This is a genomic window from Ralstonia pickettii, from assembly GCF_000607165.1.
GTDB classification, from domain to species: domain Bacteria; phylum Pseudomonadota; class Gammaproteobacteria; order Burkholderiales; family Burkholderiaceae; genus Ralstonia; species Ralstonia holmesii.
This window is the reverse complement of sequence record NZ_JFZG01000024.1, coordinates 917,293-974,030: the sequence shown is the minus strand read 5'-3', so window position 1 is coordinate 974,030 and position 56,738 is coordinate 917,293. Positions and strand designations below refer to the sequence as shown.

Sequence of the window (56,738 nt, the reverse complement as noted above, 5' to 3'; positions counted from 1 at the left end):
GCCCAGGTAGCCGTTGCGCTGGACAAGCTCGAAGAAGAAGCGCTCGCGAAAGGGCTCGGTGTAGGCGTGCAGAAAATCGCCGTGCGGGTCGCGGTCGTAGAGAAGACCATCGTCATGCAGGCGGTTTAGCAGCGCTTCATCCAGACCAAGCCGGGCGGCAACGTCGTCGTAATAGTTCTCGGGAACGTGCTGCAGGCGGGCCGCGCCACGGTCGATGGCCTCAATGGTCTCGAACAGCCGCTCAGTGCGGAATGCAATGTGATGCACCCCCGAGCCCGCGTAGGCGGTGATGAACCTGCCCGTGGCCGTGCGCCCGCTTTCCGATACGTTGAGTGGAATCCGCACGTTGCGGTCCGGACTCACCATCGCCCGGCTTTTCACGAGGCCGTACGGGTCGGCAATCTCCTGTACAGCTTCGGCGTGCATGCCAAAGATGGCCCGGTAGAACAGCACGAAGCTGTCGAGCCGGTGCGCCGGCAGCGCCTGCGCAACGTGGTCAATCGATGCCCAACCTGCTGCACCGTCTTGCATGCCAGGATGCAAGACAAAATCGCTCTCGTAGATGCTGCGATCGGCATGGCGATCGTCGATCAGATAGAGCAGCGTGCCATCGGGTGCGCGCAGCGCGGGAATGCTGCGCTCAGTCGGCCCCACGGGCCCGCGCCACTCCTGGGCACACAGCTCACGTGCGCGTGCCATGGCGCGCTCGGCATCGTCCACCTTCAGGCCGATCGCACAGACAGACGGCCCATGCAGCTGAAAGTGTTCCGACGCCGCGCTGTCCTGCTCCATGTTCAGGATCACGTTGACGCCACCTTGCCGATACAGGTCAACCGCCTTGGAGCGATGGTGCCCCGCAAGGATAAAACCCAGCGCACGCAGGCGCGTTTCAAGTTCCCGTCCTGCCGCTGCATCCACGGCAAACTCCAGGAAATCCACGCCTTCAAATTGAGCTGCCGCGGGCAGTTCCGCACCACCAGCTTCGGACTCCAGCCAGCGCAGCGAACGCATGCCGTCCAGTGCCGTGAGCCGCGCCGGTGCAGAGCGGAATTCGTCGTTGAAGACTTCGAGCGACAAGGGCCCGGTATAGCCCGCAGCAAGCAAGTCGCGCGCAAAGTCCGTCACCGGAAGGTCACCCTGCCCCGGGAAGTTACGGTGATGCCGGCTCCAGGACAGTACGTCCATCGACAACTTTGGGGCATCTGCAAATTGCACGAAGAAGAGCTTGTCTGCCGGCACGTCGTGAATGCCATCCAGCGTGTCGCCCAGCGACAGCGTATGGAAGCTGTCGAGAATCAGCCCGAGCGCCGGGTGGTCAGCCTGCCGCACGATCTGCCACGCCTGGCGCCAGGTCCGCGTGTGCCGCCCCCAGGCCAGTGCCTCATAGCCCACGCGCAGCCCGCGCCGTGCCGCTGCTTCCGCCATCTGGCGCAGATCGTCTGCCGCGCGCGCCGGGTCGTCGATGGCGATGTCCTGCACGTTGCTGCAGACCAGTACCGTGTCGACGCCCAATTCGGCCATCACGTCGAACTTGCGCTCGGCGCGCGCCAGATTGCGTGCGAGCAGTTCGCCGGGCATTGCCTCGAAATCGCGGAAGGGCTGGTACAGCATGATCGCCAGCCCAAGGTCCGCCGCCATTTGCCGCACGCGCGCCGGCGATCCGTCGAAATTCAACAGGTCGTTTTCGAAGATCTCGACACCGTCAAAGCCCGCGGCGGCCGCGGCTTCCAGCTTTTCAGGCAGCGTGCCGGACAGGCACACGGTGGCGATGCATTTGGGATGGCGCGCTGCGCGGGGCGAATTCATGGCAATGCGTTGGTCTGACGATGCCCGCAGCGTAGGTGGGCGCACCATGCATTCACAAGCGGCATTCGCGCAACAACGTGCGATGATCGTACAATCGTGCGCACATATCGCTCGTTTTTAGGGTTATCGCCATGACGAAGGAACCGCTGAACCGGCGCGACTGGATCGCTGGGCTGGAAAAAGGGCTCGCCATCCTGGAGGCGTTCGACCACGAGCACCCGCGCCTGACGCCCACCCAGGCTGCCGAGTTGACCGGCCTCACCCGCACGGCCGCGCGCCGCTACCTGCTGACGCTCGAACACCTCGGCTACCTCACCAGCGAAGGCACGCTGTTCAGCCTGACGCCGCGCGTGCTGAAGGTGGGCTGGTCGTACTTCGATTCGGCGCGCCTGCCGCGCACGGTGCAGCCCTTCCTGCAGCAGGTGACCGCCGCCGTGGGCGAGGTGGCGTACCTCAGCGTGCTGGATGATTGGGAGCTCGTCTTCATTTCGCGCACCAGCACCAGCCGAGTCATGAGCACGGGCTTCGTACTGGGTGCGCGCGTGCCGGCGCCGCTCGCATCAGCCGGCGTGATGATGCTGGCCGCGCAACCCGAGCAGAAGGTCAAGGCATGGCTGGAGACCTGCGTGCTGACACCCTACACGCCGTACACCATCCTGCAGCGGGACCGCCTGTTCGATGAAATCCGCAAGGCGGGCCGGCAGGATTACGCCGTGGTCGAACAGCAATTGCAGATTGGCGTGCGCGGCGTGGCGGTACCGCTGCGGGATCGGCACGGCAACGTGATCGCCGCGTTGAGCGTGAACATGCAAGTCGGTGAAGAAACAACGGAGCACGCCTTGCAGCGCGTGCTGCAGGTGCTGCAGGACACAGCGCTTTCGATCATGCGTGTGCTGTAGCGCGCCGCGCACGACCGTTGCACCAAGACCTCACGCTTTGACAGACCGATGAACTCGGAGAAACCCTTGAGTCGTACGTTATTCGCACCACGTTGTGCGATTATCGAACGAATTCAATCGGCAGTCGCTTGTGCCCTGCCCGGGCGGCGGACTACGCTGCGTTGCGTGTACAGACGGCCCTTCATCGAACGAATCGCACGAGTTGCACGATAGGCCGCACAGATAAAACCGGAGACAACCATGACCGCAGCCCCTGCCCACGAGCCCCTGGGCAAGCACCAGTCGAAGAAAGCCGCCGCCAGCGGCTGGATCGGCTCGGCGCTCGAGTACTACGACTTCTTCATCTACGCCACCGCAGCGGCGCTGATCTTTCCGCAGATCTTCTTCCCCAAAGGCGACCCGAAGACGGCCATCATCGCCTCGCTGGCGACGTACGGCGTCGGTTATATCGCGCGGCCAATCGGCGCGTTCGTGCTGGGCCATCTGGGCGACACGCATGGGCGCAAGAACGTGCTGCTCTGGTGCATGTTCCTGATGGGTTTTTCGACCATTGCCGTGGGCCTGCTGCCCACGTATGACCAAGTCGGCCTGTGGGCGCCGACACTGCTGGTCATCATGCGCCTGATCCAAGGCTTTGCCGTGGCCGGTGAAATCTCTGGCGCCAGCTCGATGATCCTGGAGCACGCACCGTTTGGCCGGCGCGGGTTCTTTGCAAGTTTCACGCTGCAAGGCGTGCAGGCCGGGCAGATCCTGGCGGCGGCCGTGTTCCTACCGCTGGCGCACTACATGCCCGCCGACCAGTTCAACGCCTGGGGCTGGCGCATTCCGTTCGTGTTGAGCTTCGTCGTCATCATCGCCGGCTACGTCATCCGCCGCGAAGTGCACGAAACCCCCGCATTTACCGCTGAGCAACAGCAACAAGGCCGCCCACGCTCGCCCGTGATCGACGCCTTCAAATACAGCACACCCGACATGCTGCGCGTGGTATGCATGGCGCTGATGAACGTGATTCCGGTGGTGGCGACCATCTTTGGCGCGGCCTATGCGGTGCAGCCGGCTTACGGCATCGGCTTTGCCCAAGACATCTACCTGTGGATTCCGGTGGTGGGCAACATCGTTGCGGTGCTCGTCATTCCGTATGTTGGCGACCTGTCCGACCGCATCGGCCGCAAGCCGCCGATCGTGATCGGTTCGCTGCTCGCTGGCCTGCTCGCGTTTGCCTACCTGTACGCCATCAGCATCAAGAACGTGCCGCTCGCCTTCGTCATCTCGATTCTGATGTGGGGCGTGGTCTACCAAGGCTACAACGCGGTGTTCCCGAGCTTCTATCCGGAGTTGTTCCCGACGCGTACTCGTGTGTCGGCCATGGCGATTTCGCAGAACGTCGGCACGGCTATCACTGCCATGCTGCCGGCCCTCTTCACCGCCGTGGCTCCGCCGGGCGCCACCAACATCTGGCTGACCGTGGGCGCCATTGCCTTTGGCGTAACGGTGATTGCCGCCGTGGCCGCCATGACCGCACGCGAGACCTACCGCATCCATATGGACGACCTGGGCCAGCCAGCCGCCCAACCCGTCGACAAGGCCGAATATGCCCGCCAGCGGGCCGGAGCCTTGGCCGCCTGAAACACGCACGCCTGAACCATGATTTCTGGAAAAACCACCCTCATCGCCCACATCGGCTACCCGACCGAGACGTTCAAGTCGCCGATGATCTACAACCCCTGGTTCGAGCAAAAAGGCATCGACGCCGTTGTGGTGCCCATGGGGGTCAAGGCAGAGGATTACGCGCAGAGCTTCGAATCGATCTGCCGCTTTACCAACCTGCGTGGCGCGCTGATCACCATGCCGCACAAGGTCACCACGGTGGATCTGGTCGACGAAGTCACGCCCGCCGTGCGCATCGCGGGCGCCTGCAATGCGGTGCTCAAGCGCGATGACGGCACGTTGCTGGGCGACCAGTTCGACGGTGCCGGCTTCGTGCGCGGCGTGCTGCGCAAGGGGCGCAAACTGGAAGGGGCGCGTGTGCTGCTCTCGGGGGCCGGCGGTGTCGGCTCGGCGATTGCCGCGTCGCTGGCGGCTGCGGGTGTCGGCGAGTTGGCTCTGTATGACACGCGCGCAGAATCCGCTGAATCGTTGGGACGGCGTCTGCGCGAGCACTATCCCGCGCTGGTGGTGCGCACCGGGTCGAATGATCCGGACGGCTTCGATGTGGTCGTCAACGCCACGCCGGTCGGCATGAAGGAAGACGATCCGCTGCCCTTCGACGTGGCACGCATCGCGCCGAGCTGCTTTGTCGGCGAGGTGGTCATGAAATCCGAGTACACGCCGCTGTTGCGCGCGGCGCTCGACAAGGGCTGCGATGTCCAGGTCGGCACCGACATGCTGTTCGAGATGATTCCCGCGTATCTGGAGTTCTTCGGCTTCGGCACCGCCACCGCAGATGAGCTGCGGCGCAGCGCGGCCATTGCATACTGAGCCGATGACGCGTCGCCCCCTGAGCTTTGCCCTGCTGCTGCCGTTGCTGCTATCGGCGCAACCGGTTGCGACCGACAGTTATCTTCCCGCCCTGCCCGCCATTGCCCAGACGCTGGGATCGGCCAGCGCGAGCCTCACGGTCTTCGCGCTGGCCTTTGGCATTGGGCAACTGCCGATGGGCAGCCTTGCCGATCGTTTTGGCCGCCGCCAGGTGCTGTTGCTCGGGCTCGCGTGCTATGCCATGGCTGCACTGGCCGGCGCGCTGGCGATAACCGCTTCCATGTTGACCGCCGCACGCGCCCTGCAGGGTTTCTCGATGGCCGCCATCCTGGTGTGCGCACGCGCCGCCGTGCGCGATCTGCACCCGGCGCGCGATGGTCCGCACGTCATGGCACGCGGCCTCACGGGCCTGGGTTTCGTGGCGTTGATGGCACCGATTCTCGGTGCCTTTGTCGCGCAACACGCAGGCTGGCGGTGGGTGCTGGCGGGCATGAGCTTCTATGCAATCGTGCTGTGGGCGATGTGCTGGTACGGCTTTGCCGAAACCCGGCAAGAGACACACGCCCAGGCGGGCAGCATGCGCGAGATCTTCGCCAGCGCGGACTTTCGCGTCTGGGGCCTGCTGGCGGCCACGACCTACGCCGGCATCTTCTGCTTTCTGCTGCTTTCGCCGATGGTCTATATCGCATACCTCGGCCTGTCACCCGAGCTTTATGGCTGGATACCGGCCGGCGGCTCGCTCGTCTATATCGTGAGTACGACCGGTTGCCGGCGCCTGCTGCGCCGCCAGAGCCTCGTGCGGACTGTGCAGCAAGGCGCAATGCTCAGCCTGTTGGGCGCCTGCATTCAGGGATTGGGCTGCTGGCTGCTTCCCGGGCAGGCGTGGCCACTGCTGCTCGGGCATGGCGTCTATTGCATGGGCCACGGCATCCACCAGCCTTGCGGCCAGGCAGGCGCGGTGGGCGAGTTGCCGCATCTTGCAGGGCGGGCGGTGTCATGGTCAGGCTTCATCATGATGCTGGCAGCCTTCTGCCTCGGGCAGACCGCGGCAGCGTTTGACGACACATCGCACAGCCTCGGTGCCTGGCCCATGGTGGCGCCGATGATGCTTGCCGGCGCCGTGCTGGCGTCCATCGCCTTCCTTTGGCTACCGAAGCTGCAGAGCCAGCCGGATCCACAAAGAGCTGCCGCATAGCGACTGCGGGATGCGCATTGCCACCCGCGTGGTACACAATGCGGTGTCCGCATTCTTTGCTTCAGCCACAGGAGTTTGACCATGAGCCGCAACGCCGACCTGCCATTCAAGACCGCCGGCTTGGAGTTCATCGAGTTCGCCACGCAAGCGCCGGCTGCGCTCGGCCAGGTGTTCGCATCGCTCGGCTTCAAGGCCATCGCGCGGCACGTAAGCAAGGACGTCACGCTGTACCGGCAAGGCGACATGAACTTCCTCGTCAACGCCGAAGCCGATTCCTTCGCGCACCGCTGGGCTGAGGAATATGGCGTGGGTATCTGCGCCATCGGCATCCGCGTTGACGATGCGCATCACGCCTACGACCGCGCCGTCGAACTGGGTGCATGGCCGGCCGAAGCCGAGCCGATCGGCCCGAGCGAACTGGTGATCCCGGCCATCCAAGGCGTAGGCGACACGCATCTGTATTTTGTCGACCGCTGGCGCGGCAAGCACGGCGCCAAGGGCGGCCTGGGTGACATCTCCATCTACGACATCGACTTCCGGCCGCTGGATGCAGCAACCGCGCTTGAGGACTGGCACCACGCCGGCGTTGGGCTGGCGCGGGTCGACCACCTGACGCAAACCGTCGGCGCTGGCCGTCTGCAGGATTGGATCGACTTCTACCGCAACCAGCTCGGCTTCAGCGAAATCCACGAGCTGCATGCCAACTGGCACGTCGCGGCGGATTCCCGCGTGATGGTGTCGTCGTGCGGCATGATCCGAATTCCGCTCTATGAAGAAGGCACGCACCGCGCGCACCTCATGCACGCCTACCTGCCCGACCACCCCGGCGAAGGCGTGCAGCACATTGCGCTGGCCACCGACGACATCCTGCGCACAGCCGCCGCGCTGGCCGCCAACGGCCTCACCTTCGTCGAGCCCCCGGCACACTACTACGACACCGTCGACGCGCGCCTGCCCCGTCACGGATTGGACCTGGAAGCCTTGCGCCGATACGGCATCCTGGTCGACGGCGAGATCGTCGACGGCGTGCCCAAACTGTTCCTGCAAACCTTCGTCAAGCGCCATCCAGGCGAGATCTTTTTCGAGATCGTGCAGCGGCGCGGGCACCACGGCTTTGGCGAGGGCAATCTGCCGGTGTTGACTGCGGCGGCCTGACCCGGAAAACGTCGCCAAGAAAAAAGCCCGCCAAGTTTCGGCGGGCTTTTTTTCGTGCTGCGGGTGCTGCAATGCCGATCAATAACCGGCTGCCAGCCCAGTGTTGCGACGCGGATCATTCGCGCCATAGAAGCGGTTGTTGCCGACCGGCTTGCCGCCCAGCGACGGCGCCCCGACGATGATCGCCGCCAGGTGGTTGGCCGGCTGCGGCGCCCCCAGGTTGTGGCCCATCGACGTCAGGATCTTGCGCGTATCTTCCGACAGCGCGTACGGCTCGACGTTGGTCACGTCCGGCAGCCATTGCTGGTGGAAGCGCGGCATGTCGACGGCTTCCTGCACGTTCATGCCGTAGTCGATCGCGTTGATCATGGTCAGCATGACGGCTGTGATGATGCGGCTGCCGCCCGGCGTGCCCACCACCATGACGGGCTTGCCGTCCTTGGTGACGATGGTCGGGCTCATCGACGACAGCGGACGCTTGCCCGGGGCAATCGAGTTGGCCTCGCCCTGCACCAGGCCGTACAGGTTAGGCACGCCGACCTTGGCGGTGAAGTCGTCCATTTCATCGTTCAGGACCACGCCCGTCTTGGCGGCCGTCACCTTCGCACCAAACCAGTCGTTGAGCGTGTACGTGACCGACACGGCGTTGCCGTACTTGTCGGCAATCGAGTAGTGCGTGGTATTGCTGCCCTCATGCGGCTCGACGCCCGGCTTGATGTCCTTCGACACACCCGCCTTCTTCGGGTCGATCACAGCGCGAATCTTGGCCGCATAGTCCTTGCTCAGCAGGCGGTCCAGCGGGTTCTTCACGAAGTCCGGGTCGCCCAGGTAGCTGTTGCGGTCCACATAGGCGTGGCGCATGGCTTCGATCTGGTAATGCGTGGCCTGCGCGGAATGCCAGCCCAGGTCCTTGAGCGGATAGCCTTCCAGGATGTTCAGCATTTCGCAGATGACCACGCCGCCTGAACTCGGAGGAGGTGCCGACACCACGTGATAGCCACGGTAGTCGCACTCGACCGGCGCCAGTTCGCGCGTTTTGTAGCTGACCAGATCTTCTTGCGTGATCAGGCCACCACCGGCCTTGCTCGATGCAGCAATGGCCTGCCCGACCCAGCCCTTGTAGAAGCCGTCGGTGCCCTTGTTGCTGATCTCGCGCAGCGTCTTGGCCAAGTCATGCTGGACGAGCTTCTCGCCCACCTGGAACGGCTGCCCCTTGTTCAGGAAGATCGCGCCCGATGCGGCGTCTTCCTGGAAGTCCTTGGTGGAGGTGTGCAGCATGTCGACATCGCCCTGATCGAGGACGAAGCCCTTGTCGGCCAGCGTGATGGCCGGCGCGATCAGTGCAGCGCGTTGCATGGTGCCGTACTTCTGGCGCGCATACTCCATGCCGGACACGGTGCCCGGCACACCCACGGCCAAGTGGCCCTTGGTGGACGCACCCTTGATGACGTTGCCGTCCTTGTCGAGGTACATGTTGGCGGTGGCACCCTTCGGCGCGACTTCACGGAAGTCGAGGAAGGTCTTGCGGCCATCGGCCAGTTGGATCGTCATGAAACCACCGCCGCCCAGGTTGCCGGCTGCCGGATAGACCACGGCCAGCGCGTAACCCACGGCCACTGCGGCATCCACCGCATTGCCGCCGCGCTTGAGCACTTCCACACCGACCTTGCTGGCCAGATGCTGTGCCGCAACGACCATGCCGTTTTCTGCGGCCACGGGTGCGACGGATGCCGCGTGTGCGACGGTCGTGATGCTGATCGATGCGATTGCAGCGGCGATCCACCGCATGCCTGTTCTTGGATTCTGCATAGGAGCTCCTTTGGTACCTTCAAGGACGCCGGTCGTGCCAGCGTACGTGTTATGGCGCGCGAACCTTATCAGGCGGTGCGCCGGGGCACTATAGCCTCATCCCCGTATTGACGCATTGTGCAGGCGGTGGAACGGCACGCATCGCTAGCCCAGCGGCACCTCGAGCCCGACCTTCACGCGGTTGAGCACCACCGCCGTGCGGTACCACCGGATGTTGTCGTTGTCGTCGAACAGGCGTCGCGCCAGAGCTTCGTACTCCGTCATCGTGGCCACGTTCAGGATGAGGACGAAATCGGCCTCGCCCGTCACGTAGTAGCACTGCTGCACCTCGGGGCCGGAGAGCGCCTTCTTGAGCGCAGCCATTGCAGCGGTATTGGTGCGCTCGGCATGCACCTCAACGATCACGGTGATGGGTTTGGCCACCCGCTCGGGGTCGACTACCGCCACGTTGCCGACGATGACGCCCGCTTCCTCCATTCGCTTGATGCGCCGCTGCACGGCGGCGGTCGATAGATTGACCTGCTCCCCAATCACGCGCAGCGGCGTGGTGTAGCACCGCTGAACAGCGTTGAGGATGGCAATGTCGAATGCGTCGAGTTCGAGCGATTTCTGTGCGGCCATAACGGGCATGGAGCGAGAAATTTTTGCGTCTGGCTGGTCAGAATAGCTGAAATTACTCTGCTGACGTGACATAGGATTTCGTGGTCCACGCGTTCGCAGAGGTCCATCCCATGCATTGGCAATCCCAGCTCGTCAGCCCCGAAACGCTTGCCCCTGGCGGCTTTCGGTCATTGGTGACCCCGGTCTACCGTGGTTCAACCGTGTTGTTCGACAACGCAGCGCAGGTCGTGGACGACTGGCGCCATGCGCAGCACGGCTACACCTACGGCCTCTACGGCACACCGACCGCCATTGAACTCGGCGTGCGGATTGCGCAACTGGAACGCGCCCGCCACAGCTTTATCGTCCCCGGCGGGCAGGCGGCCATCGCGCTCGTCTACCTGGCCTGCTGCGGCGCGGGCAGCCATGCGCTGGTGCCGTTCAGTGCGTACGGGCCCAACCGCAGCATGGCTGACGGCCTGCTCAAACGCATGGGCATCGAAGTCGAAATCTATGACCCGCTCATCGGCGCAGGCATCGGCGGACTCATCCGGCCGAACACCATGCTTGTTTGGACCGAAAGCCCCGGCTCGGTCACGATGGAAGTGCAGGACGTGCCGGCAATCGTGGCTGAGGCGCACGCGCGCGGCGTGCCGGTGGCGCTCGACAACACGTACACGGCCGGCGTGTATTTCGATGCCTTCGCGCACGGCGTGGACATCAGCATGCAGGCCCTGACCAAGTACGTGGGCGGCCACAGCGACCTGTTGCTCGGGTCGGTCTCGGTCAACTCGGAGGCGATGTTCGAGCGTGTGGGCAGCGCGTTTGCCGATCTGGGCATGGGCGCATCGCCCGACGATTGCAGCCTGGCGCTGCGTGGCCTGCAAACGCTGGGGCTGCGGCTTGAGCGCCTGCAAACGTCCACCCTGGCGGTGGCGCACTGGCTGCATCTGCAGGACTGCATTGCGACCGTGCTGCATCCGGCGCTGCCGTCATGCCCCGGCCATGAGCTCTGGAAGCGCGACTTTACCGGCGCAACCAGCGTGTTTTCGGTGGTGTTCCAAGAAGGCGTCTCGGCCGAACAAGTCAACGCATTCATTGATGCGCTGCGCATGTTCTGGATCGGCATGAGTTGGGGCGGCACGAGCAGCCTGGTGATGCCATATCCCGATCTGGCGCGACCGAACCGCCACTATCGCGGCCGCCTGGTGCGGCTCAATGTCGGGCTGGAAGCGCCGGAAGATCTGATTGCCGATCTGCGGCAAGCCATGGCTCGCGCAGCCATCCAGGAGCCCGCTGTTGCCGCATAACCGACGGCACGTCAGTCAGCCAGTGCAAACGGCGGCGCACGCCGCTTTACCGGCTGCGTCTTGACGATGGCGGTGTTGGTCTCAGCGTGATACGCCACGCGATCGAGAATCTGGTCGAGCTGGTCGATCGAGCGCACATACAGCCGGGCGATGAAGCAGTCCTCGCCCGTGACCTTGTCGCATTCGCCGATCTCGGGAATCTCTTCGATCAGCTTCTGCACGATATGCAGCTTGCCCGGCATGGGCCGCACGCGCACGATGGCCTGCAGCGTGTAGCCCAGCGCCGCGGGGTCAATGTCGACGGTGTAATGCCGGATCACGCCGCGCTCTTCCAGCCGCCGCAGGCGCTCCGACACGCTGGGGGATGACAACCCCACCTGCTCGGCGAGTTGCTTGAGCGAGATGCGGGAATCGGTCAGCAGGACGTCGAGAATGCGTTGATCCAGCGCGTCAATCGTGTTCATTGCGTTCCGCCTCCAATTCGGGCACTTCGCCTTACTTCATTAGAAAGAACGCCAATTTTGCCTTAGAAAAGCAATGGAAGTGAGCCCATCCGCATGCGATCCTGATTGCATCCAACGCTCAAGGTGGTTCGCATGAACGATAAGACACGCGGCACGGTCGAGATGACCACCGCCATGGTCATCTCCGGGACGATCGGCTGGTTCGTTGTCCGCTCAGGCCAGCCGGTGGCCGACGTTGTGTTCTGGCGCTGCGTATTCGGCGCGCTGACGCTGCTGGGTGTGTGTGCCGGCCTGGGGCTGCTGCGCGGCGCCATCACGTGGCGGCGTGCGGGCATTGCCGCGTTGGGCGGCGTGGCAATCGTCATCAATTGGCTGCTGCTGTTCGCGGCGTATCCGCGCGCATCTATCTCGATTGCGACGGCGGTCTACAACACGCAACCGTTCATGCTGGTCGGGCTGGGCGCGCTGTTTCTGTCAGAAAAGCTGACGGCGGCCAAAGTCACGTGGCTGGCCATCGCCTTTATCGGCGTCGTACTGATCGTGCAGGTGGGGCCTGCAGCCAGCATGGGGACCGATTACCTGTCTGGCATTGCGATGGCGCTGGGCGCGGCGTTTGCCTATGCGGTGGCCGCGCTCCTGATCAAGAAGCTGGCCGGTACGCCGCCGCATCTGATTGCGCTCATCCAGGTGTGTGTGGGCGTGCTGATGCTGGCGCCGTTGGCCAACCTGTCGCATCCGCCGGCCGATGCGCATACGTGGGTGATCCTTGTCACGGTGGGCGTGGTGCATACAGGGTTGATGTACATCCTGCTCTATGGCGCCATCCAGAGGCTGCCGACGCATCTGACGGGATCGTTGTCGTTCATCTATCCCATTGTCGCCATCGTGGTGGACATCGTTGCGTTCGGGCATCGGCTGCAACTGGCGCAGTTTTTGGGTGCGGGGGCGATCCTGCTGGCGGCTGCGGGCATGAACCTGGGGTGGTCGCCGTATCGCTGGTTGCGGGCACGGGGCGAATCCCCCGTTACCAAATAACGCAATACGCGCAATAGTCCCCCACATTCGCAACACGAATCGGCAGTCCAACTGCTGTTATTCTTGTGCGTTTTCCGCTGGCGCCCGGCGCGCCCTGCGCCTGCCTCTCTCTCCCTTTGGCAGCCAGCGGACAGAAACCCCAAACATACGTACAAGATGAAGGAAGGTCACCCGCCGGAGCCGGGTCGCGAAACCGCGATCGCCTGGATCCTGGAACAAATGCAAACCTATGACCTGTCTGTCGAAGATTTGCAGGCGCATGGCTGCTTTGACGCGCCACCGCCGCCGCCCGCGCCATCCGCACCCATCGGCCCGGTCTACATGAGCGCCGACGGCCAGCACTGGGACGGCTCGGGCGACATGCCCGACTGGCTGCGGCGCGCCGTCAACGCAGGGCAGAGCATCGAGCATTTCCGCGTGGGCTGAACGCAGGCGATGCAGGTATGCCGGTTGCGTGGTTGTTTGCAAGCGCCGCCGGTTTGTCGATCTGTGGGCTGATGCCCAGCATGACCGGCCGGCGCCCCAACCCAACGGAGGACGTCATCATGCCGGAACGCAAAACCGTAGAACGTGCGCGCGCCGACAAGCGCCACGGCAAAGCCGCCTCGACCCAGGCGGGCAACTTCGTGAAGGAAGAGATGGATCACATCCGCGAAGGCAAGCACGGTGCGAAAAACACCAAGCAGGCCATTGCGATTGGTCTATCGAAGGCACGCCGCGCGGGCGTTGCCGTCAAGCCGCCGGGGGAAGGCAAGGCATCGGCCGCCACGCGCAAGAAGGCGGAACATGACGTCAAGGCCGGCAGCAAGGCAGGCAACAACACCGGCAGCCACGCCAGTGCGAGCAAGGAATCCACGGCCAAGCGCAGCAAAACCACAACACGCACGCTGAAGAAGGAAGGTCATTCGGCGGCTTCCAAGTCGTCGCTGTCCAAGCAGGCGCATAGCGCGGCCTCCAAGCGTTCGAGCAGCGAGCGCTCGGCGGCGGCCAAGAAGGGCGCTGCTACCAAGGGCGCAGCCGGCCGATCCGCCGCCGCCAAGAAGGCGGCGCGCACGCGCGCGGCGCACGCCAGGTAAATCTTTCCTGTTCAGCCTGAAGGCGGCCCATTGGGGTCGCCTTTTTTATTGGCGGTTTGCCTCACAAAAAAAATCAAAAAAATTTCTGTTCTCCGTGTCAGGAACGCCCACGTGCGCCGACGAAGGTGCACGGAACACATCTGCGCGATGCCGCAGTGCACCGTACGGCGAGGGATTTGGCCCTGTCCGCCGTTCAACGACACCTGCCACTCAAGGAGAACACAAATGAAACAACACGCCATGATCGCCGCCGCTCTGGGTAGCCTACTCGCGCTGGGCGCACTGTCGACGCCGGTGCAGGCCGCTGATGCCGCCGGCAAGGAAAAGTGCTACGGCGTCGCCAAGGCCGGCCAGAACGATTGCGCCAGCCCGGGCAGCGCCCACGCCTGCGCCGGCCAATCGAAGATGGACAAGGACCCAATGTCGTGGAAATACGTGCCCGCCGGCACCTGCGCGCAGATGGGCGGCACGATGCAGGCTCCGTCCAAGTAACGCGCGACGCCGGGTGACCACCATGCAGACCGCTCTGCCAACCTGCGCCGGCGCAGGCCTGCGCGCACCGCACTTTCCTGCCCTGCTGCACGGGGAAGCCCGCTTCCCCTGGGTGGAGGTGCACAGCGAGAACTATCTGTATGGCGGCCCCGCCCGCGCAGCGCTGCACGCCGCGCGGGCGCACCAGCCTGTGAGCCTGCACGGCGTGGGCATGGGGCTGGGCAATGCGGATGGACTGGACGTCGAGCACGTACGCGCCATCGCTACGCTGGCCGATGCGGTAGCGCCCGCCGCCATTTCCGAGCACCTGTGCTTCAACCGCAGCGGTGCGCAGGTCGTCAACGATCTGCTGCCGCTGCCTTATTCCCGCGAATCGCTGGATGTCGTCTGCGCCAACGTCATGCGTGCACAGGACATCCTCAAGCGACCGCTGCTGATCGAGAACATCGCCGCGTACATCGACTGCCGCGCACTGGTCGATGCCGACGAGGCCCTCTTCGAAGGCGCATTCCTGACCGCCCTCGCCCGGCGCACGGGCTGCGGCATCTTGCTGGACCTGAACAATCTGTACGTGAACAGCGTCAACCATGGCGTGACCGTCGAATCGGTACTGGTCGATATCGACCCTGCACTGGTCGGCGAGATTCACTTGGCAGGCTTCAGTGTGGAAGACGGCATGCTGATCGACACGCACAGTGCGCCGGTCCATGCACCCGTCTGGGCGCTGTACGACGCGTGGATTGCCAAACACGGCGCACGCCCGACACTGATCGAATGGGATGCCGAGCTGCCGCCCGTGCAGGTGTTGCTGAACGAAGCGGCACGCGCGCAAGCAACGCTCGATCGCCATGCCCGTGCCCCCATGCAGGAGTCCCACCATGCGACTACCTGACTGGGAAGCGCACCTTATCGGCGCACTGACCAACCCTGCAAGCCACGAAGAGGCGCGTGGTATTGCCATCTACCGCAATGCGCGTCTGGCAATTCTGCGCAATGCGCTGACGGGGGCGTATCCCGTCTGCCGAGCGCTCGTCGGTGACGACTGCTTTGATGCGCTGGTGCGCGACACGCTGGCCATGCAGGCGTCTACATCCCCGAACCTGCATCGCTATGGAAATGCGCTGCCGGATGTCATTGCGCAATCCCCGTTGGCGCACAGCGTGCCGTATCTAGCTGACGTGGCGCGTCTGGAATGGTGCGTGCACTGGGCGCACTACGCGCCGGATGCACACGTGGAAGCGGCGAACGCCACCCTGTTCGCACAACCCGCAGACACGCTTCGCGCCGGGCTGGTCGAAGGTGCGCAGTGGGTGGCTTCTCCATGGCCCGTGGTTTCGATCTGGCGCGCACATCAGCCCGACGCGACGATCGCGCTCAACGAAATCGACCTGAGTGTGGGCGAAGCCGCTGTGATTGCCGTGCACGGGCATCGCGTTGCTGTGCTCCATCTCGATGCCCCGACGGCCACGTTCCTCGCAGCTTGCGACGCGACGCCGTCGCTTCAGGCCGCGCTCGAAACCACGCTGGCTGAGCGGCCAGATTTTGATTTGACCGCATGCCTGTCAGCCCTCTATCGCTCGGGGCTGCTCGCGCTGAGCGCATGCCCAACAACACCGCCTACTGGAGACACGCCATGAACACCCTCGCCACGACCTTTGCCCCGCTCACGCGCATCCGCGCTTCGCTTGACCGACTCGCCGGGCCGCAAAGCGCGCTCTGCTCGCTCATCTTGTTGATCGCACGGGCGTATCTTTTCTACGTGTTCTTCCGCTCGGGCCTGACCAAGCTGCACGACTGGGACACGACCGTGCTGCTGTTCACGGAGGAATACAAGGTGCCGCTATTGCACCCGGCCCTGGCAGCGGCGCTTGGCACATTTGGCGAACTGGTCTTCCCGTCTCTCATGCTGGTCGGCATCGTGCCGCGGTTGGCGGCGGCGGGGCTGTTCTTCGTCAACGTGGTAGCAGCGGTGTCGTACTGGGCCAATCTGTCGGCGTCGGCCATCGAATTTCATTTTGTGTGGGGCGTTCTGATTGCGCTCGTGGCGACGGTGGGACCGGGTTGGCTGGCGGTGCAGACCCTTTGGGAGCGCCGCACGCATTAAGCAGATTGGGTGGGCAGCAGGCTTATGATGTGGTTCTGTCGCCCTCTCTTCAGGAGCATCGATGCGCTTCCGTCAGTTGTCCTTCGCTGCCTCAACCGGTGTGTTGGCTGCAATCGCCGCCGCAACTGTTCTCACTGCCTGCGCGTGGGGCGATAGCCCGAACACCACCGGCGCGCGCATGCTCGACGATTCGCTGCTGTCGTACCAGGTCAAGGCGGCGCTGGATCAGGACACAGCGCTCAGCACGCGCCAGATCCGCATCCGCTCTACCCCAGACGGCAAGGTCACGCTGACGGGCTGGGTCGATACCCCCGAAATGGCCCGACGGGCTGGTGACGACGTCAAACGCTTTGTTGACTCGGCCAAGCTCGACAACCAGTTGCGCGTGCTGTCGCGCATGCAGGTGCTGGGCGGCGGCCCGTACATCCCGGCCGGCTTGCCGCCGGCGGCACCGGCCAGCGCCCCGGCCGCGCGCTAACGCGTTCAAGCACTTAAGCTGCCTGTGTGCCCGTCCGCCCTGGCAAGCGGCCCACGGGCACCGATTGCAGCAGGCCGAAGCCGATCTCCGCAATCAGGAACGGCAACACCAGCAGCGAGGCGCCGGATGCCAGCGCATAGGCCTGCCACGCTGCAAAGAGGCCGCGTGCCGCGGCGTCGTACCGGCCCAGCGCCACACTCGGCTGTCGGATGCGCAGCACCGACCACACGCACACCACCGACCCCATCAGATTGGCCATCAGCAGGTGCTCTGGCTCAAATGCCGGCAAGCGGCCGATGCCCAGCGCGTGCGCCAATGCAGTGAGCGCTTGATGCAACAGGGCAAACGTCCACGGCGTGGCAAACGGTGCAGTCACGATCAGGTCATACCAGCCGCTGGCGCGCACCACACGCAGGAAGGTCGATTCAGAAACCATGGTGAAACTCCAGGAATGAAGTGAAGGAGTCGCCACGGTAAAGCTTGGTGTACGCTCCAAGGTCAAGCGCTCGGCCGCCCCACTCTTCCAAGCCACCATGCCTGCTGCACTTCCCGCTTCCGCTTCCAACGCGCGTACCGGCGACCTTTCCATCGGCGACCTGGCCGCCGCCACCGGCGTCTCGCGGGATGGCCTGCGCTTTTACGAGGTACGCGGCCTGATCCGGGCGCGACGCCGCAGTAACGGCTACCGCGCTTACCCGCCCGAAACCGTGGAACTCGTGAACTACGTGCGCACGGCTCAGCAACTGGGCTTCACGCTGGCAGAAATTGGCGAAGGGATGTCGCAGGTGTGGCAGCAACCCGACACCGATGCCGCCGTTACGGCGCTACTGCGGGAGAAACTTGCCGCCATCGATGTCCGCATCGCCAGCTTGCAGGCCACGCGTGATGCACTCGCTGCCCGCGTCGGGATGCCATGCCCGCTTGCACCGACCTGAGACTCCGACACGTCTTGTCATATGACTGTCGCAGACTCCCGCCACAGGGCGGGTTTGGCGCGTTTTCTCCACGCCCTGACGGCTTGCTGAGTCGTGAAAGGCGCTTGAAAGTTCGCGTCGGTAAAAACGCTCCCGTCTCAAAGGGAGTCTGCTGCAGTGAAACATCGGGGTGCGTTCCATCCACGGGCGAGGGCCGTGCTGTGCGCGGTGGCCTGCCTGCCATTTGCCGCTGCCTGGGCAGCCACGCCTGCGCCGGCACCGGCTGCGGCCAGCATGCCGGTGGCGACCATGCCGTCGATCAAGCCTTCCGTTCCGGGCGTGACGGGCGCGGGCTTCAACCTCGTCGAACTGCTGCAGGAGCTGAAAGGCAACAACCCGCAGTTGATCCAGGCGCGCCATAACTACCTGTCGGCCAAATCGATCCCCCCGCAACTTGCCGCGCCCAACAACCCGCAGCTCGGCTACATCTGGAACAGCATCCCGAAGGGTTTTCCGCTGGCGGTCAACCGCGCGGGCGGCAGCCAGTACAACCTGACGCAGCAGATCCCGTTTCCGGGCAAGAAAGCGCTGGCCGCTGAGATTGCCGATCGCCAGGCGGAATCGCTGAACGCGCAAAACGACGCGCTGTACCTGCAGCTCTACGCGCAGCTTTCCACTACGTACTACCAGGCGATCGCGCTGCAGAAGCAGATCGATGTACAGAAGCTGACCATCACGCGCCTGGAGCAGGTCAAGCAGATCACGCGCGTGCGCTACGCCAACAATGCCGCTGCCTACGCCGACTTCCTCAACGCGCAGGTCATGCAGAGCAGCGCGCAGAACGACCTGTTTGCCGCGCAGCGTCAGTACGACAGCACGCTGCAGACCCTCAACACGCTCATCGGCAAGGAGCCGAGCTTCCCGCTCGTGCTGCGGGCCGATGACGAGTCCGTACACCTGCCGGAAGAGCCGCTGCCCGAGCTGGAAAACCAGGCACTGCGCGAGCACCCGTCGATCAAGGCGTCGGCAGACCTGATGGACGCCGCCCGCAAGAGCGTGACGCTGGCGCGCAAGGCCTACCTGCCCGACTTCCAGGTCATCGCCACCGTCACCACGGACAACCCGCCGTATGGCGTGCGCCCGAACAGCTACCAGATCGAGCTGGACGTGATCATTCCGTTCTGGTTCCTGACCAAAGAGAAGTACGGCGTGAATCAGGCGGTGGAAAGCCAGATCGCCACCGAGGCGAATGACGTGTCGGTGCGCCAGCAGACGCTATTGGCCGTCGATACCGCCTATAACACGCTGCGCCAGACGCTTGCCCAACTCGACTTCAACAAGCAGCGGCAACTGCCGCAAGCGCTGGCGGCCTATCGCGTGACGATGACCAACTACGCCAGCAACAACGCTGATTTCAACGACCTGCTCACCGCCCAGGGCGCGCTCAGGAACGCAGAACTGTCGGTCGCCCAGGCTCAGGCCACGGCCTTGCAGGCCTATCACGCGCTGCTCGCGGCCACCGGTCGCTCGCCGGTTCAAGCTCAATAACATCATGAAGAAGTTCTCTCCCGTTGTTGCAGTCATCGCCTTGGCCGCAGCCCTTGCTGTTGGTGTGGTGGTCGGACGCAAATGGCCCGCCGCTGCGCCCGCCGAGACCGCTAAACCCGTTACCACCGCGGCATCCACTCCGGCAGCCACGGCGCGCGCGAAACCGGATTCGGTTGAAATTCCGGCCGGCGGCTTCGACCCGCAGCAGGTGAAGGTTGCACAGGTCAGTCAGCTTTCGGTGCCAGTGGAGCTGTCCACGCCCGGCAAGCTCGCCTACAACGCCGAGCGCACCAAGTTGGCATCGGCGCGCGTGGCTGGGCGGCTGGACCAGATTCTCCTGTTCGAAGGTGCGCTGGTGCGCGAGGGGCAGCCGATTGCGCAGCTCTACTCGCCAGACTTCATCTCCGCGCAGAAGGAATATCTGCTGGCGCTGAATACCGCCCGCCAGCTCAAGGGTTCCAACATGAAGGATCTGCAGGACGATGCAGACGCCACCGTACAGTCCGCGGCTGGCCGCCTGCATGTGCTGGGCATGTCCGATGCCGATGTCGCGCAGATCGCCAAGCGCGGCACGCCGGCTGAACACCTGACGCTGCGCGCGCCCATCTCGGGCACGATCGTCAAGCGCAACATGGACCCGGGCGCCTTCCTGAACGTGGGTGACTCGTTCATGAGCATCGTCGATACGCGTGTGCTGTGGTTCACGGGCAATGTCTATGAGAACGACATTGCCAGCGTGCGTATCGGTCAGCCGATCTCGCTGCATACGTCGGCGTATCCGGACCGCGAGTTCACCGGCCGCGTGAGCTTTATCGCCCCGAACATCGACCCGGCAACGCACACCCTGACGGTACGCTGCGACGTGCCCAACACCGACGGCCTGCTGCGCCCCGAGATGTACGCCACGGCGCGCATCCAGACCGGCAGCGGCCAGGCCACGGTGGTGCCGAAGGCCGCCTTGGTGAAAGACCACGGCAGCTACTACGTGATCGTGCAGAGCGATGCCACGCATTTCAAGCGCGTGGAAGTGCACGGCAAGGACACCGGCACCGACGGCAACTTTGCCGTGACGGCCGGACTTGAGGCTTCGTCGCAGGTAGTGGTGCGCGGCGCCGCGCTGCTCAACGAGATGATCGTCAAGGCGGGGGCGTAGGCATGGGCTTCAACCCCATCGCGGGCATTCTCAAGCGGCGGCTGCTGATTGTCTTCCTGGCGATCGCGCTGCTGGTGGCGGGCGTGCTGGCGTTCCGCGAGCTGCCGCTGCAGGCGTATCCGGGCGTGGCGCCGTTGTCGGTGCAGGCCATCACGCAATGGCCGGGCCGCAGCACGACCGAAGTCGAACAGCAGATCACCATCCCGATCGAGAATGCGTTGGCTGGCGTGCCGGATGTGCAGTCGTTCCGCTCGGTATCGCTGTTCGGGCTGTCGGTGGTGACGCTCAAGTTCAAGGAAGGCACCGACAGCTTCAAGGCGCGGCAGAACTTCTCGCAATACGTGGCGGCAGCCAATCTGCCGACCGGTGTGCAGCCGTCGCTGAGCCCCGACTCCGACGCCACGGGCGAGATCATGCGCTTTCGCCTCGTGGGCAACGGCGTAGACCTGACCACGCTCAAGAGCTATCAGGACTACGACATCACCAAAGAGCTGAAGCATGTGCAGGGGGTGGCGGATGTCAGCTCCTTCGGCGGCAAGGTGAAGGAGTATCACATCGTGCCGTCGCCGGCGAAGCTGCAGTCGTACGGCATCACGCTGTCGCAGCTCATCACGGCCATCGGCAACGCCAACAACAACACTGGCGGCAACCTGCTGCGAGACGGCGAGCAGCAGTTCGTCGTGCGCGGCGTGGGCCTGCTGCAGACGGTTGACGATATCCGCAACGTGGTGGTGGCCGCCAACAACGGCGTGCCGGTGCGCGTGCGCGATATTGCCGAGGTTGAAGTCGGCAACGTGCAGCGTCTGGGCCAGGTGCAATACAACGACCAGCCCGACGTGGTGGAAGGCATCGTGCTGCTCAAGCGCGACGCCAACGCCAGCGAGGTGCTGGCCAAGGTGCGCGAAAAGGTAACGGAACTGAACAACGGCATCCTGCCCAAGAGCGTTCAGATCAAGCCGTTCTACGACCGCCAGGTGCTGCTCGACATCACCATGGGCACAGTTGAACACACGCTGGTGGTGGGCATCTCGCTGGTGCTGGCGGTGTTGTTCGTCTTCCTGGGCAATTTCCGTGCGGCGGCTGTGGTGGCGGCGGTGATTCCGCTGGCGCTGTGCGTGTCGTTCATCAGCATGGAACACTTCCATGTGCCGGCCAATTTGATCTCGCTCGGGGCGATCGACTTTGGGGTGATTGTCGACGCAGCCGTGATCGTGATGGAAAACATCATGCGGCATCTGGAAGAAGGCGCCGAGAAACTCGACGATGCCATCATCAAGGCCACCAGCGAAGTGCAGCGCGCGATGATCTTCTCTACGGGCATCATCATCGTGGCGTATTCGCCGCTGTTCTTCATCGGCGGCGTGGAAGGCATCATCTTCAAGCCGATGGCGTTCACGATGGGCTTTGCCTTGATGGCGTCGATCGTGCTGAGCCTGACCTTCGTGCCGGCCACCACGTCGTTCGTCTTCGGCAAGACGCTGCATCCGCATTCGCCGGCGTTTATTACGGCGATTCTGCGCTGGTACAAGCCGTTGCTGCGCAAGCTCATTGCACGCCCGATGGCCGTCTTTGCCACGGCCATCACGGCGCTCGTTCTGACGCTGTATAGCGCCACGTTCCTCGGTACCGAGTTCCTCCCGACGCTGGAAGAAAACAACCTGTGGCTACGCATTACGTTGCCCAACACGGTCGACCTGGACTACTCGTCGTCAGTGGCCAACGACCTGCGCGCGTACTTCGTCAAGCAGCCGGAAATCAATCAGGTTTCGGTGCAGATCGGCCGCCCCGATGACGGCACCGATTCCACCGGCGTGTTCAACCAGGAATACGGCCTGTACTTCGCGCCGCCTGACCAATGGCCCGCCGGCATGACGAAGGGGAAGCTGGTCGAGCGCCTGTCCAAGCGTCTGGAGAAGATTCCGGGCATCGAATACAACTTCTCGCAGTACATCCAGGACAACGTGGATGAAGCGCTCTCGGGCGTGAAGGGCGAGAACTCGGTCAAACTGTTCGGCAATGACCTGAATGTGCTCGAAGCCAAAGCCAACGAAATCCAGGCGCAGCTCAAGAAGGTGCACGGACTGGTGGACGTGGGCATCTTCCGCGAGTTGGGCCAGCCGACGCTGAACGTTTCCATCGACCGCCAGGCCGCTGCGCGCTTCAACATCAACGTGAGCGATGTGCAGAACCTCGTGCAATACGCCATTGGCGGAGCGCCGGTCACGCAAATCCTGGAGGGCGAGAAATCGTTCGGCCTGGCGGTGCGGCTGAACCAGCAGGCACGCGCGTCGTACGACGCCATCCGCGAACTGCTGATCGATACGCCCGACGGCCAGCACATCCCGCTGTCGATGATCGCCAAGGTGGAAATGACCGACGGCCCGTTCTTCATCTACCGCGAACTCGGCAAGCGCTACATCGCCATCAAGTTCGGCGTGCGCGGGCGCGATTTGGGCAGCGCGGTGGACGAGGCGCAGCACGTGGTGGGCAACGGCGTGCAGTTACCCGAGGGCTACACCGTCAAGTGGGACGGCCAGTTCAACGAGATGAAGGTCGCCCAGAGCAAGCTGATGGTGATCGTGCCGTTGACGATTCTCGTGATCTTCCTGCTGCTGTACAGCACGTTCGGCAACTTCAAGGATGCGCTGATGGTGGTGCTGAATGTGCCGTTTGCCGCCATCGGCGGGCTGCTGGCGCTGCATATCGCGCATGAGACGCTGTCGATTTCGGCGGGGATTGGCTTTCTGTCGTTGTTCGGCATCGCCATCCAGGACGGGGTGATCCTGATCTCGTACGTCAATCGGCTGGCGCAATCCGAAAACGTGCGTGAAGCCACCGTCGACGGGGCCGCACTGCGCTTGCGCCCGGTGATCATGACAGCCATGCTGGCGGGCCTGGGCCTGTTGCCGGCGGCGCTGTCGCACAGCATCGGCTCGGAGGCACAGCGACCGCTGGCGCTGGTGATCGTCGGCGGCATGGTCACCACGACGATTCTCACGCTGCTGGTGCTGCCGGTGGTCTTCACGTGGGCGCACCGTCATCGCCGGCCGCCCTCGCGCGATGCGGACGTCAATCCCACAGCGGCCATGCTGCCTTAAGCCGCATGTGCTGAAAGCGCAACGGGCGCATCGCTTTGCCAGCGATGCGCCCGTTTTCATTTGGGCTCACACCAGAATCGGACCAATCTCATGGTGACGCGTAGCCGAGGCGAGCAGAGTGCGCCTCTGGTTCTATCGCACGCATCGCCACCATGCTCCCCACGCCCAACGTATCCCCCAGCGTCGCCGCCAAGTTCCCTCCGCAGGTCGTCGACACGCTCATCGAGCTGTTTGGCAATGATCTGCACCAATGGCGTTTTATCGTCGATCTATTTTGCGAGACGGCAGAACAGGATCTCGCCAACCTGGAGAACGCCATCCGCGGCGGCGAGGACGCACAGATCGTTGAAGCGGCGCACCGCATCGTCGGTTCCGCACGCATGCTGGGGCATCAACCGATTGGCGATGCTGCCCGCCGCATCGAGCGCGCTGCGCAAAGCATCGGGCCCTATCAGCAGCGTGCGCAAGAAATGGAATCTGCCCTCGCCTGCCTGCGCGCCTTGGCCGATGAATTCCGCCAGCAGGCCAACGCCTGCCCCTGGCCAGACGCGCCGGTGGTGGGCTAACGGCGCGCCACGCTCCGCAAGCCATCGGTTGCGGAGCAGCGTCACCCTTGGTCTAGTTAAGTTATGTTTTATTAAACATAACTTAATTGATTAGGCTGTAAATTGCGTGATTCGTAATACAACGGGTGATTACAACTATTGATCTAGGACACGCTGCCCCACTATCTTTCGCGGGCAACGTCGGCGCACTCCAACTGCCGCCGCCTGACACGCACCGGCCATGACCGGCGCGGCCGCACCGTTTCACTACGTACGTCACAACACGGGCTCAACTTATCCGGGGGGATTCGATGTCCGAAGCAGTCCTGCATCCATTTTTTTCGCGCGAGCGCACCGTCGCCGCGGTTGGTTTCAACCGCTGGCTGGTTCCGCCTGCCGCACTGGCCATCCATCTGTGCATTGGCATGGCCTACGGTTTCTCAGTCTTCTGGCTGCCGCTTGGCCGCGCGCTTGGCATCACCAAGCCGCTCACCTGCGGCGCCGATGTCTCGCTGATCGCCGAGCTGTTCACCACCACCTGTGACTGGCGCGTGTCCAGCCTGGGCTGGATGTTCACGCTGTTCTTCGTTTTCCTGGGCGCATCCGCAGCCATGTGGGGCGGCTGGCTCGAGCGCGTCGGCCCGCGCAAGGCTGGCGTCGTGTCAGCCGTGTGCTGGTGCGGCGGCTTGCTGATTTCCGCGCTCGGCATCCAGATGCACCAACTGTGGCTGCTGTGGGTGGGCTCGGGCGTGATCGGCGGCATCGGCCTGGGGTTGGGCTACATCTCCCCCGTGTCGACGCTGATCAAGTGGTTTCCGGACAAGCGCGGCATGGCCACCGGCATGGCCATTATGGGCTTTGGCGGCGGCGCGATGATCGGCGCCCCGCTGGCTGACCGCCTGATGAAGGTGTTTGCCACGCCCGAATCGGTCGGCGTGTCGCAAACGTTTATTGTGCTGGCTGGCATCTACTTCGTGTTCATGATGGCGGGGGCGCTGGGTTACCGCGTGCCGCCCACGGGCTGGAAACCGGCCGGCTGGACACCCTCGCCCACCAAGGCGAAGGACACGATGGTCACGCAACGCCACGTGCACGCAAACGAAGCGCTGAAGACGCCGCAGTTCTGGCTGATCTGGGCGGTGCTGTGCCTGAACGTCTCGGCCGGTATTGGCGTGCTCGGCATGGCCTCGCCGCTGCTGCAGGAAGTGTTTGGCGGCAAGCTGCTTGGCGTGACGACTTCGTTCATGGACCTGACCGCCGCTCAGAAGGGCCAGATCGCGGCCATCGCTGCGGGCTTCACGGGTCTGCTGAGCCTGTTCAACATCGGCGGCCGTTTCTTCTGGGCATCGCTGTCGGACCGCCTGGGCCGCAAGATGACGTACGCGGTCTTCTTCGTGCTCGGCTTCGTGCTGTACGCATCGATTCCGTGGACTTCGCACACAGGCAATATCGCGCTGTTTGCACTGGCCTTCTGCGTGATCCTGTCGATGTACGGCGGCGGTTTTGCTACCGTGCCGGCGTACCTGGCTGACATGTTCGGCACGCAAATGGTGGGCGCCATCCACGGCCGCCTGCTGACGGCGTGGTCGACGGCCGGCATTCTGGGCCCGGTGCTGGTGAACTACCTGCGCGAATACCAGATCGCCCATGGCGTGGAACGCGCAGCCGTGTACGACATCACGATGATGATCCTGGCCGGCCTGCTGATTCTCGGCTTCATCTGCAACCTGCTGGTGCGCCCGGTCAACGCGAAGCACTTCATGACCGAAGCGCAACTCGACGAGCAACGTCACGCTGCGGCAACCAAGAGCCCGACGCCGTCGGTGATCGCACCGGAAACGTCGCTGGAATGGAAGGCGCATCCTGGCTCGGCCGTGGCCGTGGTGCTGGCTTGGGCCGCCGTGGGCCTGCCGTTGGGCTGGGGGGTTTGGATTACACTCCAAAAAGCTGCCGTTCTGTTCTCCTGACACGTGATTTAAAGCCGCCCCGCCACCCATGAAGCACCAGAAGATCGAGTTCTACCGTCATCCGGCCGGTGGCTGGGGCGCGCTCAAAAGCGTTGCGCATCAATTGCTCTCGCAGGGCATCGCGGCCAAGGGTGCCAAGACGATGCTGTCGGCCAACCAGCCCGACGGCTTCGACTGCCCCGGCTGCGCCTGGCCCGACCGCGACCATGCCTCCACGTTTGAATTTTGCGAGAACGGCGTCAAAGCCGTGGCGGCCGAAGCCACCTCCCGCCGCACCACGCCGGAGTTCTTCGCACAGCACACCGTGCGGGAGTTGGCCGACTGGTCCGACTACGCACTCGAAGACCAAGGGCGTCTGACGCACCCGATGGTCTACGACGCGGCCAGCGACAAGTACTTCCCGATCGAATGGGACGCCGCCTTCGCGCTGATCGCGCAGCACCTGCGCGCGCTGCCTGATCCGAACCAGGCGATCTTCTACACCTCGGGCCGCACCAGCAATGAGGCGGCCTTCCTCTACCAGTTGTTCGTGCGCGCCTACGGCACGAACAATTTCCCCGACTGCTCCAACATGTGCCACGAGCCCTCCGGCACGGGCATGCGGGGCAGCATCGGCGTTGGCAAGGGCACCGTCACGCTCGACGATTTCACCAAGGCTGACGCCATCTTCATCTTCGGCCAGAACCCGGGGACGAACCACCCGCGCATGCTCGGTGAGCTGCGCGAAGCGTCCAAGCGCGGTGCCAAGATTGTTTCGTTCAACCCGCTTCGCGAGCGCGGGCTGGAGCGCTTTGCCGATCCGCAAAGCAAGATCGAGATGCTGACGCTGGGCTCCACGCGCATCAGCACGGAGTACCACCAAGTGCGCATCGGCGGCGACCTGGCCACCGTCAAAGGCATCATCAAACACGTGATCGAGCGTGACGACGTGGCACGCAGCCGCGGAGAGCCCGCCATCATCGACCACGCCTTCATCGCGCAACACACCGGCGGCTACGACGCCTTTGCCGCCGACGTGCGCGCAGAATCGTGGGCGACCATCGAAGCCGAATCGGGCCTGCCGGAAAACGAAATCCGCCAGGCCGGCGATACCTACATCAAGGCCGGCAGCGTCATCGCCTGCTGGGGCATGGGCATCACGCAACACAAGCATTCGGTCGCGACGATCCAGATGATCGTCAACCTGTTGCTCCTGCGGGGCAACATCGGCCGCCCGGGCGCCGGCGCGTGCCCGGTGCGCGGCCACAGCAACGTGCAGGGCGACCGGACGATGGGCATTTACGAGAAGCCCGCCCCTGCGTTCCTGGATCGGCTGGAAAAGGTCTTCGGCATCCAGGTGCCGCGCGAACATGGCTACGACACCGTCGGCGCCATCGAAGCGATGCAGCAAGGCGCCGCGCGCGTGTTCTTCGCCATGGGCGGCAACTTTGCGGCGGCCACGCCGGACACCGCTGCCACGTGGGCTGGCCTGCGCCAGTGCGACCTGACCGTGCACGTGACCACCAAGCTCAACCGCAGCCACATCGTGCATGGCAAGGCAGCGCTGATCCTGCCGTGCCTGGGCCGCACCGAAGTCGACCAACAGGCCGGCGGCACGCAAGGCGTGACCGTGGAAGACTCGATGAGCATGGTGCACATGTCGGCGGGCATCAATCCGCCGGCCTCGCCGCATCTGCTGTCGGAACCGGCCATCGTGGCGCGGCTGGCGGAAGCGGCGCTGCCCGAGAGCACCATCCCGTGGCGCTGGCTGGTGGAAGACTACGACCGCATCCGCGAGCGCATCGAGGCCGTGTTCGACGACTTTGCCGGCTTCAACGAGAAGATTCGCGTGCCGGGCGGCTTCCGTCTGCGCAACACTGCATCCGAACGTGTGTGGAGCACGCCGTCGGGCAAGGCGGAATTCCACACGCACGCCGTGCCGACCGACACGCCGGTCCACCGCGCCCGCGAGCGCCATGCAGATACGACGGTCTTTACGCTGGCCACGGTGCGTTCGCACGATCAGTACAACACCACCATCTATGGCATGGACGACCGCTACCGCGGCGTGTTCGGCCAGCGCCGCGTGGTCTTCATCAACAAGGAAGACCTGCACACGATCCGCATGAAGGACGGCGAGTGGGTCGACATGGTGACGCTCTCCGAAGACGGCACCACGCGCCGCGCCGATGGCTTCCGACTGGTGGCGTACGACATTCCGCGCGGGTGTCTGGCGGCGTATTACCCCGAGACGAATCCGCTGGTGCCGCTGTCTTCCGTGGCTGACCAGGCCCGCACGCCGACATCAAAGTCGATTCCGGTGATGCTCGTGCCGAGCCAGGTCGAGCGCACCGCTGAGTCCCAAGCGGCCAACACGGCAGAAGCCTGATGCCAACCGAGCCGGCGTGGTCTGCGCTGCAACTGGCGCTGCTGGCCGCATTGCGCGAGACCGACGCCGCCAAGCCGGTCTCGCTACCCTGGCTGACCAAGCGCGTGGGCGAGCGCGCCAGCACAGTGCTGCGCGCGCTGCATCCGTTGGCTGACGCCGGCCTGCTGCGCGTCGCCATGGACGACACACGCTGGCTCATCGTGCTGCTCGATGCCGGCCGCGCTTTGCCCCATTTCACTGCATGACTTTTCTGCCCCGCCACCCCGCCGGAATGCCCGTCGTTTCCACAACCGCGACGAAACGCACGCGCTCTGGCACGCAAGAAGACGCGTCCACCGCCGTCGCAGATGAAGCACCGGTCGCGCTTGTCTTCAACGGCATCACGCATGCGGTGATGATGGCCTCGCCAGCCGACCTGGAAGACTTTGCACTGGGCTTCGCGCTGTCCGAAGGCATCATCGACAGTCGCGCCGATTGGCGTGGCGCAGATGTTCAAACGCATCCGCATGGGCTTGAGGTGCATGCGGAAATCGCTTCGCATTGCTTCGTGCGGCTGAAGGAACGCCGCCGCGCGCTGGCCGGCCCGACCGGCTGCGGCCTGTGTGGCATTGAAAGCCTGCAGACCTTTGAAGACGCACCGACACCGCTTGTGCCGGCTGCATGGATGGCGTCATTGACCGACGCACAAGTGCTGGACGCCATGCACGCGATGACGGCGCATCAGCCGGCCAACGCGCTCACCGGCGGTTTGCATGCCGCGGGCTGGGTACCTGCGGACGGCAACGCGCCGCTGCATGTGCTGGAAGACGTGGGCCGTCACAACGCGCTGGACAAGCTGATCGGCCGGCTCGCCCGGCTCGGCATCCGCCCCGCAGACGGGTTCATCGTCATGACAAGCCGCGCAAGCTTCGAACTGGCGCGCAAGTGCGTACAAGTGCAGGTGCCGCTACTGGCAACAATCTCCGCGCCGTCCTCGCTGGCGATCCGCCACGCCAAGGCCGGACAGCTGACGCTGCTGGCGTTCTGCCGGGGCGATAGCGTGACGCGGTTTGCGTAGCGCACAGCACGCGCAGGGCTAAATCTCCACCTTGCTCCCCAGCTCAACCAGTCGGTTGGCGGGTATCCGGAAAAAGTCCGACGGCTTGGCGCTGTTGTGCTGCATCCAGGCAAACAGCGATTCGCGCCACATCGCCATGCCAGGCAGCGGCGACGGCACCACCGTGGCACGCGTAATGAAGAACGAGGTTTCCATATCTTCAAAAACGATGCCAAGCCGCTCACCCACGTTGCGGACGATCTCGTCCACGGCCGGTGTTTCCTTGAAGCCGAAATCGACCACGGCCGTGTGGATGTCGTCGCCAATGGTTTTGATAACCAGGCGCTTGGCGGGGTCCACATACGGCACGGCCAGCGTGCGGAAGTGGATGAACAGCACGCGCTTGTGCAGCACGTGGTTGTGCTTGAGGTTGTGCAGCAACGCCAAGGGCACGAAATCCATGCTCGGGGTGAGATACACGGCCGTGCCGTCCACACGATACGGCGGATGGCGCAGCAGCCCCTCCATGAACGGCTCGAGCGGGATGCCACCTTCCACATTGCGCGCCTTCAACAGCTGCGTGCCCGAGTGCCACGTCACCATCAGGAAGAAGATCAAGCCACCCAGCAGCAACGGGAACCAGCCACCCGCGGCAATCTTGAGCAGGTTGGCTGAGAAGAACGATAGATCCACCGCCAGGAAAACCGCGCCGAGGGGGGCCACCAGCGACAGGCGCCACTTCCAGGCGTTGCGCATGACCACCGTAACCAGACCCGTCGTCAGCACCATGGTGGTCGTTACCGCAATACCGTAGGCCGCGGCCAGGTTGTCGGACTTGCCGAAAGCCAGCACCACCGCCACCACCAGCACCAAAAGCATGTAGTTGACCATCGGCACGTAGATCTGGCCGATCTCCACATCCGACGTGTAAAGAATCTTCATGCGCGGCGCATAGCCCAGATGCACGGCCTGCGCCGTCATCGAAAACGCTCCGGAGATGACAGCCTGCGACGCAATGACGGTGGCCGCCGTGGCCAGTACCACCATCGGGCCCACGGCCCAGTTCGGCATCAGCAGAAAGAACGGGTTCTGCACCGCGCTCGGCTCGCGCAGCAGCAAAGCGCCCTGGCCAAAGTAGTTCAGCAGCAGGCACGGCATGGCAATGTAGAACCACGCGTAGCGGATCGGGCGCGCGCCAAAGTGGCCCATGTCGGCATACAGCGCCTCAGCGCCGGTCAGCGCCAGAAACACCGAGCCGAACACGATGAACGCCAGCACCGTATGCCGGAATCCGAACTCGATGGCGTACACAGGGCTCAACGCCACCAATATCTGCGGCGACTTCACCACCGAAGCCAACCCCATCAGCCCCAGCAGCACGAACCAGATCACCATGATTGGCCCGAACAGGCGCCCGACCACGTGCGTGCCCTGCTTTTGAATCAAGAACAGGGCAATCAGCACGATCAGCGCCAGGGGCAACACCCACTTCTGTAGCGCGGGGGCCATGATCTCCATGCCTTCAATGGCGGAGAGCACTGAAATGGCAGGTGTGATGACGGCATCGCCATAGAACATGGCGGCGCCGAGCAGGCCGAGCAGCATCAATGTGCGTGTGAACCGGGCGCCTCCCCTGCTTGCGCGCATGGCCAGCGCCGTCAGGGCGAGGATGCCGCCTTCGCCGTTGTTGTCGGCGCGCATGACGAACAACACGTATTTGACGGACACCACCAGCGTCATCGCCCAGAACAGCATCGATAGGATGCCGAAGACGGTCTGATCGGAAAACGGGACCCCATGCTCGGGGTTGAAGCATTCCTTCAGTGCATACAGGGGGCTGGTACCGATGTCCCCGAAGACCACGCCGATTGCGCCCACCATGGTGGCCATCAACGCGGGATTTTTCTTGGTTTTACTGGCTGCGGCGGTCGTCATGGGTAGGCTGCGACTGGAACGACGGGGGCGCACGCAATTTTCGTGCGCCGTCTGCGGCACCGATTCTACGGGGCGAGCCGAGTGCGGCAGAAGCCACTAAAGCTTAGGTGAAAACGCCAGGTTTTGCGCCGGTGTTTGCACCGATGGCAAGCCTGCGCCAACCCTGCTGAGCGCCAGAAAACGACGGGCCCGCCCGGTTCGAAAAGAAAGCTTAAAAAAACAGACTTTGACGGGGAGACGCGCCAAGCATATATTCACCAAACGATCGTTTGGCCGGTTAGGCCGGGTCTGCCTGCTGCGTTTTGTATTTGGCCGGCGGCCGATCGATTTCTCAACTTCACGACTCAAAATCATGGCTACTGGTACCGTCAAGTGGTTTAACGACGCAAAGGGTTTCGGCTTCATTACCCCGGATGATGGCGGCGAAGACCTTTTCGCACATTTCTCTGCTATCAACTCCGCAGGCTTCAAAAGCCTGAAGGAAGGTCAGAAGGTGTCGTTCGAAGTCACGCAAGGCCCCAAGGGCAAGCAAGCTTCGAACATCGTGCCCCAGTAACTAGGGGCACGCGGGCGCGGTAGCCCGGTTTTGGCTTGCCGCGCGGGGTTTCCTCGCGCGTGTATTGGCCGGGATATTCCGCCAGGCAGGTTGTTCAGTACGTGTTTGCCATCAAGCAGTCGGATGGCCGCCGGAAGCGGTGGCCTGGTTTGACGAACCCCCTATTGGGAGCATGCAATGGCCAGCCGAATTGAAGAGAACGCCGTTCAATATGATCCGCCCGCCGGGGCAGCTGCAGAAATGCATGCTGCCCCGAGTTTCATTCGGGATTCGGAAATCCAGTTTTCGCGCTCGCAGACATTCCATGAAGGCCAGCGCGTCAGCTTTGATGTGGAGATCGGGCCCGATGGCGAACTGATCGCCGTCAACATCAAACCAATATGAAACGCCGGTTTCAACTCGGCATGGTCAAAAGAAAAGGGAGGCATTGCCTCCCTTTCTCATGGGTGATGCACCGGCTTACTTGGCTGTCGGCATCACGAACTCGGCGCCCTTGGCAATCGAATCCGGCCAGCGTTGCATCACGCTCTTGTAACGCGTGTAAAAACGCACACCTTCTTCGCCATAGGCGTGGTGGTCCCCGAACAGCGAGCGCTTCCAGCCCCCAAAGCTGTGCCACGCCATCGGCACCGGAATCGGCACGTTGATCCCGACCATGCCCACCTGGATCTGCCGCGCAAATGCGCGCGCCACGCCGCCATCGCTCGTGTAGCACGACACGCCGTTGCCAAACTCGTGCGCGTTGATCAGGTTCACCGCCTCGGCAAGATCATGCACGCGCACCACCGAAAGCACCGGACCGAAGATCTCTTCCTTGTAGATCGTCATGCCAGGCTTGACGTGGTCGAACAGCGTGCCGCCCGTGAAGAAGCCTTCGGCATGGCCCTCGACCGTGTGGCCGCGGCCGTCCACCACCAGCTTGGCACCCTCTTCCACGCCCTTGGCGATATAGCCTTCAACCTTGGCCTTGTGCGCGGCCGTCACCAGCGGACCCATTTCGCTGTCGGCTTGCATACCGTTGCCGATCTTGAGTGCCTTGGCGCGCTCGGCAAGGCGCGGGACGAGCTTGTCAGCCACGTCACCCACTGCCACGGCCACGGAGATCGCCATGCAACGCTCGCCGGCAGAACCGTAGCCGGCACCGATCAGGGCATCCACCGCCTGGTCGAGGTCGGCATCGGGCATGACCACGAGATGGTTCTTTGCGCCGCCCAGGGCTTGCACGCGCTTGCCGCGCTTGGTGCCCTCGGCGTAGATGTATTCGGCGATGGGCGTGCTGCCGACGAACGAGACGGCCTGCACATCCGGATGCTCGAGCAGCGCATCGACGGCATCCTTGCCACCCTGCACGACGTTGAACACGCCATCGGGCAGGCCAGCCCGCTTGAGCAGGTCGGCAATCATCAGACTGGGGGTCGGATCGCGCTCGCTCGGCTTGAGGATGAACGTGTTGCCGCACGCCAGTGCCACCGGCGCCATCCACATCGGCACCATGAACGGGAAGTTGAACGGCGTGATGCCGGCCACCACGCCCAGCGGTTGGCGCAGGTTCCAGTTGTCGATGCCGCCGCCAATGTTGTCGGTGAAATCGGTCTTGAGCAGATTCGGAATGCCGCACGCGAACTCGACCACTTCAATGCCGCGCGTGACTTCGCCCTTGGCATCGGAGAACACCTTGCCGTGCTCCCGCGTGATGGCTGCGGCCAGGGCATCCTGGTTCTGGTCGAGCAGCTCCTTAAACTTGAACAGAACGCGCGAGCGCTTGAGCGGCGAGGTCTCGGCCCAGTCGGCTGCGGCCGCGTGCGCCGCGGCCACGGCGGCGTCCACTTCGGACTTACCGCCCAGCAGCACCTGCGCGCTCACAGCGCCCGTGGCGGGGTTGAACACATCGGCGCTACGCGTGCCGCTACCGGCATGGCGTTGCCCGCCGATGTAATGGCTGATAACGGATTCCGTCACGGCGGGATCAATCGGTCGGTTCATTTCAGGCTACCTCTTGCAGAACGGTACGAACGGTGTCGAAGATGCGCGCGATTTGCGCCTCTTCGATGATCAGCGGCGGGGAGAACGCCAGGATGTCGCCGGTGTAGCGCACCAGCACGCCACGCTCCAGGCACTTCAGGAAGACTTCGTAAGCGCGCGCACCCACCGCACCCGGCCGCGATTCCAGCTCGATGCCGGCCACGAGGCCCAGGTTGCGGATGTCCTTCACATGCGGCGCACCCTTGACCGAATGCGCTGCTGCTTCGAACACCGGCGACATCGCACGAGCGCGCTCGAACAATCCTTCGCTGCGATACAGATCCAGTGCGGCCACCGCCGCGGCCGCAGCCAGCGGGTGCGCCGAATACGTGTAGCCGTGGAACAGCTCGATCGCGCCTGGCGCGCCGGCGTCGACCACGGTGTCGTGCACCAACTGACGCACGGCCACAGCGCCCATCGGCACGGCAGCGTTGTTGATGCCCTTGGCCATCGTCAGCAGATCGGGCGTCACGCCAAAGAACTCGGCCGCCGTTGCCGCGCCCAGGCGGCCAAAACCGGTAATGACCTCATCGAAGATCAGCAGGATGCCGTGCTTGTCGCACAGCGCGCGCAGACGCTGCAGATAGCCCTTGGGCGGCACCAGCACGCCCGTGGAACCTGCCAGCGGCTCGACGATGACGGCGGCGATGGTCGACGCGTCATGCAGCGTCACAAGGCGCTCGAGCTCGTCGGCAAGGTGTTCGCCCCAGGCCGGCTGGCCTTTGGAAAACGCATTGTGCTCAGGCGCATGCGTGTGCGGCAGGTGGTCGACGCTGGGTAGCAGGTTTGCCGAGAACGCCTTGCGGTTCGGCGAGATACCGCCCACCGAGATGCCGCCAAAACCCACCCCGTGATAGCCGCGCTCGCGGCCGATCAGGCGTGTGCGCTGCCCTTCGCCCCGTGCTCGGTGGTACGCCAGCGCAATCTTGAGCGCCGTATCCACCGCTTCCGAACCCGAGTTGACGAAGAAGATGCGGTTCAGACCTTCCGGCATGATCTCGGCGACTTTTTCTGCCGCACGGAACGCCAGCGGGTGGCCCATCTGGAAGGTGGGTGCGAAATCCAGCGTGGCCGCCTGCATGGCGATGGCGTCGACGATTTCCTTGCGGCAGTGACCGGCGTTGACGCACCAGAGGCCCGCCGTGCCGTCCAGCACTTCGCGGCCGTCGCCGTCTCGGTAGTACATGCCCTGGGCCGACGTCAGCAAGCGCGGTGCGGCCTTGTACTGGCGGTTGGCCGTGAACGGCATCCAGAAGTAGGACAGATCGGTGGTTTCCAGCGGGTGCGGTGCGGGTTTCATCGGTCACTCCGAAAAAACAGCGGAAAGGGAATGGACTGGCGAGCCAGCCGTTGGAGCAAACTGTACAGAGTCGGGCGTGACACGGACATGCACAGATGGCGGTTCTATAAGAAACTGTATAGGCGCCGACCACCGCTCCCATACCGCATCGCAACATGCAACTCGAACTCGATCCTTCTCATCCCCAGCGTACGTTGGTCGACCAGATCGTCCAAGGCATTCGTGCGGCGGTCGACAACCATACCCTGCTGCCCGGCACGCGGCTGCCCTCCGTGCGCAAGTTGGCCCAGGCCCACGATGTGAGCACCTTTACGGTGGCGGAGGCCTATACACGGCTGGCGGCACTGGGCGCCATCGTGGCGCGGCCACGCTCGGGCTATCTGGTGGCGGCGCGCGCACCCACCCAACCGGCGCCCGTGGCCCCGCGCTGGGAGCCGCCCACGCTCAACGCGGCGTGGTTGCTCTCGGATGTGTTTGCCGATCGCTCCATCGCTATCAAACCAGGCTGCGGCTGGCTGCCGAACGACTGGCTGGACGAGCGCGGCGTGCAGGAAGCCATGCGCGCGGTGAGCCGTGTTTCCGCACTGCGGGTGGCGGGCTACGGACACCCGTGGGGTTACGCCCCGCTGGGCGAATACGTGGCGCAGTCGCTTGCGCTGCGGGGGCTGCCGGTGGAACGCTCGCAAGTGCTGCTGACCAGCGGCGCCACGCAGGCGCTCGATCTGATCGTCCGCACATTATTCAAAGCCGGCGACGTCGTGGCCGTGGATGATCCGGGCTACTGCAACGTGCTCCAGGTGCTCAAGCTGGCCGGCCTGCGCGTGGTCGGGGTGCCGCGCACACCGGATGGGCTCGACACAACGGCACTGGAGACCATCCTCCGCGCGGACGATGCCGACCGGCCGCGCGCCCTTTTCACCAGTTCCGTGCTGCAGAACCCCACCGGCTCGTCGATGACCGCTCAGAACGCCTACCGCGCGCTGCAACTGGCCGAACAGCACGGCCTCTGGATCGTTGAAGACGATCTGCACCGCGAATTGGCCGACCCTGCCGCGCCGATGCTGGCTGCGCTCGACGGCCTGCGCCGCACGCTGTACGTGAGCGGCTTCTCCAAGACGATCTCGCCCTCATTGCGCGCGGGCTACGTGGTGGCCGATGCCGCTATCGCGCGTGAGCTGGCACGTACCAAGATGGCTGTGGCGCTCACCTCATCGGAGATCACCGAGCGCATCGTGCATGCGTTCGTCACCCGCCCCGTTTATGCCGAACACGTGGCGCGGCTGATTGCGCGGCTTGGAGAGGCCCACACGCACGTCGAAGCCCTCATGCGCCAACATGGTGCCGAACTGTTCGATACACCGGGGCGCGGCCTCTTCCTGTGGGCGCGGCTGCCGGGCCACGCAGATGCCTCCGCGCTGGCCAATCGGGCCATCGACCACAACATCTGGCTCGCGCCGGGGCAGTATTTCAGGCCGCATGACGAGCCCAGCGCGTGGTTGCGTTTCAACGTGGCGTACTCCGCCGAACCGGCGCTCTGGGAATTTCTCTCGCACGCCTGAACGGGCCACCCTGCCGAGCGGCACAACAATGCATTGTTGGCGTCAACTAGCATTGCGGATTTGTCCATAGTGAGCGGCCTCTCGTTACGATAATTGCCTACGCAATCAAGTCAATATGCAGCGAGGTGCATACCGTCACAAATGACCGACAGGATGCGTCATCGCCTACCGTTCTCTTGCGTCGTAGCCGATCCCTAACGCCCTCATGCACAAGGAGTGCCATGGACATCAAGACCGTCCGCGAAGCCGCCTTCGCGATGCCGCTCACGAGCCCCGCTTACCCGCCCGGCCCGTACCGCTTCATCCACCGAGAATTCTTCATCATCACGTACCGCACCGACCCGGCCAAGCTGCGCGCCATGGTGCCGGAACCCCTGGAGGTGCCCGAACCGCTGGTTGCCTACGAGTTCATCCGCATGGCCGACTCCACCGGCTTTGGCGATTACACCGAAAGCGGCCAGGTGATTCCCGTCACCTACGAAGGCAAGCCCGGCACGTACACGCTCGCGATGTATCTGGACGACCATCCACCCCTGGCCGGCGGACGTGAAATGTGGGGCTTTCCCAAGAAGCTCGCCGCGCCCAGGCTCGTGACGGACAAGGACACGCTGATCGGCACGCTCGACTACGGCCCCGTGCGCGTGGCAACCGGCACCATGGGTTACAAACACCGCGAGCTGGACCTGGCCGAGCAGAAACGTCGCCTGGAGCGCCCTAACTTTCTGCTCAAGATCATTCCGCATGTGGACGGCAAGACCGCGCGCATCTGCGAACTATCACGCAATTACCTGATCGACGTCGACATGAAAGGCGCCTGGACGGGTCCGGCGTCGCTGGAGCTGGCCCACCACGCGCTGGCACCCGTGGCCGAACTGCCCGTGCTGGAGATTGTCGAAGCCCGACACATCATTGCAGACCTGACCCTTGGCATGGGCGAGGTCGTGTTCGATTACCTCGCGCAGTAACGCCCGCCCGAACGCCCTCTTTTTTTTTCCGTCAACCCTCGGAGTACACACATGTCTGATTTGAAAGGCAAAGTCGCCGTCGTCACGGGTGCCGCCAGCGGCATCGGCAAGCAGATCGCCCTCACGCTCGCCGGTTCGGGTGCGGCCATCGCCATCGTTGACCTGAACGAAGACGGCGCCAAGGCCGTCGCCAAAGAGATCAGCGATGCAGGCGGCAAGGCGATCGGCCTGCGCATGGACGTGACCGACGAACAAGCCGTGGACAGCGGCATCGACCGCGTGGCTGAAGAGCTCGGCTCGGTCGACATCCTCGTGTCGAACGCCGGCATCCAGATCGTCAACCCGTTCGTGAGCTACTCGTTTGCCGACTGGAAGAAGATGCAGGCCATCCACGTCGACGGCGCGTTTCTGACCACGCGTGCCGCGCTGCGCCACATGTACAAGGACAACCGTGGCGGCGTGGTGATCTACATGGGCTCGGTGCACTCGCACGAGGGCTCGCCGCTCAAATCAGCCTACGTGGCGGCCAAGCACGCGCTGCTCGGCCTGAACAAGGTGCTGGCCAAGGAAGGCGCGGCGCATAACGTGCGTTCGCATGTGGTGTGCCCCGGTTTTGTGCGCACGCCGCTGGTCGAAAAGCAGATTCCCGAGCAGGCCAAGGAACTCGGCATCAGCGAAGACGAGGTCGTGAAAAAGGTCATGCTGGGTGATACCGTGGACGGCGTGTTCACCACGGTGGAAGACGTGGCCGAGACGGTGCGCTTCCTGGCCACGTTCCCGAGCGCTGCGCTGACCGGCCAATCGTTCGTGGTGAGCCACGGCTGGTTCATGCAATAAGTCTCTGCACACGCAAGGAGGTTGGAGGAGATATGCCCGCACCCAAACTACGCGTGGCCGCAAGCAAGCGGCCCACACCGGCAGAATCATCGCGCCCGGCAGATGCACCGCTCACCACGGCACAGCGCATCGTGCTGCCGGCGTACGAGAACATCGCGCTGGTGCTGCAAGGCGGCGGCGCGCTTGGCTCGTACCAGGCCGGCGTGTTCGAAGGGCTGGACGAAGCCGGCATCGTGCCGAACTGGATTGCGGGCATCTCCATCGGGGCGCTGAATACGGCCATCATTGCCGGCAATGCGCCCGAGCATCGGCAAGCGAAGCTGCGTGAGTTCTGGCAGATCATCACGCAGCCGACGTTCTCGCCGCCGCTGCCTGACATCCTGGAAAACGCCTGGTTTGACGGCAATGCGCATCTGCGGAAATGGCTGACCGCCATGCAAGCCGCCGATACGCTGCTCGAAGGCCAGCGCGGCTTTTTTACACCGCGCTTTCCCGCTCCACTGCCAGCCAACGAAGTCGACCCGCTCGAAGCCAGCTATTACGACACCACGCCGCTCAAGGCAACGCTGGAACGCCTGTGCGATTTCGACCGCATCAACGATGGCGGCATCCGCGTGTCAGTGGGCGCCGTGAACGTCCGCACGGGCAACCTGGAAGCCTTCGACAACACCGAGCGCCGTCTGCGCGCAGAGCACTTCATGGCATCGGGCGCGCTGCCGCCGGGCTTTCCGCCCGTGCTGATCGACGGCGAGTATTACTGGGACGGCGGTGTGGTCTCCAACACGCCGCTGTCGTATGTGCTGGGCACCAAGCCGCGCCGCGACACGCTGGTGTTTCAGGTAGACCTCTGGAGCGCGCTGGGGCCGGTGCCCAACACGATGATCGGCGTGGCCAGCCGACAGAAGGACTTGCAGTACTCCAGCCGCACGCGGCTTACTACCGACTGGATGGAGCGTTCGCAATCCACGCGCCGGCTCATGCGCAAGCTGCTTGATCACCTGCCACCCAAGGAGTTCGAGCGCACGCAGTGGTACAAGCACGCGCAGGAGATGGCCTGTACCAAGCGCTACAACGTCTTCCACCTCATCTACGCTGCCAAGGAACACGAAGGGCCGGGCAAGGACATCCAGTTCGGGCCGTCGACCATGCGCGACCACTGGGCTTCGGGCCTGGCGGATATTCGCGAATCGCTCTCGCACCCGGAGTGGCTGGAGATGCCCGATAACGACACGGGCTTCGTCACGCATGACATCCACCGCCATCCGGGCGTGGAGCGGGAAGACAAGCGGCTCTGAGCTGTTCGCCGCTGAATTCTCCGAGTCGCACTACTTCCGTGCGGCCGGCATGTGCAATGCAGTCGACAGCGGCGGCCGCGGCAGCGCGGCCGTCCATGCACGGCGGATCACCGCGCTGATCTGCTTGTAGACCTCTTTCGAGATCACCGTTTCGGCCAGCATCGTGTCGATCTTGCTCTGGCCGATGTAGAGCGCGAACAGCACGAGCAGACGCTTTTCCAGAGCGGCGCTGTAGTCGCCAAACTTCTCGCGCAGCTCGGCCAAGCCCTCTTCCGCCGCCTCGATCCGAGCAATCAACACACCGTCGAGCAGGTCTGCCATGCGCTCGCCGAGCACAGGTTGCAGCGATGCACGGTTGTACGCGCGCAAGCGCTCCAACACCGTCTGGCGGCAAATAAGCAATTCAAAGCGATCGGCCAGCGCGTTGGCCAGCGGGCGGTCGATATGCACCACGCGGTGCAGCCAGACCGCGAACCGGTAGCCGGCGTGCTTGGCCAGGATGCGCCGCGATGCACGCTTGTAGCCAAGACGCCCCTCCGTGCGCGCCGCGTCGATCATGTCCGCGGTGTTGCGCATCATCGCGTCAAGGTTGCGGATGGAGACGAGGCCGTTGCCGTACTCGGGAATCAACTCGCGCTCACGCGTGGCGAGCGAAACAAGGCCGATGGTCAGGCGCTCGCGTTCGGACAGCGCTTCCTCAAGGTTCAGCTCGACCGCGCCGGCCGCGACCTCCCGCCGATACACCTCCGCTGCCTGATCCGTCGCACCCGAAGTGAAATGGAAATGCCCGCCGATGCGGCGCATGGTCGATTCCACTTCCTCTGTCGACATGTTCAGCGCCTGGCCTTGCAGGGCCTGCTCTTGCGGCGACAACTGATCCAGCCCCAACTGGCGCATCACCCAGCGCAGCGTGGCGCCATTGAAGAGCACGCTCACCAGCACAAAGCCGGTGGCGAGGATGGTGACGAAATGGCGATCCGCCTCGCGCACTGCCTGGTTCTCCGCCACACCTAGCGCCAGCACCAACGTGACAGCACCACGCAGGCCGCCCCATGCAATCGCCAGCTTGTAGGCATGACTGACCGGCGCGGAGAGCTTGAGCCACGCGAGCGCGGGCAACAGGCCAAACAGCACCGCAAGGCGCGCAGCAAGTGCAGCCAGCACGATCACCGCCAGCCACAGCGCGTCTTTCCACACCACGCCGTGCAACAACTCCGGCACCCGCACCGCAGCCAGCAAGAAGACCACCGCCCCGGCCAGCGCAGCAATCTGCTCCCAAATGAGTTGCAGGTGCGACCAGTTGCGGGGCGTCAAGCGCGTGCGCCCCAGCGCGCCAATCACCAGCCCCGCGCACACCACCGACACCACGCCCGACGCGCCCAGCATGTTTTCGGCCACGAGATACAGCGGGTACGGCAGCGCCAGCGTCCAGGCGGCTTCGGCCTGAGCAATGCCACGCAACGCCGGCAGCAGGAATGCGGCGATGCGCCCGGCAATCAATCCGAACACCACGCCGCCGCCGAACGCCTTGGCCAGTTCACGCAGGCCGGTGCCGACGGTGGCGTCCCCGCCGTGCCCCGTCAGCATCGCAAGCAGCACGCCCATGATGGCAATGGCCGCGGCGTCGTTGAGCAGTGCCTCGCCCTCCACCAGGCGGATCAACCGTGCCGGCGCACCCACGTCGCGAAATACCGCAATCACAGCGGATGGATCGGTCGTGGCAATCATCGCGCCGAGCAGCAGGCACGTGACGATGCCGAACGGCGTGACAGCGGCCGCCGCGAGCCCGATCACGCCCGTGGCGACCACCACGGCCACGATGGCCAGCATCAGGATCGGTGCGGCATCCGGCGCCATGCTCCGCACATCAACCGACAGCGCTGCCTGAAACAGCAGCGGCGGCAGGAACAGCCACAGATACGCCTCTGCCGGCCAGCTCGGATCGACGAGCGGCGCGAAGAACGTGGCCGCGGAGGCCGGCGCGCTGTTCTGCACGATCACATAGGCGCCGCCGATGCCAATGCCTGCCAGCGCCAGCAATGTCGATTCCGGCAACGTCAGCCGCGAGGCCAGCATCTGCACCAGCGCCACCACAGCGAGCAAACCGCCCGCCACCAGCAACAGGATGACGACGCCGTTCACGAGGCGGTCTCCCGCGAGGCCAGCCAATCCGCACGTTCAGCATCGGTCAGGTCCGGCACGACAGCCGTGCCGGTTTCGGCAGCGGCCACGGCGGCTTCGAGCACGGCCATGACAGCCACAGCCTGCACGGGCGGGACAGGGTTCGCGCGCAGGCCGAGGATGGCGTCGTGCACAGCGGCATAGTAGGCGCGCTGGTCGCCTGCGGGCGTTGCAATGCGGGTTTCGGTCGAGGTTGCGCCGTCAATCAGCAGGCCCGCGTCATCGTCCACACCCCAGCCTTGCGCGCCGGGCTGCATGCCGGCTAGCAGTTGCGCTTCCTGCTGGTCCATCCGGCGCTTGATGAACGAACCGCGCGTGCCATGGACGACCCAGCGCGGCGAGCCGCCCGCCACCAACATGCTCGCGTGAAGGACTGCTCGGCGCTCGCCCACTTCCAGCACGACGTGCGCCCAGTCCGGCGTTTCGGCGCCCGGCCGCTGGCGTGCAAACGAGGCACTCACCGCATCCGGCAGGCCGAGCAGTTGCAGCGCCTGGTCGATCAGGTGCGGGCCAAGATCGAACCAGATGCCCGTGCCATGCCCCGCCTGCTCGCGCCAGCGCGCACGTACCTGCGGACGATAGCGGTCGAAATGCGCCTCGACGTGCATGGCTTTGCCGATGGCGCCACCGGCAATCGCGGCTTGCACGGCCAGGAAATCGCTGTCCCAGCGGCGGTTCTGAAAGACCGACAGCACGCGCCCCGTTTCACGCGCCGCCCGAGCCAGATGCCGCGCCTCTGCCAGCGTGACGGTAAACGGCTTATCCACCACGACATGTTTGCCTGCGCGCAACGCGGCTTCGGCCAGCAGTGCGTGACGGTCGTTGGGCGCGGCAATGACAACGAGGTCGGCTTCCGCATGCGTTGCCGCCGCCTCGGGCGTGCAGACCACAGCATTAGGTCGATCCGCCTGCACGGCGTCTGGCCGGTTGGAGCCGATGACCTGCAAATGCAGCCCGGGCGTGGCGTCGATCAACGCGGCGTGAAACAGCTTGCCGGCGTAGCCGTAGCCCACCAAGGCGGCTCTCAACGGCATCTGGTGTGATGAATGCGACATATCAGAAAGATGGCAGAAATCCGGCAAATGAGACGGTTATGGCGCAACTTGGTGCCTGAAACATCGCGGTATGCCATGAAAAATTGCGGCGCACAAGATCGGCAAACGTTGCCCCTCGTCAAAAGCTCGCCTTAACTCTCTTGTAAATAGGAATTGTTCTCATTATTATCTGCGTCTTCATATTCTGAAGGCGCCAACCTCGGGGGAGGGAGTCGCGCCCTACTTTTCACTTTACGGGAACTGCAATGCCGCCGAAACGTTTGTGCCTGTCTCTGGCCGTCCTTGGAACGCTGCCGTTTGCCCAGGTGGCAACTGCCGCCGACACCGTTGCCGCAGCCGACGCCGGTACGTTGCCGACGTCCACGGTCAAGGGTACGCGCACCAGCACGAGCTACGACACGCCCATCGCGAACACCGCCACGAAGATTCCCGTGCCGTTGCGCGAGATTCCGCAGTCGGTGAACGTCGTGCCGCGCGCAGTGATCCAGGACCAGGGCGCGCTGTCGATCAACGACACCCTGCGCAACGTGCCGGGTGTGTCGGCCTCGCTGGGCGACGCGCAGCGTGACCAGGTGACCATTCGCGGTTTCTCGTCGATCAATGACCAGTACGTCGACGGTCTGCGCGATGACTCGCTTTACTTCCGTGACCTGTCCAACGTCGATCGCATTGAAGTGCTGAAGGGCCCGGCGGCCGTGCTGTATGGGCGTGGCTCGTCGGGCGGCATCATCAATCGCGTGACCAAGAAACCGCTGGCGACGCCGTTGGCCGAGGTGGGCGTGGTGGTGGGCACCGAGCGCCAGAAGCGCGCCGAGTTCGACCTGAATACGTCCATCAACGACGACGCCATCCGCGCGCGCATCACCGGCGCGGTGGAAGATTCGGGCGGTTTCCGCAACGACTACTTCCTGCGCCGCCAGGCGATTTCGCCGTCGTTCCTGTTCAATCTCGCGCCAGATACCAAGCTGACGGTGCAGTTCGACTACCTGCACGACAAGCGCATTGCCGATCAGGGCGTACCGTCGTACCACGGCCGCCCGGTCGACGTGCCGATCGAAACGCGCTATGGCTCCGCCAATGCCGCTGCCGGCAACGTGGAGTCCACTGTCAAGAGCGTGACCGGCACGCTAGACCACCGCTTCAACGACAAATGGTCGTTCCACAGCGTGGTGCGCAACTACGAGTACTCGCTCGGCCGCAACAACTATACGACCGTCAGCCGCGTCACCGACGGGCCGATCCCGACTGTCACCCTCACCGTCAACCAGCGCAACCGCAGCGACCGCGGCACGCTGTGGCAGAACGAGCTGACGCAGAAGGCCGAGACCTGGGGCATCCAGCACACGCTGCTGTACGGCATCGAGCTGGGTTACCAGGACAAGAGCGACCGCGTGGCCGCTGCGCCGGGCAGCACGACCTACAACCTCTTCAACCCGACGCTGCAGGTGTTGCCGACCGTACCCGGCAACGCCGTGCCGACCAACTACGGCCTCTCGCACAACGAGACGTATGCGGCGTACGTGCAGGACTTGATCAAGTTCTCGCCGCAATGGACGGTGCTCGCCGGCCTGCGCTATGAAATCCTCAAGCAAAGCCGCGACGACCTGACCGCGCGCAATGTGGATCTGTCTCGCACCGACAAGCCGGTCAGCCCGCGCCTGGGCGTTGTGTATCACCCGATCGAGCCGCTTTCGCTGTACGCGTCGTACAGCCGCTCGTTCCAGCCGCTGGCGGATAGCTTCACGTTCTTCCCGAACAGCGGCGCGCTGGCCCCGCAATCGACCACGAACTACGAGATCGGCGCCAAGTACGACCTCTCGGCCGGTGCAAGCGTCACGGCCGCACTGTTCGACATGAAGCAGACGAACCTGACGGCGGCGGATCCCGTCACGCTGCTGGGTGTGCCCATCGGCACGCAGCGCACGCGCGGCCTGGAGCTGTCGTTCACCGGCGAGATCGTGAAAACCTGGTCGCTGATGGCGAGCTATGCCTACCTGAACGGCCGCCTGGAGAACCCGAACGACCGCAGTAGCAGCGTGGCGGTCAACGGCAACCAGCCGTCCCTCATGCCGCGGCATAGCGGCTCGGTATGGCTGAAGCACGATCTGCCGAACGGCTTCTACGTGGCCGGCGGCGTGCGTACGGAAGCTGCGCGTTACGCATCGCAGTACAACCTGACGACGCTGCCCGGCTACATGACCGTCGACCTGGGCGCCGGTTATCGCAGCAAGCACGTTGATGTCACGCTGAATCTGCAGAACCTGTTCAACCGCGCGTACTACGTGTCGGCTCACGGCGGCGCCGAGAACTACAACATGCCGGGTGCCCCGCGCATGGCGCTGCTCGGCGTGCGCTACAAGATGTAAGCGGCTGTAAGTGGCAAACGCGATGCTGCGACGGATACTCTTCCGCCTGCACTGGCTGATCGGGTTGTCAGCCAGTATGGTGCTGGCCGTCGTTGGCGCCACTGGCGCGCTGATGGCCTACGAAGACGAACTGCTGCGGGCGCTCAACCCCGGCGTGCTCAGCCTGCCCGCGCGCACCGGCCCTGCGCCAACTCTGCCGCAGGTGGCTGCGCAGGCGCGCGCCGCCATGCCCGAGCGTCCTGTCACTTTCATCACCGCCGCATCCGACCCGACCGAGCCGTGGCGCGTCTGGTATGCGTGGCCGCCCGGCAAACACGGCGGCAGCAGCCGTGGGGAGCTGCGCTACATCGATGCCGCAACCGGCACGTTATTGCCCGAAGCGCGCGGGCAGCGCTTCTTCGCCACCGTCAAACTGCTGCACCGCACCTTGCTTGCCGATGAGATCGGCAAGCAGATCGTAGGAGCGAGCACGATTGGGCTCGTCGTCATGGCCCTTTCCGGCTTGTATCTGCGTTGGCCGCGCCGCGTAACGAACTGGCGAAGCTGGCTCGTCATCCGCTGGAGCCGCGCAGGCCGCATCCGCTGGTGGGATGTACATACCGTCATCGGAACGCTGGTGCTGCCGCTGTATGTGCTGGCCGCCTTCAGCGGCCTGTATTGGGCGTATGACTGGTACCGCGACGGCCTGCAGCGCCTGGCCGGCATGCCGGTTGTAGCCAAGGCAAAACCGGTGGAGGGCCTGCGACAACCACTCGAAGATGCGGCAGTTGAGCGCACGTGGAACGCTTTCCTCGTCAACGCGTCGAACTACGGAACGGCCACCCTCCGCATCGACGATGCCCGCACGGGCAAGGTCGATATCAACTGGCTGCCGGTCGATGCACCGCACGACCGCGCCTTCAATCGATTGACGCTGGACGCCAGCACCGGAGCCGTCCTCGGCAACGAATCCTTCGCAGCAAAGCCGCCAATGCAACGCCTGCTGGCAGGCATGTTGCCGCTTCACAATGGACGCTATTTCGGGCCGATCGGCATCGTGCTAGTGTTGGTTGGAGCGTTGATGCTGCCGGTGTTTGCAGCAACGGGGTGGTGGCTTTATCTGGATCGGCGCCGACGCGCGCAACCGCAGCGCAAACGGGCATCCGCGGCGACACGTCCTTGCTGACACTGTAGGGACGTCGACGCGATGTCGGGCGCCTCAACACAACAAGGACAACACCATGGTCATCGAAAAATCCCACGACCTTTCCCTGCGCCCGCTGGAGCGCAATGACCTGCGCTTCGTGCACGAGCTGAACAACGACGCGAAGATCATGCGTTACTGGTTCGAAGAACCGTACGAAACCTTCACTGAACTCTCACAACTCTACGACCGCCACGTGCACGACCAGCGCGAGCGCCGCTTCATCTGCGAGAACAATGCCGGCGAAGCCGTGGGTCTGGTCGAGTTGATGGAGCTGAACTACATCCACCGCCGCGGCGAATTCCAGATCATCATCGCGCCCAGCTGGCAAGGTCACGGCTATGCGTCAACAGCAACGCGGCTGGCCATCGACTATGCATTCATGGTGCTGAATCTGCACAAGCTGTATCTCGTTGTAGACGTGGTGAACGAACGCGCGATCCACGTGTACGAAAAATGCGGCTTCCAGCGCGAAGGCGAACTGATCGAGGAGTTCTTCAGCAACGGCGCGTATCACAACGCCTTGCGCATGTGCGTGTTCCAGCGGGACTACGTAAAAGCGATCCGCAACGCCAGCTAACTCGGGCTGCACGCACCTACGCCGTGTGCAGCCACGCATGCAATTCGCGCTGCCCGGCTTCGGTCATGCTCAGTGCGCGCGAATGCTTCTGCCGCGCCAGCCACCCCAGTGCGATGCAGCGTTCTGCCACGGCGGCTCCGAGCGCGCCGGCCAGATGCGGGCGCCGCTCGCTCCAATCCATGCAACCGTAAGCAAAGCGGCGTCGGCCGTTGCGCAACGCGTTCACATCGACGCCGATGGCGGCCAGCGCCTGCTCACCCTCGGGCGTAACCTCATAGGCGCCGTGCGTGTCATCGAGCTGCGTCAGCCAGCCGCGCGACAGTAGTTTCTCCGAGACCTCCGTGCCAAGCTGACCAGCCAGGTGGTCATAACACAGGCGCGCCGCACGCAAGTTTTCAGGCACGGTCGAGCGTCGTGGGTCGGCCGGCTTTTCAGGTGCGACCACCAGCAACGATTCGATCATCTCCGCCACCGCCGGCGAGCGCAGCCCGAAGTACTTGTAGCGCCCGCTGGATAGCGAGGTGATGAGCGCATCGGCCTCAAGCCGGCGCAAGTGCGCGCTGGCCGTCGCTGGCTCCACGCCCGCGCCGTAAGCGAGCTCCTTGGCGGTAAGCGAGCGGCCCTCCATCAACAGCAGCAGCATGCGGATGCGGGTCGGATCACCAATGGTGGCGGCCACGCGGCCGATGTCAGGCTGAGTTGTCGATTCGGTGGCTGAGGAAGATGCGGTCATGGTTCGATGGAGACCAAACTGTTGGCGCGTGACAGGCGGGCGGGCAGTCCAGACAATGGGAGCCATCTTACTCCCGCGCCCCACGCTGATGACTGCCCTGGACATCGCCCCGCCCGCCGACGCGCTGCAAGCCATCGCGCATGCCGACCCGGCCCCCTATTACGCCGAACTTGCGGCCAACCGCCCGTTCTTCTTCGATGCCGCCCTCGGGTGGTGGGTCGCAGCCAGTGCCGAAGCCGTGGACGCTGTACTCGGCAGCGCTGCCTGCCGCGTACGGCCGGCCGATGAACCCGTGCCCAGGGCCGTGGCCGCGACGCCCACGGGCGCATTCTTCGGGCGCCTCGTGCGTCAGATCGACGGGCCGGACCACAGCGCGCGCAAGGCCAAGGTGATGGCCGCGCTGGGCCAGTTGGATGTGTCGGCGCTGGCCGGCCGCGCCCAGCGGCATGCTCGCACTGCGCTGCCCGATGCAACGCATCTGCACGCGGCGCTGGAGACGGATGCTCACTTCGCCGTGCCACTCGCCACGATCGCGCAGACGCTGCTGGGCGATCACGCCGATGCGCCTGCCTGCCAGGCTGACATTGCCGCGTACCTCGCCGCGCTCGGCCCCGGTGCCAGCGCAGCAGCCATTGCACAAGCTGATGCCGCAGTCGACCGCCTGCAGCGCCGCTTTACCGACTCACCGCTCGCTAGCGTTGCTGATGACGGCGACGCAGAGATCACCAACCTCGCCGCCCTGCTCGCGCAAACCTACGACGCCTGCGCCGGGCTGCTCGGCAACTGCATCGTCGCGCTGTCGCGGCACTCGGGATTGGCGACACGGCTGCGCGCGCAACCGCATGCCATCGAGCCCTTCGTGCGCGAAGTCCTGCGCCGCGATGCGCCCGTGCAGAACACGCGCCGCTTTGTCGCGCACGATGTTGTGCTGGTCGGCCAGTCGCTGCGTGCGGGTGACAAGATCCTGGTGCTACTGGCCGCCGCCAACGTGGACGGCACGGCCAACCCGGACCCACTACGCTTCGACATCGACCGTGCAAAGCCGCATCTGTGGACGTTCGGCCGCGGCGCGCACCGCTGCCCCGCCGACGCATTGGCAACCACCATCGCGCGCGAAACGGTGCTGCATCTGCTGAGCCTGTCAGATATCGACCGGTGGCTTGCCAGCCTTGGTGAGGTGGCGTATCGCCCGTCGCCCAACGCGCGTATCCCCAGCTTTCACGCTTGAAATTGCAGAGAACGAAACCGCTGCAAAAACACCCCACACCTCACTGGAGCCTTGCCATGATCGCCGTCATCTTCGAAGTCGAGCCCGCACCGGGCCAGCGCGACACCTACCTCAACCTCGCCGCGCGGTTGAAGCCGCTGCTTGAGCAGGTCGACGGCTTTATCTCGGTGGAGCGCTTCCAGAGCATCACCAACCCCGACAAGATGCTGTCGCTGTCGTTCTTTCGTGATGAAGAGGCCGTCAAGGCCTGGCGCAACATGGAGCAGCACCGCGGCGCCCAGCACGCCGGCCGCGACCACGCATTTGCCGACTATCGGCTGCGCATCGCCCATGTGATGCGCGACTACGGCATGACCGAGCGCGCCGAAGCCCCGGCCGACAGCCGCGCCGAGCACGCCTGAGCGCCCCGTACGGCGCCCCAATAGGGCCCGGTGTGACGCCTTTTGCGCTCACCGGGCACCGCCTTTGCTTAGTCAGTTAGAACCCGCACGGCCGAGCGCGCCGCACCACGGCATCGGCATGCCCCCGTGCGCAACGATTGCAAAGGAATTGTCATGTCTACCGCTTTTCATGAGGCCGAACGTGAGCCGCAAGCCGCTCCTGCACGTACCGTCCAGAGTCCTGTACGTTATGCCGTGGTCGGCGCCGGTTGGATTTCACAGGCCGCGTTTCTGCCGGGCGTGGCACAGAGCGGCAACTCCGTCGTCACCGCGCTAGTTACCGGCGATGAGGTCAAAGCCACGGCACTGGCCGACCGCTACGGCATCGAGCACGTGCACGGTTATGCCGACTACGACCAGTTGCTCACCTCCGGAGATATCGACGCGATCTACCTCGCGCTGCCCAACGACATGCACAGGCAGTACGCCCTGCCCGCCCTGCAGCGTGGCATCCACGTCCTGCTTGAAAAGCCCATGGCCACCAGCGAAGCCGATTGCGAAGCGATGATCGAAGCAGCCCGCAACGGCAACGCAAAATTGATGATTGCCTACCGGCTGCATTTCGAGCCCGCCACGCTGGCCGCCATTGAGCTGGTGCGCGCAGGCAAGCTCGGGCGCATCCGGGCGTTCTCGGCCATGTTCAGCCAATCGGTGGCGCCGTCCAACCACCGCGCCAGCCATGGCTATTGGGCCGGGCCTGTGTCGGACATGGGCGTGTACCCCATCAACGCGGTGCGCAATCTGTTTGGCGAAGAGCCGGTGGAGGTTTCAGCCTGCGGGGTTCGCGACCCCGATCTGCCCTTCAACTTCGATGACACCGTCAGCGTAACGCTGCGCTTTGCCGACCACCGCGTCGCACAGTTCGTGGTCAGCTACAGCGGTGCGAGCATCGATCAGTACCGCATCCTCGGCACCAAGGGAGACCTGGAAGTCTCACCCGGCTTCATGTTCGGCGTGGGGCTGAAATACCGCGCCACAATCGACGGCAAGACGCACGAACAAGCGTTTGGCGCGACGGATCAGTTTGGCGGCGAGCTGCAGTACTTTTCCGATTGCATCCTCCGCAACCGCGAGCCCGAACCCAACGGCGAAGAAGGCCTGGCCGACGTGCGCGTACTGGCCGCCATTGAGCGCGCGCTGGAATCCGGCCAGCCCCAAAACCTTGGGCCGTTCCAGCGTCAGGGCCGCATGGAAACTGCGCAGGTGCGCAAGCTGCCGCCCGTGCCCTCGCCAGAACTGGTGGACGCGGCTGAACCCAGCAGGGGATAGCAATCAGGGAAAGAAAAACGCCCGCAACGAACGGCGGGCGTGGGATTTACAGCTTGATGCGCTGGACGGCGTCGCGCATGCGTTTCCGTATCGAGACATCCGAGTTGGTGCTGCTGCTGGAGCCGTCGGTTTCCATGGCGTTATCGCACCGCCACTCGGTGGCTTCGCCGTTGTCGGTCAGCGCACAGACGCGGTGGGTCCAGCGGTCCCACACGAACACATCGCTGCCGGCCTCGCCAGAGAGCAGCGGCTCAAAACGGTACATCCACAAGTACCCGACACCCAGCAGGGTGACCAGAAAGATCGCCATCCAGGACGCTTTGATTCGGCGCCACATTTTCATTTCTCCTCGTGGAGCCGCTGCGCCGGACGCGCCTGACAGGGCGTCGCTGGGCCAAAAGCGCGGTGCTCCGAGGGGCAAATCGTAACATGGGGCACCCGCGCCGCTGCTCAAGCGGGGCCGTCAATGCGGCAGTGCCGCAACACCCACGCCCGCTATCGGCGCCCTATCAGCGCCTTATCGGCGGCCTCAGTTGAAGACGTCCTGGCGGTAGCGGCCGGATTGCATCTGCGCCGTCAACCAGTCCGACGCGGTCGCCAGGTCGCTACCGTAGCGCGCCTGGTGCATGCGGATCAGCGTGTCGCGCACCGCCGGCGCCATCGCACGGCCGTCGCCGCACACGTACAACGTGGCGCCGGCATCGAACGCCGCCCACACGGCTTCGCGCGCATCCCACAGCGCATGCTGCACGAAGCGATGCGGATGATCGGCCACGCATGAATACGCCGGGAAGACGCGCACCACGCCTGCGTTTTCCCACGCGCGCAAGGTGTCGCGGTAGAGGAAGTCGTGCTCGGGGTGGCGGCAGCCGAAGCACAGCAACGACGTTGCCACCGCCTCGCCGGCCGCCTGCCGCGCGGCGCGCTCTTCCAGGAAGCCACGGAACGGCGCGATGCCCGTTCCGGCGCCGATCAGCACCATCGGCTTACCGGTATCCGCGTCCGGTGCAAACGGCGGGTTGGGCGTGCGCACGGCAGCAGCGATCTCTGCGCCTGCACGCAGCGTCATCAGATAGTTCGATGCCGTCCCGCGATATGTGCCTACCCCAGACCATGCCGGCCCCGACACCATGCCCACCGTCAGCGCTGCCACACCCGGCGACACATGCGCCGACGACGCAATGGAATAGAAGCGCGGCCGCATCGCGCCAAGCCGCGCGAGAAACGCCTCCAGCGTCAGTTCAATCGCCGGGAAGCGCATCAGCAGATCGAGCACGCTCACGTGTGCGGCTTGGATGTCCTGGTCGAAGCGTTGAGCTGCATCCTCGCCTTCCAGCCAGACGGCAAGCTGACCTCGCGTGAACGGACAGCGCGTGGCCGCGTGCAGCGCGGTGATGTCGCGCACGGTGGCGGTGTCTTGCAGCTCGACGAAATCGCGCAGCAACTGGCGCACGGACACCGCCTGGTTGAGCGGCAAGTGCCGCACGTGCGCATGGCGCGCGGTCAGCGTGACGAGCGCGTCGCCCTCGAGCGCAAGCCGCGCGATGGCTGCGTCGACACGGTCGTCCGCATTGCGCGGATAGACGGCGAGGTGGTCTCCAGTGGCGTAGGTCATACCGTCAGGCAACCGTACGGTGAGGTGACGCGTGGGGCCGCGTGGGGCTTCCTGTGCGAAGTCCCAGAGGCCGGCGGGGTCGCTGACGAGTTCTTCGTTGGCGAGCACCTGCATCGCGCGGGCGGCGGGCGGCAGTGTGGCGGCACGCACGGCATCGGGAGCGAGATAGTCGACGTGGACGGATGGGCCATCGGCTTGTGACTGGCGGGCGCCCAGGGCGCTCCACAGGCCGCGCGTCCAGGCATCGACGGCGGCATCGAAACCGGCGTTGCCGTCAGCTTCGCCGCGCGGCACGATGGCTTGTGCGCCGGCTGCCGCGAGCATCGCCTCCACCCGCTTTGGAAACGCCTGGAACGCGGGCCATTGCGAGTTGCCGCAGCCAAGCACGGCGTAGCGCAATCCTGTTGCCTGCCGGGCGAGCGCATCGGCAGCATCGAGCCGCGCTTCCAGCGTGCGGGCGCTGTCCGGCGCACGGCCGTTATACGTAGCGGCCACCACGATCAGCACGCCCTGCTGCGGCAGCGCGTCGGCAATCGTGTCTAGCGGCGCCACCTTGGCGTCGAAGCCGGCGCGCGATGCGGTGGCGGCAAGCTGCTCGGCGATGTCCTGGCAGGTGCCAAGGCTGCCGCCGTACAACACATGCATCGGTTCGCCGCCGCCGGCGAGTGCGGCTTCGGCGTCGTCTTGTGTGGCCACCTCGGTGCGCGAAGGCATGGCGATCGACAACCGCTCCCGCGCATTGCGCAGCCGCGCGCGCAGGCGGAAACCGTCGGGTTTGAGCGTCAGCGTTTCCTTGATGTGGAAGCCGTAGTCGTACGGGTCGGACAATGCAAAGCGCTGCAGGATCACCGCCAGCGCCAGCTTGGCTTCGGTCAGCGCAAACTGGCGGCCGATGCAGGCGCGCTCACCGTTGCCGAAGGGCTTGTAGGCGTGTGGGTGAAGCTTGGCTTCGTTCTCAGGCAGGAAACGGTCGATATCGAAGACTTCTGGGCGGTCCCACACCGCCGGGTCGCGGTGCAGGGCCAGCAGCACGGTCACCACGCGCTGGTCCTTGCGGATGGCGTAGCGACCGCCAATGCGCGTGTCTTCGTAGGGCGCCACGCCAAAGCTCGGGGCGGTCGGCCACAGGCGCAGCGTTTCCTTCAACACGCGCTCGATCACGTCGAGCTGCGCGAGGTGCGCATATTGCGGCACGGTATCGCCCGGCAGCACGCGATCGACCTCGGCGTACGCCTGCGCGAGCACCGCCGGATGGCGCAGCAGCATGTAGAGCGCGAAGGTCAGCAGGCCGCTCGTGGTTTCATGCCCGGCAATCAGGAAGGTGATGACCTGGAAGCGGATGTTCGTGTCATCCAAAGGCTCGTCCGACACCGGATCGCGGGCGTTGAGCATCAACCCAAGCAAGTCGCTCGCGCCGACGCCGCCATCTTTTGCCTGACGCCGCGCGCGGATCACCTCGTCCACCAATTGGTGCATGGCGGCCACGTCGTGCGCGAACCTGCGATGGTGCTCGCGCATGAAGCGGTCTTTGAGCGGCAGGCGTGTGAGCTTGCCCATGGCTTCGGACAGCACGCCCACCATGGCCGCCAGGAACGGATGCAGCTCCGGCGTGTTGAACGAATCAAAGCGGTATCCGAAGCCCGCCAGCGAGATGGTGTCGAGCGTGAGCCGCGTCATGTCGTCGGCCACGGGGATATCGGCGTCGGGCCCCTGGCGCGCCCATTTGTCGGCCAGCGCATTGGCCACTTCGAGCATGACGTCGAAGTAACCCTTCATCGCGCGCTGGCTGAAGGCCGGCAGCAGAATGCGATGCGCCTTGCCCCAGTTCGGCTCGTCCTGATGCGCGGTGAAGAGACCATCGCCCGCCCCCGCCCGCAGAAACGACAGCGGCGGGCCGATCAGCTTGCGAAAGCGCGTTTCATCGCATAGTTCGGCCACCAGATCGGCGGAATAGACAAACGGCACGCGCCGCCCGGCAAAGTCGAGCTGGTAGAGGCCTTGGGGAAACTGCCGGCTGGTTTCCAGGAGCGTCTGGGCCAGACGGTCTTTGGGAAGTTGAAGCAGGTTGCCCAGCCACGGCAAGCCCTTGGGCTGCGGGATGGGCTCCGCCGCTGCGGGCGAAGCATTGGCGGGTAACTCGGAGGCGGAACGCATGCGCGGTCGACTGCGAAAATGGATTGTCCGCCAATGTACGCGCCGCCCCGCCCGGTATCAAACAAAGTCGCCATGTTTGAATGCCGGCGCCTAAAAGTGAATCGGGCGACCCGTGGGCCGCCCGATCTGGGGATGACGTGAAGCGTTGAATCAGCGACGGCGCGGCTGTGGAATGAACGGCGCGTTGACCTGCGCTTCGAGTTCGCGGATCTGACGCTGCAATTCGTCCACGCGGGCGCGGGCGGCACGGCGTTCGATATCCAGCGCTTCGGCTTCCGTGCGAGCAGTCTTCTGCCGTTCCTGTGCCTGGGCCTGCTGCTGACGCTGAATGTCCAGGTCGGTCTTCAGACCACGGAGCTTTTCCTGCTGGGCAGCAATCTGGCGCTCGGAACGCTCTTTCTGGGCTTCCAGGCGGATGCGTTGCAGCTCCAGATCGGCCATCGTGCGGGTCTGCTTGGCGAAGTCGTTGTACAGGCGTTCGGCAAAGGCTTCGTTGGTGGTCTTGATGACGCGCCAGAGGTCTTTCTGCTGGAACAGCGTGACGTAGTACGTCAGGTCACTCTGGGCAAACAGCAGGCTGGCGCCGTAGGCCCCGTTGTATGTAGTACGCAGCTCCGACAGCTCGTGCGCCTGCATGCGCTGTTGCAGCTCGAATACCGCGCTGGTGGGAGCAGGACCTCCGGTGCGAGCCGCGCTGCCGGGCGTGGCTGGCGCGCTGGCGGAGGGTGCAGCTGCCGCCGGCTGGCCAACCGTGGCGGTCAACGCCGGCACGGGCGCGGCGGCAGCAATGGGTGCAATGCCTGTGGGCGGTGCGGCTGGGCTCTGCGCTACGGCCGATGTGCAGGCGGCCGTACCGGCCATCACTGCGACTGCGGCCGCGATGGCCAATCCCCTCTGAAACGTCTGGTGCGACGCTTTCCCTGATTGTTGTTGTGTTCTCATCTCGACCCTGTGGATTCTGCGCAGGTGTTGCAGCCGAAAACTATACGCGATCCGCCGCCGGAGTGGCGCGCCGGGCACCCGCCGCGCAGTAGGGTGTTGTATGGCATCACTCCAGCTCGCGCAGCTCGGCTTCGCCGTCGGCAATCTGGTATTTGCGCATCTTTTCCCACAGCACCTTGCGACTGATGCCCAGCGTGGCGGCGGTGTCCTGGCGGCGCCAGTTGTTGGAGTCCAGCGCGGCCAAGATACGTCGACGCTCTTCCTCGCCACCACTGCTGCCATTTCCACCGCTACCGCGCTCGCCATTGCCGCCTTCGCGCTCGAAAGCATCGCGCTGCAAGCCGGCGAATAGCGGCAGGATGCGGGCTTCGTCCCAGCGGCCGAACTGGCGCAGGGTGATGCCGATGCGCTCGGCCAGGTTGCGCAGCTCACGCACATTGCCGGCAAAGTAAGCCCGACTGACCGACGCCCGCACCCATTCCGGCACCGGCGGCATGGCATCAAAGGTTTTGTCGCCGAGCAAGTGCCGCAGGAAGGAAAGCAGCAGCGCGATCTTGTCGTCCGCCCCGCGCTGCTCCAGGCTGGGGATGCGCAACTCGATCACGGCCAGGCGGAAGTACAGATCTGCGCGGAATTTGCCCGTGGCGACCATCTCGCGCAGGTTCTTGTTGGTGGCGGCCACCAGCCGGAAATCCAGTTTGACGGGCACCGTCGAGCCCAGCCGCGTGCATTCGCTGTCTTCCAGCACACGCAACAACTTCACCTGCTGATACAGCGGCAGATCGCCCAGCTCATCGAGGAACAGCGTGCCGCCGTTGGCCTGTTCGAAGTAGCCGCGGTGCGCATACATGGCGCCCGTGAACGCGCCCTTGGCATGGCCGAAGAACTGCGATTCGAACAGCCCGTCAGGAATCGCGCCGCAGTTGACTGCCACGAACGGCCCTTTGCCGTAGACGCTGTTCTTGTCGTGCAGCAGGCGCGCAATGCGTTCCT

50 protein-coding genes (2 of these 50 only partly in view) are annotated in these 56,738 nt (G+C 64.4%); 35 read left to right on the top strand and 15 right to left on the bottom strand.

Features of this window, described 5'->3' with window-relative positions:
• A protein-coding gene (locus tag BG83_RS0121915; protein ID WP_024978741.1) for a bifunctional sugar phosphate isomerase/epimerase/4-hydroxyphenylpyruvate dioxygenase family protein crosses the window boundary here: on the bottom strand, positions 1 to 1,806 show its 5' portion. It extends 81 nt beyond the left edge of the window; the window shows 1,806 of its 1,887 coding nt (coding positions 1–1,806); the start codon lies at positions 1,804 to 1,806; the stop codon falls past the left edge of the window.
• A gap of 131 nt (positions 1,807 to 1,937) precedes the next feature.
• On the opposite strand from BG83_RS0121915, the gene BG83_RS0121910 reads away from it, so the two are divergent.
• The 5 genes from BG83_RS0121910 (at position 1,938) to BG83_RS0121890 (ending at position 7,533) form a co-directional block, all read left to right on the top strand.
• The gene (locus BG83_RS0121910; RefSeq protein WP_009240699.1) at positions 1,938 to 2,705 is read left to right on the top strand and encodes an IclR family transcriptional regulator domain-containing protein; all 768 of its coding nucleotides are present in this window, start codon (positions 1,938 to 1,940) and stop codon (positions 2,703 to 2,705) included.
• A gap of 240 nt (positions 2,706 to 2,945) precedes the next feature.
• Positions 2,946 to 4,331, top strand: coding sequence for an MFS transporter (locus tag BG83_RS0121905; RefSeq protein ID WP_024978740.1), 1,386 nt, complete (start codon positions 2,946 to 2,948; stop codon positions 4,329 to 4,331).
• An 18-nt stretch (positions 4,332 to 4,349) separates the two neighbouring features.
• On the top strand, positions 4,350 to 5,183 hold the full coding sequence (locus BG83_RS0121900) for a shikimate dehydrogenase family protein (RefSeq protein ID WP_024978739.1): 834 nt from the start codon (positions 4,350 to 4,352) through the stop codon (positions 5,181 to 5,183).
• Positions 5,184 to 5,187: 4 nt separating this feature from the next.
• Positions 5,188 to 6,378, top strand: coding sequence for an MFS transporter (locus tag BG83_RS0121895; protein ID WP_024978738.1), 1,191 nt, complete (start codon positions 5,188 to 5,190; stop codon positions 6,376 to 6,378).
• Between the two features lie 81 nt (positions 6,379 to 6,459).
• On the top strand, positions 6,460 to 7,533 hold the full coding sequence (locus tag BG83_RS0121890; RefSeq protein ID WP_024978737.1) for a 4-hydroxyphenylpyruvate dioxygenase family protein: 1,074 nt from the start codon (positions 6,460 to 6,462) through the stop codon (positions 7,531 to 7,533).
• 78 nt (positions 7,534 to 7,611) lie between these two features.
• Here BG83_RS0121890 and ggt read toward each other — a convergent pair whose 3' ends face one another.
• Both ggt and BG83_RS0121880 read right to left on the bottom strand, forming a co-directional pair.
• A complete protein-coding gene (ggt, locus tag BG83_RS0121885) occupies positions 7,612 to 9,342 on the bottom strand; it encodes a gamma-glutamyltransferase (protein ID WP_024978736.1) in 1,731 nt (576 codons plus the stop codon).
• A 144-nt stretch (positions 9,343 to 9,486) separates the two neighbouring features.
• Complete coding sequence (locus BG83_RS0121880) at positions 9,487 to 9,963, bottom strand: Lrp/AsnC family transcriptional regulator (RefSeq protein ID WP_024978735.1); 477 nt, start codon at positions 9,961 to 9,963, stop codon at positions 9,487 to 9,489.
• Positions 9,964 to 10,073: 110 nt separating this feature from the next.
• Between BG83_RS0121880 and BG83_RS0121875 the strand changes: the two genes are divergently transcribed.
• Positions 10,074 to 11,252: a cystathionine beta-lyase gene (locus BG83_RS0121875; RefSeq protein WP_024978734.1), complete on the top strand. Its 1,179-nt coding sequence runs from the start codon at positions 10,074 to 10,076 to the stop codon at positions 11,250 to 11,252.
• 11 nt (positions 11,253 to 11,263) lie between these two features.
• On the opposite strand, the gene BG83_RS0121870 is transcribed toward BG83_RS0121875, so the two are convergent.
• Positions 11,264 to 11,716, bottom strand: coding sequence for an Lrp/AsnC family transcriptional regulator (locus BG83_RS0121870; protein WP_024978733.1), 453 nt, complete (start codon positions 11,714 to 11,716; stop codon positions 11,264 to 11,266).
• 132 nt (positions 11,717 to 11,848) lie between these two features.
• Here BG83_RS0121870 and BG83_RS0121865 point away from each other — a divergent pair, with 132 nt between their 5' ends.
• From BG83_RS0121865 to BG83_RS0121830, 8 genes are all read left to right on the top strand, one after another.
• Positions 11,849 to 12,751: a DMT family transporter gene (locus BG83_RS0121865; RefSeq protein ID WP_024978732.1), complete on the top strand. Its 903-nt coding sequence runs from the start codon at positions 11,849 to 11,851 to the stop codon at positions 12,749 to 12,751.
• 156 nt (positions 12,752 to 12,907) lie between these two features.
• On the top strand, positions 12,908 to 13,177 hold the full coding sequence (locus BG83_RS0121860) for an H-NS family nucleoid-associated regulatory protein (protein ID WP_024978731.1): 270 nt from the start codon (positions 12,908 to 12,910) through the stop codon (positions 13,175 to 13,177).
• A gap of 119 nt (positions 13,178 to 13,296) precedes the next feature.
• Entirely contained in the window at positions 13,297 to 13,827 is a 531-nt protein-coding gene (locus tag BG83_RS0121855; protein WP_024978730.1) for a hypothetical protein, read from the top strand.
• Positions 13,828 to 14,052: 225 nt separating this feature from the next.
• Positions 14,053 to 14,319, top strand: coding sequence for a DUF2282 domain-containing protein (locus tag BG83_RS0121850; RefSeq protein WP_024978729.1), 267 nt, complete (start codon positions 14,053 to 14,055; stop codon positions 14,317 to 14,319).
• A gap of 22 nt (positions 14,320 to 14,341) precedes the next feature.
• Entirely contained in the window at positions 14,342 to 15,211 is an 870-nt protein-coding gene (locus tag BG83_RS0121845; protein WP_024978728.1) for a DUF692 domain-containing protein, read from the top strand.
• Complete coding sequence (locus BG83_RS0121840; protein WP_024978727.1) at positions 15,198 to 15,956, top strand: DNA-binding domain-containing protein; 759 nt, start codon at positions 15,198 to 15,200, stop codon at positions 15,954 to 15,956. Before BG83_RS0121845 ends, BG83_RS0121840 begins: the two co-directional genes overlap by 14 nt.
• Positions 15,953 to 16,423, top strand: coding sequence for a DoxX family protein (locus tag BG83_RS0121835; RefSeq protein WP_024978726.1), 471 nt, complete (start codon positions 15,953 to 15,955; stop codon positions 16,421 to 16,423). Before BG83_RS0121840 ends, BG83_RS0121835 begins: the two co-directional genes overlap by 4 nt.
• A gap of 61 nt (positions 16,424 to 16,484) precedes the next feature.
• Positions 16,485 to 16,901: a BON domain-containing protein gene (locus BG83_RS0121830; protein ID WP_024978725.1), complete on the top strand. Its 417-nt coding sequence runs from the start codon at positions 16,485 to 16,487 to the stop codon at positions 16,899 to 16,901.
• A gap of 13 nt (positions 16,902 to 16,914) precedes the next feature.
• Here the strand turns inward: BG83_RS0121830 and BG83_RS0121825 are convergent, their stop codons facing one another.
• On the bottom strand, positions 16,915 to 17,337 hold the full coding sequence (locus BG83_RS0121825) for a hypothetical protein (protein ID WP_024978724.1): 423 nt from the start codon (positions 17,335 to 17,337) through the stop codon (positions 16,915 to 16,917).
• Between the two features lie 97 nt (positions 17,338 to 17,434).
• Between BG83_RS0121825 and BG83_RS0121820 the strand changes: the two genes are divergently transcribed.
• From BG83_RS0121820 to fdhD, 9 genes are all read left to right on the top strand, one after another.
• Positions 17,435 to 17,836, top strand: coding sequence for a MerR family transcriptional regulator (locus tag BG83_RS0121820; RefSeq protein WP_024978723.1), 402 nt, complete (start codon positions 17,435 to 17,437; stop codon positions 17,834 to 17,836).
• A 156-nt stretch (positions 17,837 to 17,992) separates the two neighbouring features.
• Positions 17,993 to 19,363: a TolC family protein gene (locus BG83_RS0121815; RefSeq protein WP_024978722.1), complete on the top strand. Its 1,371-nt coding sequence runs from the start codon at positions 17,993 to 17,995 to the stop codon at positions 19,361 to 19,363.
• A gap of 4 nt (positions 19,364 to 19,367) precedes the next feature.
• Entirely contained in the window at positions 19,368 to 20,516 is a 1,149-nt protein-coding gene (locus BG83_RS0121810) for an efflux RND transporter periplasmic adaptor subunit (RefSeq protein WP_024978721.1), read from the top strand.
• Positions 20,517 to 20,518: 2 nt separating this feature from the next.
• Entirely contained in the window at positions 20,519 to 23,614 is a 3,096-nt protein-coding gene (locus BG83_RS0121805) for an efflux RND transporter permease subunit (protein WP_024978720.1), read from the top strand.
• A gap of 152 nt (positions 23,615 to 23,766) precedes the next feature.
• Positions 23,767 to 24,180, top strand: coding sequence for an Hpt domain-containing protein (locus tag BG83_RS27975; protein WP_051541542.1), 414 nt, complete (start codon positions 23,767 to 23,769; stop codon positions 24,178 to 24,180).
• 290 nt (positions 24,181 to 24,470) lie between these two features.
• Positions 24,471 to 26,126 carry an OFA family MFS transporter gene (locus tag BG83_RS0121795; RefSeq protein ID WP_024978719.1) on the top strand — a complete coding sequence of 552 codons (1,656 nt, stop codon included), beginning with the start codon at positions 24,471 to 24,473 and terminating at the stop codon, positions 26,124 to 26,126.
• Positions 26,127 to 26,154: 28 nt separating this feature from the next.
• The gene (locus tag BG83_RS0121790; protein WP_024978718.1) at positions 26,155 to 28,494 is read left to right on the top strand and encodes an FdhF/YdeP family oxidoreductase; all 2,340 of its coding nucleotides are present in this window, start codon (positions 26,155 to 26,157) and stop codon (positions 28,492 to 28,494) included.
• Positions 28,494 to 28,739 (top strand): hypothetical protein, encoded by a 246-nt coding sequence (locus tag BG83_RS0121785; protein ID WP_024978717.1) that lies wholly within the window; start codon positions 28,494 to 28,496, stop codon positions 28,737 to 28,739. The genes BG83_RS0121790 and BG83_RS0121785 overlap by 1 nt, the downstream gene beginning before the upstream one ends.
• Positions 28,736 to 29,551 carry a formate dehydrogenase accessory sulfurtransferase FdhD gene (gene fdhD / locus BG83_RS0121780; protein ID WP_024978716.1) on the top strand — a complete coding sequence of 272 codons (816 nt, stop codon included), beginning with the start codon at positions 28,736 to 28,738 and terminating at the stop codon, positions 29,549 to 29,551. Before BG83_RS0121785 ends, fdhD begins: the two co-directional genes overlap by 4 nt.
• An 18-nt stretch (positions 29,552 to 29,569) precedes the next feature.
• Here the strand turns inward: fdhD and BG83_RS0121775 are convergent, their stop codons facing one another.
• Entirely contained in the window at positions 29,570 to 31,465 is a 1,896-nt protein-coding gene (locus tag BG83_RS0121775) for a potassium transporter Kup (RefSeq protein WP_024978715.1), read from the bottom strand.
• 352 nt (positions 31,466 to 31,817) lie between these two features.
• Here BG83_RS0121775 and BG83_RS0121770 point away from each other — a divergent pair, with 352 nt between their 5' ends.
• Together BG83_RS0121770 and BG83_RS0121765 are read left to right on the top strand one after the other, a co-directional pair.
• Positions 31,818 to 32,021 carry a cold-shock protein gene (locus tag BG83_RS0121770; protein ID WP_004627322.1) on the top strand — a complete coding sequence of 68 codons (204 nt, stop codon included), beginning with the start codon at positions 31,818 to 31,820 and terminating at the stop codon, positions 32,019 to 32,021.
• Between the two features lie 177 nt (positions 32,022 to 32,198).
• On the top strand, positions 32,199 to 32,405 hold the full coding sequence (locus BG83_RS0121765; protein WP_024978714.1) for a cold-shock protein: 207 nt from the start codon (positions 32,199 to 32,201) through the stop codon (positions 32,403 to 32,405).
• Positions 32,406 to 32,480: 75 nt separating this feature from the next.
• Here the strand turns inward: BG83_RS0121765 and BG83_RS0121760 are convergent, their stop codons facing one another.
• Together BG83_RS0121760 and BG83_RS0121755 are read right to left on the bottom strand one after the other, a co-directional pair.
• Positions 32,481 to 34,004 (bottom strand): CoA-acylating methylmalonate-semialdehyde dehydrogenase, encoded by a 1,524-nt coding sequence (locus tag BG83_RS0121760; RefSeq protein ID WP_024978713.1) that lies wholly within the window; start codon positions 34,002 to 34,004, stop codon positions 32,481 to 32,483.
• A 1-nt stretch (position 34,005) separates the two neighbouring features.
• Positions 34,006 to 35,343 (bottom strand): aspartate aminotransferase family protein, encoded by a 1,338-nt coding sequence (locus BG83_RS0121755; RefSeq protein ID WP_024978712.1) that lies wholly within the window; start codon positions 35,341 to 35,343, stop codon positions 34,006 to 34,008.
• A 155-nt stretch (positions 35,344 to 35,498) separates the two neighbouring features.
• On the opposite strand from BG83_RS0121755, the gene BG83_RS0121750 reads away from it, so the two are divergent.
• The 4 genes from BG83_RS0121750 (at position 35,499) to BG83_RS0121735 (ending at position 39,999) form a co-directional block, all read left to right on the top strand.
• Positions 35,499 to 36,902: a PLP-dependent aminotransferase family protein gene (locus BG83_RS0121750; RefSeq protein WP_024978711.1), complete on the top strand. Its 1,404-nt coding sequence runs from the start codon at positions 35,499 to 35,501 to the stop codon at positions 36,900 to 36,902.
• 221 nt (positions 36,903 to 37,123) lie between these two features.
• Entirely contained in the window at positions 37,124 to 37,867 is a 744-nt protein-coding gene (locus tag BG83_RS0121745) for an acetoacetate decarboxylase (protein WP_024978710.1), read from the top strand.
• Positions 37,868 to 37,918: 51 nt separating this feature from the next.
• Entirely contained in the window at positions 37,919 to 38,704 is a 786-nt protein-coding gene (locus tag BG83_RS0121740; RefSeq protein WP_024978709.1) for a 3-hydroxybutyrate dehydrogenase, read from the top strand.
• Between the two features lie 32 nt (positions 38,705 to 38,736).
• On the top strand, positions 38,737 to 39,999 hold the full coding sequence (locus BG83_RS0121735; protein WP_024978708.1) for a DUF3734 domain-containing protein: 1,263 nt from the start codon (positions 38,737 to 38,739) through the stop codon (positions 39,997 to 39,999).
• Positions 40,000 to 40,029: 30 nt separating this feature from the next.
• Here the strand turns inward: BG83_RS0121735 and BG83_RS0121730 are convergent, their stop codons facing one another.
• Positions 40,030 to 42,141: a cation:proton antiporter gene (locus BG83_RS0121730; protein WP_024978707.1), complete on the bottom strand. Its 2,112-nt coding sequence runs from the start codon at positions 42,139 to 42,141 to the stop codon at positions 40,030 to 40,032.
• A complete protein-coding gene (locus BG83_RS0121725) occupies positions 42,138 to 43,214 on the bottom strand; it encodes an oxidoreductase (protein WP_024978706.1) in 1,077 nt (358 codons plus the stop codon). Before BG83_RS0121725 ends, BG83_RS0121730 begins: the two co-directional genes overlap by 4 nt.
• A gap of 266 nt (positions 43,215 to 43,480) precedes the next feature.
• On the opposite strand from BG83_RS0121725, the gene BG83_RS0121720 reads away from it, so the two are divergent.
• Genes BG83_RS0121720 through speG form a run of 3 tightly spaced genes read left to right on the top strand, consistent with a single transcriptional unit; the run spans position 43,481 to position 47,364 of the window.
• Positions 43,481 to 45,601: a TonB-dependent receptor gene (locus tag BG83_RS0121720; protein ID WP_024978705.1), complete on the top strand. Its 2,121-nt coding sequence runs from the start codon at positions 43,481 to 43,483 to the stop codon at positions 45,599 to 45,601.
• Between the two features lie 10 nt (positions 45,602 to 45,611).
• Positions 45,612 to 46,766, top strand: coding sequence for a PepSY-associated TM helix domain-containing protein (locus BG83_RS0121715; protein ID WP_235193236.1), 1,155 nt, complete (start codon positions 45,612 to 45,614; stop codon positions 46,764 to 46,766).
• A 55-nt stretch (positions 46,767 to 46,821) separates the two neighbouring features.
• Complete coding sequence (gene speG, locus BG83_RS0121710; RefSeq protein ID WP_024978703.1) at positions 46,822 to 47,364, top strand: spermidine N1-acetyltransferase; 543 nt, start codon at positions 46,822 to 46,824, stop codon at positions 47,362 to 47,364.
• Positions 47,365 to 47,380: 16 nt separating this feature from the next.
• Here the strand turns inward: speG and BG83_RS0121705 are convergent, their stop codons facing one another.
• Positions 47,381 to 48,097, bottom strand: a complete 717-nt coding sequence (locus tag BG83_RS0121705; RefSeq protein ID WP_024978702.1) for an ArsR/SmtB family transcription factor — start codon at positions 48,095 to 48,097, stop codon at positions 47,381 to 47,383.
• An 88-nt stretch (positions 48,098 to 48,185) separates the two neighbouring features.
• On the opposite strand from BG83_RS0121705, the gene BG83_RS0121700 reads away from it, so the two are divergent.
• The 3 genes from BG83_RS0121700 to BG83_RS0121690 all read left to right on the top strand — a co-directional run bounded on the left by BG83_RS0121700 (position 48,186) and on the right by BG83_RS0121690 (position 51,034).
• Positions 48,186 to 49,325, top strand: a complete 1,140-nt coding sequence (locus BG83_RS0121700; protein WP_024978701.1) for a cytochrome P450 — start codon at positions 48,186 to 48,188, stop codon at positions 49,323 to 49,325.
• 56 nt (positions 49,326 to 49,381) lie between these two features.
• The gene (locus tag BG83_RS0121695; RefSeq protein ID WP_024978700.1) at positions 49,382 to 49,726 is read left to right on the top strand and encodes an antibiotic biosynthesis monooxygenase family protein; all 345 of its coding nucleotides are present in this window, start codon (positions 49,382 to 49,384) and stop codon (positions 49,724 to 49,726) included.
• A 153-nt stretch (positions 49,727 to 49,879) separates the two neighbouring features.
• Positions 49,880 to 51,034, top strand: a complete 1,155-nt coding sequence (locus tag BG83_RS0121690) for a Gfo/Idh/MocA family protein (protein ID WP_024978699.1) — start codon at positions 49,880 to 49,882, stop codon at positions 51,032 to 51,034.
• A gap of 46 nt (positions 51,035 to 51,080) precedes the next feature.
• Here BG83_RS0121690 and BG83_RS0121685 read toward each other — a convergent pair whose 3' ends face one another.
• The 4 genes from BG83_RS0121685 to BG83_RS0121670 all read right to left on the bottom strand — a co-directional run.
• Complete coding sequence (locus BG83_RS0121685; protein ID WP_024978698.1) at positions 51,081 to 51,371, bottom strand: hypothetical protein; 291 nt, start codon at positions 51,369 to 51,371, stop codon at positions 51,081 to 51,083.
• Positions 51,372 to 51,563: 192 nt separating this feature from the next.
• Entirely contained in the window at positions 51,564 to 54,803 is a 3,240-nt protein-coding gene (locus BG83_RS0121680; RefSeq protein WP_024978697.1) for a cytochrome P450, read from the bottom strand.
• Between the two features lie 150 nt (positions 54,804 to 54,953).
• Entirely contained in the window at positions 54,954 to 55,745 is a 792-nt protein-coding gene (locus BG83_RS0121675) for a DUF2968 domain-containing protein (protein ID WP_024978696.1), read from the bottom strand.
• A 106-nt stretch (positions 55,746 to 55,851) separates the two neighbouring features.
• Positions 55,852 to 56,738 carry the 3' portion of a sigma-54-dependent Fis family transcriptional regulator gene (locus tag BG83_RS0121670; RefSeq protein WP_024978695.1) on the bottom strand. 511 nt of this gene lie beyond the right edge of the window, so only the last 887 of its 1,398 coding nucleotides appear in the window; its start codon lies beyond the right edge, outside the window; it ends in the stop codon at positions 55,852 to 55,854.

What these genes read in the sequence shown, in the direction of transcription:
- BG83_RS0121910 (WP_009240699.1), top strand. Translation starts at nt 1,938, where the DNA reads ATGACGAAGGAACCGCTGAACCGGCGCGACTGGATCGCTGGGCTGGAA.
- BG83_RS0121905 (WP_024978740.1), top strand. Translation starts at nt 2,946, where the DNA reads ATGACCGCAGCCCCTGCCCACGAGCCCCTGGGCAAGCACCAGTCGAAG.
- BG83_RS0121900 (WP_024978739.1), top strand. Translation starts at nt 4,350, where the DNA reads ATGATTTCTGGAAAAACCACCCTCATCGCCCACATCGGCTACCCGACC.
- BG83_RS0121895 (WP_024978738.1), top strand. Translation starts at nt 5,188, where the DNA reads ATGACGCGTCGCCCCCTGAGCTTTGCCCTGCTGCTGCCGTTGCTGCTA.
- BG83_RS0121890 (WP_024978737.1), top strand. Translation starts at nt 6,460, where the DNA reads ATGAGCCGCAACGCCGACCTGCCATTCAAGACCGCCGGCTTGGAGTTC.
- ggt (WP_024978736.1), bottom strand. Translation starts at nt 9,342, where the DNA reads ATGCAGAATCCAAGAACAGGCATGCGGTGGATCGCCGCTGCAATCGCA.
- BG83_RS0121880 (WP_024978735.1), bottom strand. Translation starts at nt 9,963, where the DNA reads ATGGCCGCACAGAAATCGCTCGAACTCGACGCATTCGACATTGCCATC.
- BG83_RS0121875 (WP_024978734.1), top strand. Translation starts at nt 10,074, where the DNA reads ATGCATTGGCAATCCCAGCTCGTCAGCCCCGAAACGCTTGCCCCTGGC.
- BG83_RS0121870 (WP_024978733.1), bottom strand. Translation starts at nt 11,716, where the DNA reads ATGAACACGATTGACGCGCTGGATCAACGCATTCTCGACGTCCTGCTG.
- BG83_RS0121865 (WP_024978732.1), top strand. Translation starts at nt 11,849, where the DNA reads ATGAACGATAAGACACGCGGCACGGTCGAGATGACCACCGCCATGGTC.
- BG83_RS0121860 (WP_024978731.1), top strand. Translation starts at nt 12,908, where the DNA reads ATGAAGGAAGGTCACCCGCCGGAGCCGGGTCGCGAAACCGCGATCGCC.
- BG83_RS0121855 (WP_024978730.1), top strand. Translation starts at nt 13,297, where the DNA reads ATGCCGGAACGCAAAACCGTAGAACGTGCGCGCGCCGACAAGCGCCAC.
- BG83_RS0121850 (WP_024978729.1), top strand. Translation starts at nt 14,053, where the DNA reads ATGAAACAACACGCCATGATCGCCGCCGCTCTGGGTAGCCTACTCGCG.
- BG83_RS0121845 (WP_024978728.1), top strand. Translation starts at nt 14,342, where the DNA reads ATGCAGACCGCTCTGCCAACCTGCGCCGGCGCAGGCCTGCGCGCACCG.
- BG83_RS0121840 (WP_024978727.1), top strand. Translation starts at nt 15,198, where the DNA reads ATGCGACTACCTGACTGGGAAGCGCACCTTATCGGCGCACTGACCAAC.
- BG83_RS0121835 (WP_024978726.1), top strand. Translation starts at nt 15,953, where the DNA reads ATGAACACCCTCGCCACGACCTTTGCCCCGCTCACGCGCATCCGCGCT.
- BG83_RS0121830 (WP_024978725.1), top strand. Translation starts at nt 16,485, where the DNA reads ATGCGCTTCCGTCAGTTGTCCTTCGCTGCCTCAACCGGTGTGTTGGCT.
- BG83_RS0121825 (WP_024978724.1), bottom strand. Translation starts at nt 17,337, where the DNA reads ATGGTTTCTGAATCGACCTTCCTGCGTGTGGTGCGCGCCAGCGGCTGG.
- BG83_RS0121820 (WP_024978723.1), top strand. Translation starts at nt 17,435, where the DNA reads ATGCCTGCTGCACTTCCCGCTTCCGCTTCCAACGCGCGTACCGGCGAC.
- BG83_RS0121810 (WP_024978721.1), top strand. Translation starts at nt 19,368, where the DNA reads ATGAAGAAGTTCTCTCCCGTTGTTGCAGTCATCGCCTTGGCCGCAGCC.
- BG83_RS0121805 (WP_024978720.1), top strand. Translation starts at nt 20,519, where the DNA reads ATGGGCTTCAACCCCATCGCGGGCATTCTCAAGCGGCGGCTGCTGATT.
- BG83_RS27975 (WP_051541542.1), top strand. Translation starts at nt 23,767, where the DNA reads ATGCTCCCCACGCCCAACGTATCCCCCAGCGTCGCCGCCAAGTTCCCT.
- BG83_RS0121795 (WP_024978719.1), top strand. Translation starts at nt 24,471, where the DNA reads ATGTCCGAAGCAGTCCTGCATCCATTTTTTTCGCGCGAGCGCACCGTC.
- BG83_RS0121790 (WP_024978718.1), top strand. Translation starts at nt 26,155, where the DNA reads ATGAAGCACCAGAAGATCGAGTTCTACCGTCATCCGGCCGGTGGCTGG.
- BG83_RS0121785 (WP_024978717.1), top strand. Translation starts at nt 28,494, where the DNA reads ATGCCAACCGAGCCGGCGTGGTCTGCGCTGCAACTGGCGCTGCTGGCC.
- fdhD (WP_024978716.1), top strand. Translation starts at nt 28,736, where the DNA reads ATGACTTTTCTGCCCCGCCACCCCGCCGGAATGCCCGTCGTTTCCACA.
- BG83_RS0121775 (WP_024978715.1), bottom strand. Translation starts at nt 31,465, where the DNA reads ATGACGACCGCCGCAGCCAGTAAAACCAAGAAAAATCCCGCGTTGATG.
- BG83_RS0121770 (WP_004627322.1), top strand. Translation starts at nt 31,818, where the DNA reads ATGGCTACTGGTACCGTCAAGTGGTTTAACGACGCAAAGGGTTTCGGC.
- BG83_RS0121765 (WP_024978714.1), top strand. Translation starts at nt 32,199, where the DNA reads ATGGCCAGCCGAATTGAAGAGAACGCCGTTCAATATGATCCGCCCGCC.
- BG83_RS0121760 (WP_024978713.1), bottom strand. Translation starts at nt 34,004, where the DNA reads ATGAACCGACCGATTGATCCCGCCGTGACGGAATCCGTTATCAGCCAT.
- BG83_RS0121755 (WP_024978712.1), bottom strand. Translation starts at nt 35,343, where the DNA reads ATGAAACCCGCACCGCACCCGCTGGAAACCACCGATCTGTCCTACTTC.
- BG83_RS0121750 (WP_024978711.1), top strand. Translation starts at nt 35,499, where the DNA reads ATGCAACTCGAACTCGATCCTTCTCATCCCCAGCGTACGTTGGTCGAC.
- BG83_RS0121745 (WP_024978710.1), top strand. Translation starts at nt 37,124, where the DNA reads ATGGACATCAAGACCGTCCGCGAAGCCGCCTTCGCGATGCCGCTCACG.
- BG83_RS0121740 (WP_024978709.1), top strand. Translation starts at nt 37,919, where the DNA reads ATGTCTGATTTGAAAGGCAAAGTCGCCGTCGTCACGGGTGCCGCCAGC.
- BG83_RS0121735 (WP_024978708.1), top strand. Translation starts at nt 38,737, where the DNA reads ATGCCCGCACCCAAACTACGCGTGGCCGCAAGCAAGCGGCCCACACCG.
- BG83_RS0121725 (WP_024978706.1), bottom strand. Translation starts at nt 43,214, where the DNA reads ATGCCGTTGAGAGCCGCCTTGGTGGGCTACGGCTACGCCGGCAAGCTG.
- BG83_RS0121720 (WP_024978705.1), top strand. Translation starts at nt 43,481, where the DNA reads ATGCCGCCGAAACGTTTGTGCCTGTCTCTGGCCGTCCTTGGAACGCTG.
- speG (WP_024978703.1), top strand. Translation starts at nt 46,822, where the DNA reads ATGGTCATCGAAAAATCCCACGACCTTTCCCTGCGCCCGCTGGAGCGC.
- BG83_RS0121705 (WP_024978702.1), bottom strand. Translation starts at nt 48,097, where the DNA reads ATGACCGCATCTTCCTCAGCCACCGAATCGACAACTCAGCCTGACATC.
- BG83_RS0121700 (WP_024978701.1), top strand. Translation starts at nt 48,186, where the DNA reads ATGACTGCCCTGGACATCGCCCCGCCCGCCGACGCGCTGCAAGCCATC.
- BG83_RS0121695 (WP_024978700.1), top strand. Translation starts at nt 49,382, where the DNA reads ATGATCGCCGTCATCTTCGAAGTCGAGCCCGCACCGGGCCAGCGCGAC.
- BG83_RS0121690 (WP_024978699.1), top strand. Translation starts at nt 49,880, where the DNA reads ATGTCTACCGCTTTTCATGAGGCCGAACGTGAGCCGCAAGCCGCTCCT.
- BG83_RS0121685 (WP_024978698.1), bottom strand. Translation starts at nt 51,371, where the DNA reads ATGTGGCGCCGAATCAAAGCGTCCTGGATGGCGATCTTTCTGGTCACC.
- BG83_RS0121680 (WP_024978697.1), bottom strand. Translation starts at nt 54,803, where the DNA reads ATGCGTTCCGCCTCCGAGTTACCCGCCAATGCTTCGCCCGCAGCGGCG.
- BG83_RS0121675 (WP_024978696.1), bottom strand. Translation starts at nt 55,745, where the DNA reads ATGAGAACACAACAACAATCAGGGAAAGCGTCGCACCAGACGTTTCAG.